We start from the raw sequence: 47,229 nt of genomic DNA on the forward strand, positions 1-47,229 counted from the left end.
CGCCGGCCACCCGCCGCTGCTTGTTCCGGGGGCGCTGCGCAACTTCAAGGTGACGTATCCCGACGATTTCGCGCTCGCCGAGGCCATCCTCGCGCAGCGCGCACAACCCTACGAGGCATCGCAAGCATGAACTGGATGGACATCCGCATTGGCCAGGGCTACGACGTGCATGCATTGGTAGAGGGGCGCAAGCTGATCCTGGGTGGCGTGGAGATTCCGCACACACGCGGGCTGCTCGGCCACTCCGACGCCGATGCGCTGCTGCATGCAATTACCGATGCGCTGTTCGGCGCCGCCGGGCTGGGCGACATCGGCCGGCATTTTCCCGACACCGATCCGGCCTTTGCCGGCGCCGACAGCCGCATGCTGCTGCGCGAAGCCGTGCGCCGCGTGCACAAGGCCGGCTACGCGGTCGGTAATGTCGACGCGACCGTCATCGCGCAGAAGCCGAAGCTCGCGCCGCACGTGCCGGGCATGGTGGCGAACCTTGCCGAAGACTTGGGCATTGCGCCCGAGCGTTGCAACGTCAAGGCCAAGACGAATGAGAAGCTCGGCTTCGAAGGCAAGGAGGAAGGCATCGTTGCGCAGGCGGTGGTGTTGATCTATCGCGCAGAAGCCGCTGAGCAGGACTGAGTTCGCGTCGCCACCACGGCAAGGCAAACGGCTGCGACGGAGCAGTCCGGGCTGCCGTTTTTTGTTTGTGCCATCGACGCGACTATTCGGCCGCGATGACCTGCGCCACCGCGTTGATCACAGCCGCGATACGACCCACATCGCGCAATTGCTGCGCGCTCATGCCCTGGTGATTCTTCAGCAGGTCGTAGTGCGATTTGATACAGAAATGGCATTTGCCGATGATGGACGCGGCCAGGGCGTACATCTCGAACCGGCGCTTGTCGACGCCGCCATTGTTGGCGTAGGCGTTCATGCGCAACTCCGCTTTCTGCTGCGCCAGGTCAGAGTCGTCGGCCATCTCGACGTACGGATACCAGACGTTGTTCATGCCCATCAGGGCAGCCGCGGTCAGCGCGCCGTTCACCTCCTCGGGCGACAGCACCCCGGCATTGCGGATGGCGTCGGTCAGCACCTTGCTCTTCGTGGCAAATGCGGCCGCCAGCGCGACGCCCACGGCATCATTGCCCTCCAGCGAGGAGCGCGCGATCGTGCCATCCAGGTTCAGGCGGATGTCCTTGGCGTAGTCGGGAATCCGACCCTTGATCGTCTGCAGAAATTCCATCGATGTCTCCTGTCAGCGGCGGCTGAAAAAGAAAGCCCGCGCAGGGGCGGGCTTCGGCTTCGGAGGGCGCCGCGTGGCCGTTACAGCGTCGCACCGCCGACTGCGCGGTTACACGGGCACAACTCGTCCGTCTGCAGGCCGTCGAGAATGCGCAGCACTTCGTCCGGGTTGCGACCCACGTTCAGGTTGTTGACCGACACGTGCTGGATCACGTTGTCCGGATCGACGATGAACGTGGCGCGCAACGCAACACCGGCCTCGTGCTCGCGTACGCCAAGCTGGTCGACCAGCGCACCCGTCGAGTCTGCAAACGACCACTGGTTGAGCTTGTTCAGGTCTTTGTGCTCGCGGCGCCATGCGAGCTTGACGAATTCATTGTCGGTCGAGCCACCCAGCACGATCGTGTCGCGGTCGGCAAAGTCGTCGTTCAGTTTGGCGAAGGCGACGATTTCGGTCGGGCAGACAAAGGTGAAGTCCTTCGGATAGAAGAAGATGACTTTCCATTTGCCCGGGAACGAGGTCTCGGTGATGTCTTCGAACGCCGACTCGCCGTTCTCTTCGTGATTGTTGAACCCGGGCTTGACGCCGACGACCTTGAACGGTTCGAGCTTGTCACCAATGGTCTTCATGAGCTTCTCCTGGAGTTGTGTGGCAGTGGGTACGAAACCCAAACGGGGACTTGCAGACACACGCTCACCGGCCGTCCGGTTCGACTGGAGGATGTTCGGACGGAGACGAAGAACGCGCAGGCACGCAGCCTGGCGGCTGGAGTATTGGCGATGAATTCAAAACCGGCCAATTGATATTCTCAACGCCAGCCATAGCGCTGCCTGCCGCCGCACCTTATCGGCGACGCATGACAGTCGTGGGAAGCAGGGGATATGCCCGGGAGAGGCGGCGCAGTGTGCCGGATCAGGCGCGCGCGTAGCAGGCGCTGACGAGCAGTCCCGTTTCGGGCGGTGTGCGGTTCTCAAGCACGAGGCGGCCGCCGCTGCGCTGCAGGATGCGATTGACGATCGACATGCCAAGCCCGGCGCCCTTGGCTTCGCTGCGTGCCGATTCGAGGCGGTAGAACGGCCGCGTGAGCAACGCAAGCTGATCCGTCGGCACACCCGCACCGCGATCGGCCACGCACAATACAACCTCGTTGCCTTGCAGGAACGTGCTGACGGTGATCTCTGCGCGGTTCGTGCCGGGGGTCTTGCCGTAGCGGCGTGCGTTTTCGATCAGGTTGTCGAGAATGCGCTGCGTTTCCATGCGGTTGCAGCGGGCGATGGCCTCGGGCGCGAGCTTGAGCGTGAGGTCGATGTCGTCGTGAGCGGAGTAAACCGGTGCCGTGTCGCGCACCAGTTCGGTCAAGTCCACGTCTTCGAGCATCTCGCCGTTGGGGCGCGCGTAGTCGAGGAACTGGCCGATGATCGCGTCCATCTGTTCGATGTCCGCCACCATCAATTCGCGTGTTTGCTCGTCGACGGGGCTCATCTCGGTTTCCAGGCGCAGGCGCGTAAGGGGCGTGCGCAGGTCGTGCGAGATGCCGGCCAGCATGACGGCGCGATCGGCCTCGAGCTGCTTGAGGTCGCGCACCATCTGATTGAAACTGTGGTTCGCCTGCGCCACTTCCGTGCCGCCGCCTTCGGGCAGCGCCTTCGGGTCCTCTCCGGCGCTGATGGCGCGCGCCGTGTCGGCCAGGCGCTTGAGCGGCTGGTTCACGCGTGACGTAATGAACGCCGCCCCCAGCACCGACAGCACCAGCGCCGCCATCGACCACCACAGCCATTGCAAGCCAGGCACGTGCTCGAAACGGTCCGGGCTGATGGCGACCCAGTAGTCATCGCCCTCGATCTGGAAGCTCACCCACACGCCCGGGATGTCATTGACGGCCGTGGCGATCACCGCGTCGGCGCCGAGCCGGTTGCGGATTTCCTTTTGGACAAGCTGTGTCAGGTACGGGTTGGTGTGCGGCTCGCGATATTCGTCTTCCTTCTCGCGGGGGTAGACCTTGATGCCCTCGTTCTGCACGAGATCGAGCAGCAGGAAGCGGCGTCGCGACGGATCGGAATACAGCAGCGCCGCGCGCGTGAGCTTGACCACGCTGACGACCTGCATGGCGATCTGCTGGGCGCGCGGCTCGCGTTCGAAAATACGGAAGCTCTGGAACCATACGCCCAGAGAGATCGCGATCAGCAATGCGATCAGCATGAAGGTTCGCCAGAACAGCGACCCAAACACACTGATCAGCAGACGCCGCAACGCGGCTGGACGCGGGATGCGCAAGTCGGATGCGGAAGAGAAAGGTTGCTCGGGCGCTTACTTGGCGCCGTCGGGAATGAACACGTAGCCCAGGCCCCACACGGTCTGGATGAAGCGGGGGTTGCTGGCGTCCGGTTCGATCAGCTTGCGCAGGCGCGAAATCTGCACATCAAGGCTGCGGTCGAACACTTCGTATTCGCGGCCGCGCGCCATTTCCATCAGCTTCTCGCGCGATAGGGGTTGGCGCGGATGGCGTGCAAACACCTTGAGCACGGAGAATTCACCCGTCGTGAGGGTGATCTCTTCGTCGTTTTTCTTGAGCGTGCGAGTGGCCAGGTTGAGCACGAAATCGCCAAAGGCGAACGTTTCCGGCGTCTCGGACGGCGCACCCGGGATTTCGGCGGGGCCGCGGCGGCGCAGCACGGCGTGGATGCGCGCGATCAGTTCGCGGGGGTTGAAAGGCTTGGGAAGATAATCGTCCGCGCCCATTTCAAGGCCGACAATGCGGTCGACGTCTTCGCCCTTGGCGGTAAGCATGATGATGGGCGTTTGATCATTTGCGCCGCGCAGGCGACGGCAGATCGACAAGCCGTCTTCACCCGGCATCATCAGGTCAAGCACGAGCAGGTCGAAGCGCTCGCGCAGCCAGAGTTTGTTCATGGCCGTGGCGTTTTCCGCCACCAGCACGGTGAAGCCCTGTTCCCCCAGGTAACGGCGCAGCAGGTCGCGCAGGCGGGGGTCGTCGTCGACGACGAGAATCTTTTGACCGGAATTTTCCATGGCGCTAATGGTAACGACAAAAACATGGGCCCAATCGACAACAGGAGGCAGTAAAAGCCCAATTGAAACAGACGGTTACATTATTTACCGAGTCACGCGAACAGTCTGTAGGACGCGCAGCTACACTGCCCTGGCAGTTCCTCGCAACGGTTTGGGGTCTGTCGACCCCCGCGGAGGGGACTGGCGTGCAATGCGGTTGCCTGTTATCGATTGTCGCGCAATGATGCATGGCGCATCGGTTTCCAGCAACAAAGACGTGGCTTCTCAACTTCCTTTTTCGAATCGCTCGGTGATGTTTCGGCGGCGCGCGGCGCTGTTGACCTGTGTTCTTGCCCTCTGTGCGGCCGGTTCGCAGGCGCACGCGCGCAGTGAACGCGGTGGCTTTGGCGGATTCGGCGGTTTTTTCGGCGGCGGACACGCAATGCAGGCCGGCGCGCAGGAGAAAAGGGGTGGGCAGGGTCCGGCGCACGGCCGTGGTGGCGAAGAACGCAGCCGCCGCGCCGCCGCGATGGAGAACCGCCGTGGAGAGAATGCCGATCGAGGGTCTGCGCAACGCAAGCTGTCTCCCGAGGAACGCAAGCAATTGCGTCAGAACATCTATGACGTCACGCGGGATATCTACCATCGTGGCGGCTAGGTAGGGGCCGAGGAACGGCGCAGGAGTCGCTGCCCCGGCAAAGCAGTAGGGTCGTTTCGGGGGACCGACATGCGAATCCATAGCACCACGATCTTCTTGGCGCTGGCAGCCGTCTGCGCACTTTCACTGCAGACCACGCACGCGGCAACGCACAATAAGCCGCATCGCCACACTGCGCAAGCCAAGGCGCCGGCCGCCGACGAGCAACGCCTCGACCGCGACGATGCGCGCTATTTCCTCACCCGCGTCGGCTTTGCGCCTTCCGAGAGCGAACTCGACGCCTACGCCGGACTCACGCACCGCGAAGCCGTCGACCGGTTGCTCGCGCAGACGGGCACCATTGCCACGCAAACGCCCCCAGCGTGGGTGAACGAACCGATCATCCCCTACAACAAGCTGCCCGACGAAGATGCCCGCAAGGCGGCGCGCCAGAAGAATGCTGCGCACGAGCTGGAATTGCGGGCCTGGTGGATGGGCGAGATGATCAAGACGCCGTCGCCGCTGACAGAACGCATGACGCTGTTCTGGCACAACCATTTCGTTTCCAGTTCGCAGAAGGTGCCGTTCGCGCAATTGATGTATCGGCAAAACGTGCTGCTCCGGCTGAACGCGGTGGGCAACTTCGGCACCATGCTGCACGCCATCGGCAAAGACCCGGCGATGCTGATTTATCTGGACGGCGCCGAGAGCCGCAAGGGCAAGCCGAACGAGAACTTCGCGCGCGAGGTGATGGAGCTTTTCACGCTGGGTGAAGGCCATTACACCGAACAGGACATCAAGGAAGCCGCGCGCACCTACACGGGCTGGAGCATCGATCGCGAGCACGATTTCGCCTACATCTGGCGCCCGCAGATTCACGACACGGGCGTGAAGACGGTGTTCGGCCAGAGCGGCGATTACGACGGCGACCAGATGCTCGACATCCTGCTGTCTCGCCCCGAGACGGCCAACTTCATCGTTACCAAGCTTTGGCGCGAGTTCATTTCGCCTGACGTAGATGCGGCACAAGCGCAGCGCGTGGCCGATGCGTTCCGGGCAAGCGGATACGACATCAAGGTGGCGTTGCGCGAGCTGTTCCTCACCCAGGCGTTCTGGGCGCCGCAATCGCGCGCAACGCTCGTGAAGTCCCCGGTGGAAATGATCGTCGGCACGCTCAAGCAGTTCAATGTGCAGTACACAGACCCGACGCCGTTTGCCATCAAGGCGGCGCAGCTAGGGCAGAACCTGCTGGCCCCGCCCAACGTGAAGGGCTGGCCGGGCGGCGATGCGTGGATCAACGCGACGACGTTGCTGGGGCGCAAGCAGTTCCTCGACCAACTCTTCCGCTCGACGGAAATGAAGGCGCCGGCAGCCCAGCAGCAGGCCCAGCAACAGAGCCAACAACAGAAGCCCGGCATGATGATGGCCGCCATGCGCGAAGACTTGAAGCAGGGCGGCGCCGTGCAGGGTCTGGGGCAGGCGCTCAAGGGCATGGGTCAGGAGGGCCGCTTCAAGCTGGCGCAGTCGCAGACGATGGTGTCGTTCAACTCGGCCAAATGGCTGGCGCAGTTTGGCGCGGATGGAGATGACCCTCCGCAACTGGCCCCACGCATTTCGATCCAGCGCGCCGTGTTGCCCATCGAGCCGACCGCGCCGATTCCCGTCAAGCTCGCCGGTACGGCGTACCTGCGCACGCTGATGATGGACCCGGCTTACCAATTGAAGTAGCGCCATCGCTGCAGGAGCACACATCATGGAACGTCGCGATTTTCTGAAGGCAGGCGCCATGCTCGGCATGGGTGGCGCGGTCCCGGGGATTGTCTTTGCGCAAGGGCAAGACAAGCGCAAGGGCTACGGCAATCTGCTCATCCTCATCGAACTCAAGGGCGGCAATGACGGGCTGAACACCGTGGTGCCCTACACGAGCGCACAGTACTACGCGCTGCGCCCGCGCATCGCCATCAAGCGGGAGCAGGTGCTGCAACTGGACGACCGCTACGGCCTGCATCCGTCTTTGCAGGCGATGATGCCGCTGTGGCAGGCGGGAGAATTGTCGGTGGTGCAGGGCTTGTCGTATCCGCAGCCGAATCTCTCGCACTTTCGCTCGATCGAGATCTGGGACACGGCCTCGCGCTCCGACCAGTACCTGCGCGAGGGCTGGTTGACGCGTGCGTTTGCCGCGCGGCCCGTGCCGCCATCGTTCGGCGCCGATGGCGTGATCATCGGCACTGCTGATCTTGGCCCGCTCGACGGCGGCGCACGTGCCGTGGCGCTGGCCAATCCCGATGCGTTTCTCAACGAAGCCAAACTGGCGATGCCTTCTCATGCCATGGGCAACGCCACGCTGGCGCACGTGCTGAAGGTCGAGTCGGACATTGTCAAAGCCGCCGACGGTCTGCGTCCGAAGTCCGGCAAGTTCGCGTTCCAGACGCATTTTCCGGACGGCGGGTTCGGTAACTCGATCAAGGCGGCGATGCAGGTGGTGGCAGCACCGGGCCGTGGCGGTGCGGACGTTGCCGTGGTGTGCCTGTCGCTCGGCAGCTTTGATACCCATACCAATCAGCAAGGCACGCAGGCGAACCTGTTGCGGCAGTTGGGCGAGGGCATCGCTTCGCTCAAGAGCGCGTTGACGGAGTTGGGCCGCTGGAACGACACGCTGATCGTCACGTATTCGGAGTTTGGCCGCCGCCCTCGCGAAAACCTGAACAACGGTACGGATCATGGCACGGCTGCCGCCCATTTCGTGGCCGGTGGCCGCGTCAAGGGCGGTCTGGCCGGGCAGGGCCCGGTGCTGGAACGGCTGGACGGCGGCGGCAATCTCGACCCGTCGGTCGATTTCCGATCGCTTTACGCCACGGTGCTGGAGCGCTGGTGGGGCATGGATTCGCAGCAGGTATTGGCTGGGCGGTTTGCGCCGCTGGATCTCATCAAGGCCTGATCAAGCGCGGATCTGTGTCTTCCAGGCCAGCCAGAGCTTGCGCAGCGGCGTCAGGTCCGTACGCTGCGTGAGCACCTGGAAGCCGTCGGCTTCCACCTCGTCGAGCAGCCGCATGGCCAGCACGCCGCGAATCAGCGCTGAACGCTGCGCGCGGCGGTCTTCTGCCGGCAGCGCGGCAAGTGCTTCCTTGTAGGTCGCGCGGGCACGCTCGGCCTGAAATGCCATCAACGGCTTGAAGCCCTCTGCATACCGGCGATTGAACAGATCGGCGGCGGGTACGTTGAACCGCTGTAGTTCGTCGACGGGGATGTAGACGCGGTTATGGCGCACGTCTTCGCCCAGGTTTCGTATGAAATGGACAAGCTGTTCGGTTAACGCCATCAGCCGCGCGAACTCCAGCGTGCGTGCATGCGTCTGTCCGGCAATGCGAGCCGTCAGCCGGCCTGCCACGCCCGCCACCTGATCGCCGTGACGGCGCAGGTTGGGCCAGTCCAGATAGCGGTTCTGCATGGCGTCTGCCTCGACGCCGGCCAATAATTCGCCCAGATGCACGGCGCCGATATCGTAGCGGGCCAGATGCGGCTGCAATGCCTTCGCCGCGGGGTGCTCAGGGCGGCCCTCGAACAGCCGCGCAAGCTCCTGCCGCCACCACTGCAGCTTCGATTGCACGACCGCCGGATCGCTCGCGTCGCGTACGGCGTCTTCCAGCTCACGGCGCACGGCTTCCAGCGCGATGGTCGCGCGGCGGCGTTCGGGCGCCAGAAACAATACGCTGTAGTACACGTCGCTGCCGGGCGGTGCCGCTTTGTCGGCGCAGTAATCGTCGGGGGTCACGGGGAGGCCGTTCTGGTGAGGTTTGAAGCAGGGCAGCCATTCTACAGCGCGTTGCGGTGCAGCATGCCGTGAAGCCTTGCCTGGGCATCTGCCAAGAAAAGTCAATCAGACGCGGCCGTGTCGTTGACCCTGCGCATTGCCGTGGGTATATTACTGACCGGTCAGTTATTTACTGAGAGCGTGTCATGCCAGCGTTGCGTTTGCCGTCCCCGCATTCCGACTTCACCGGTTTCTCCGACACGCGATCTCGGCCGCGCAGGCGTTCATTGCCGACAGCGGCATCGGCGGCTTTGCTGACCGGCGCGGCACTACTGGCCGGCTGCAGCAAGGAGGCACCCAAGGCGCCCGAGGTGCGCCCGGTGCGGACCATGACAGTGACCAGCGAGCAGGGCGCCGGCACAGCGGAATTCTCCGGCGACGTACGCCCGCGCATCGAATCGCGCCTGGGCTTCCGCGTACCGGGCAAGATCGTCGCCCGGCTCGTGGACGTTGGCGCCACCGTCAAGAAAGGCCAGGTGCTTGCGCGGCTGGACCCGACCGATCTGGCGCTTGCCCAGCAATCGGCCCAGGCGCAGTTGTCGGCGGCCAAGACCGATCGCGATCTGGCCGCGGCTGATCTGAAGCGCTACTCCGAACTGTTCGCCAAGGGCTTTATCAGCGCGGCGGAACAGCAGCGCCATCAAGCCAACTATGACGCCGCGCAAGCCCGCTACGAGCAGGCCGGGGCCGGCTATCGCAACCAGGTGAATCAAGCCGGTTATGCCACGCTTGAAGCCGACGCCGATGGCGTAGTGACCGGGGTCGACGCCGAAGTCGGGCAGGTGGTGTCCGCAGGCCAACCGGTGGTGCGCGTGGCGCAAACGGCAGAGAAGGAAGTCGTGGTCGGCATTCCCGAGGATCAGGTGGACACGCTGCGCAAATCGCCCGAGGTGAGCGTGAAGCTGTGGGCCGATCAGTCGCGCAGCATTCCAGCCAAGGTGCGCGAGATTGCGCCGGCAGCCGACCCGGTCACACGCACGTACACCGTCAAGATTTCGGTACCGAATCCACCGCCGGAACTCAAGCTTGGCATGACCGCAGCGGCCACCTTTGTGCGGCCCGGCGGCGGTGGCGATAGCGGCGGCATGGGCGTGCGGGTGCCGATGAGCGCGCTGCTCCAGGGTCAAGGCAAAAACGTGGTCTGGCTGTACGACGCCGCATCGCAAACGGTGAAGCCCGTGCCGGTGACGGTGGGCGCGCCGCGCGACAACGTGCTGCTGGTGACGAGCGGCCTGCAGCCCGGCCAGACGATCGTGACCGCTGGCGTGCACCTGCTCAAGGCCGGCCAGAAGGTGATGCCGATGGCGCCGGCCGATCAGCCGTCGGCGCAGTCCGCCATCACGCCGCGCCGGTAAGCCGCATCCGGCTCCCGCCCCAACACGCCAACCTTCGCGCGCATGGAACATTCCCGTTTCAACCTGTCACGCTGGGCGCTTGAACATCAACCGCTCACGCGCTTCTTGCTGGTGGCGCTGTTGCTCGGCGGCATCTTTGCGTATTCCAAGCTGGGGCAGGATGAAGATCCGCCCTTCACCTTCCGCGCGATGGTCGTGCAGGCCTTCTGGCCCGGCGCCACGGCCGAGCAGATGTCGCGCCAGGTCACCGACAAGATCGAGAAGGCGCTGCAGGAAGTGCCGTACGCCTGGAAGATCCGCAGCTACTCCAAGCCCGGCGAAACGCTCGTCACCTTCCAGCTGGCCGACACGTCGCCCGCCAAGGAAACGCAGCAGCTTTGGTACACCGTGCGCAAGAAAGTGGGCGATATCGCGCCTACGTTGCCGCAAGGCGTGCGCGGGCCGTACTTCAATGATGATTTCGGCGACGTGTATGGCTCCATCTATGCGCTATCCGCCGATGGCTTCACTTATCGCCAGCTCAACGACTACGCCGATGCGATCCGCCAGCAGCTGCTGCGCGTGCCCAACGTCGCCAAGGTCGAACTGCTGGGCGATCAGGACGAAAAGATCTACATCGAGTTCCAGCAGGCCAAGCTGTCGCAGATGGGTCTGGACATCAACAGCATTGCCACGCAGATCAGCCAGCAGAACAACATCGGCCCCAGCGGCGTGCTGGTCACGCCGACCGACAACGTGCAGATTCGCCTGTCGGGCCAGTTTTCGGACATCCGCGATCTGGAGAACCTGACGCTGCGCGGCCCCGGCGGCACGACCAATATCCGCCTCGGAGACATCGCCACGGTCAAGCACGGCTACGTGGACCCGCCGCACGCCAAGATGCGCTTCAACGGCAAGGAGGTGATCGGCCTGGGCATCTCGATGACCAAGGGCGGCGACATCATCCAGCTCGGCAAGGACTTGCGTGCCACGGTTGACAAGATCCGCGCCAAGCTGCCGATGGGCATCGAGATGCAGCAGGTGCAGAACCAGCCGAAATCGGTGCAGAGTTCGGTGGGCGAGTTTGTGCACGTGCTGATCGAGGCGGTGGTGATCGTGCTGGGCGTGAGTTTCCTCTCGCTCGGCTTGCACACCAAGCCGAAGCTGCGCATTGACGTGTGGCCGGGCCTAGTGGTGGGCCTGACGATCCCGCTGGTGCTGGCGGTGACGTTCCTGTTCATGAACATCTTCGACATCGGGCTGCACAAGATTTCGCTTGGTGCGCTGATCATCGCGCTGGGCCTGCTGGTGGACGACGCGATCATCGCGGTCGAAATGATGGTGCGCAAGCTGGAAGAGGGCTTCTCCAAGATGGAGGCCGCCACTTTCGCGTACACGTCGACCGCCATGCCGATGCTGACCGGCACGCTCATCACCGCCACGGGCTTTCTGCCGGTGGGGCTGGCGCGTTCGACGGTGGGTGAATACACCTTCGGCATTTTTGCGGTGACGGCGCTGGCGCTAGTGCTGTCGTGGTTTGCGGCGGTGGTGTTTGTGCCGTATCTCGGTTTCCTGCTGCTACGGACGAAATCGCATGTGGAGGGCGGCGGGCACCACGAGCTGTTCGACACCCCGTTCTACAACCGCTTCCGCGGCTGGGTGAACTGGTGCGTGGAATACCGCAAGACGGTGATCGTCATCACGCTGGTGGCCTTTGGGCTGGGCGTGTTCGGCTTCAAGTATGTCGAGAAGCAGTTCTTCCCCGATTCGAGCCGCCCGGAACTGATGGTCGAGCTGTGGCTGCCGGAAGGCTCCAGCTTCAACCAGACCGAAGCTGAAGCCAAACGCTTCGAGGCGCTGATGCGCAAGGAGCAGAACGTCGACAGCGTGACGCTGTTCATCGGCTCGGGTGCGCCGCGCTTCTACCTGCCGCTGGACCAGATTCTTCCGCAGACAAACGTGGCGCAGGCCATCGTGATGCCCACTTCGCTGGAGGCGCGCGAGGGTGTGCGGCAACACGTCATCGGGCTGCTGAAGTCGCAATTCCCGCATCTGCGCGGCCGCGTGAAACTGCTGCCGAACGGACCGCCGGTGCCGTATCCGGTGCAGTTCCGCGTGATGGGCCCGGACATTGGCGGGGTGCGCAAGATTGCCGATCAGGTCAAGGCCATCATGAGCGCCAATCCGAACACCGTCGGCGTGAACGACAACTGGAACGAGAACGTCAAGGTGCTGCGCCTGGACATCGACCAGGACAAGGCGCGCGCGCTGGGTGTGTCGACCGGTTCCATCTCGCAGGTCACGCAGACGGTGATGTCCGGCGCGCCCATCGCCCAATACCGCGACGGCGACAAGCTGCTCGACATCGTGATGCGTCCGCAGGAGGACGAGCGCAACACGCTCGACGCACTGCAGCGCGTGCAAGTCCCGACCAGCAGTGGCCGCACGGTGCCGCTGACGCAGGTGGCGCGAGTTGGTTTTGCGTGGGAACCCGGCGTGATCTGGCGTGAGAACCGCGACTACGGCATCACCGTGCAATCCGACGTGGTGGACGGCGTGCAGGGCCCGACCGTGACCGCGCAGATCAACCCGTTGCTCGACAAGATTCGCGCGGACTTGCCGCCGGACTATCAGATCAAGATTGCCGGTGCGGAAGAGGAGAGTGCCAACGCGGGTGCGTCCATCGCTGCGCAGATGCCGCTGTGCATTTTCATCATCTTCACGCTGCTGATGCTGCAGCTGCACAGCTTCTCGCGCTCGGTGATGGTGTTCCTGACCGGGCCGCTGGGGTTGATTGGCGCGGCAGCCACGTTGCTGCTGCTGCGCGCCCCGATGGGCTTTGTCGCGCAACTTGGCATTACTGCGCTGATCGGGATGATCATCCGCAACTCGGTCATTCTGGTGGACCAGATCGAGCAGGATGTGGCGGCCGGCGTGCCGACGTGGAATGCCATCGTCGAGGCGGCCGTGCGTCGTTTCCGGCCGATCATCCTGACTGCGGCGGCGGCGGTGCTGGCAATGATTCCGCTGTCGCGCAGCGTGTTCTGGGGCCCGATGGCCGCCGCCATCATGGGTGGCCTGATCATCGCCACGGTCTTGACGTTGCTGTTCCTGCCGGCGCTGTATGCGGCGTGGTTCCGCGTTAAGCGGCCCGATGCGCAAGCGGTCGCCCCGACGGTCTGACGTTTGCGCCCCGGCAGCCGGTGCGAGGGAGGGGGAGTCGACCCCCTACACCACGTCAAATCGGGTAGGGATGGAAACCCCCGAACGACTGCGATATAATCGCGGGCTTCCTTTCCGGCGCCCCTGCTCAGGGGCGCCGCGATCCATCCGGCGAGGGTGGCGAAATTGGTAGACGCACCAGGTTTAGGTCCTGACGCCAGCAATGGTGTAGGGGTTCGAGTCCCCTCCCTCGCACCAAAAATCCCTTTAAAATCAACGGTTTAATTTTTCGGGTTAGCGAAAATCCAGCCGCTTTTTGCCAGTTTGGCGTCCGATTTGCCAGCATTTCCGGCGAACTTTTCCACCGCCCTGGAACCGGCCTCGGCATCCGCTGATGGCATCCACCGGCCGTAGACGCGCGCGATCATCGTCCAGTCCGCGTGGCCCATCTGCTTTGCGACCCACATGGGGTGTTCGCCGGCAGAGAGCATCGTCAACACATGGGTGTGCCTGCCTGACAGTGGCAAGGCCAAAGCCGGGCAGAGCAAAGCCAAGAAGGCGGCCAAGGCGACCAACCTGGTCATTCCGGCGCAGCCCAAGTAACGAGACCCCGCGCGTTCGCAATTGCGGCCGCATCCAAACAGCCCGCCACCCGGCGGGCTTTTTCATTTCCTCGCCATGAACCAACAATCCTTCAGCAAGGCTGCAGCCTCGCCGCCTGCGCTCGCCTGTCCATGGAGGGCGCAGAGCCACCCCGCGCGCTGGGTAGTGGGCGCATGAATGGCAGAGCAAACGGGTTGGGGCGCGCTGCTGCGCGTGGTTGCAGCAGGCGGCCTAACGCTGGATGGGAGGCCGCAAAGAATGACGATCAGCCAAAACGACGTGCTCACCGCCATTGACATCGTGGCGCTTGTGGCCAGTGGGATGCGGAGAAACTGAGGTATCTGCAGGGGAGGGAGGGGCGCTTGCTGCGGCCGGAGTTTGCGTTCCACAGGTGCCAGTGAGGCCCAAATTGTGGGTGCAAGGTGGGCGGCGCCCACGAAACGAACGTGCGTCGGCCGCGCGCGGGAGACCTCTCGAAAAAATGCAGGTGATTTCCTTTGGACATTCGCATAGAATGCGAACGCGAATTGTTCCTATTACCATTAATTGAGCCGCCTTAGTAGGCTAAAGAGCTTGCCGCGTCAGGGAAATGAAAGCAGAGAAATGTGGAGGAAGCAGCGCACAAGCCCGACTGTGGCGTGCGGCTCGCTTGGTGCTGTCGGCTGCGGCGTCCGCCGCGCTGGTGTCGGGATGCGGCGGTGGCGGAGATAGCGCTAGCACGTCTTCCCCCGCGGCAACAGATGGCCTGTCGCCCATGGCGCAGGTCGGCAAGCAAATCTTTTTCGATCAGACGCTCTCGGCCTCGGGCAAACAGTCTTGCGCGTCGTGCCATGACCCGGCGCGCGGTTTCACTGATCCGAACAATCTGGCCGTATCGATCGGCGGGCCGAATTCCGATTTGCCCGGCCTGCGAAACACGCCGTCGCTAAATTACGCTTCGTTCACGCCCAACTTCAAGATCGACAGTACCGGCAAGGCTTCCGGCGGTTTCTTCCGCGATGGCCGGTCTGCGTCGCTAGCGGACCAGGCACAGCAGCCGTTCACCAACGCGTTTGAGATGGCCAACCTCTCGGCCGACGATGTTTTCAAAACGCTGTTGACGCGCCCTTACCTAGAACAGTTCAAGGCCGTGTTCACCCCCGCCGGCATCCAGGACAGCGCGAACGCCATGCAGAGCATCGGCCGCGCGCTGGCGGCCTTCCAATCTGAAGACCCGAGCTTCCACACCTTCGACAGCAAGTTCGACGCCTACCTCGCCGGCAAGACAAACCTGACGGATGCCGAGACGCGCGGCCTGCTGCTGTTCAACAACCCGACCAAGGGCAACTGCAACGCTTGCCATATCTCCACAGGCAAGGGCAGCACTCCGGCGTTGTTTACCGATTTCACGTACGACAACGTCGGTATTCCGCGCAACTGGAGCATCGCCGCCAACCAGGAAGGCACCACGCTGCCGTACGTGCCGAAGAACGGCCTGGCGCTGGGCAATCCGAACTACAGCTATTACGACCTCGGCATCTGCGGGCCGCTGCGTACCGACTTCCGCGTAGGTGGCTCGACATGCGGCAAGTTCAAAGTGCCGACGCTACGCAACATCGCGCTGACGCCACCGTATTTCCACAACGGCGTGTTCCAGACGCTGGATCAGGTGGTGGCGTGGTACATCACGCGCGATACCGACCCCGGCCGCTGGTACGTCAAGGCCGACGGCACACCCGATGTGCCATACAACGATCTGCCGGTCGCCTTCGATGGCAACGTGAACGTGACCGAAGTGCCATACAACCCAGGCACCGCGCCGTCGCTGACGAACCAGGAGATGAGTGATCTCGTGCATTTCCTGTGCACGCTCACCGACGGATTTGATCCGGCCAACCCGTCGGCCTATCGCGTGCCAGCACAATGCAGTTCCACCGCAGCCAGCGTGGGTGCCGCCCGTATCCAGACCGTCTCTGCCAGCGGAGCCACGCTGAGCAAGACGGCAACAAGCAAGTAAGCCAATTCAAAATTTCAAGACCAGGGAGCGTCATAGCATGAAACGAACCGCCTTGTCGGTAGCCGCCGCCATTGCGCTGATGGGGGCTGGCGCAGCCAATGCCGCCACCACCGCGCAACTCGAACAGAAACTCGACGCCATGGCCGCGCAGATTGAAGCGCTCAAGGCCGAACTGCAAGAGGTGAAGGCGCAGAACGCGACGCTTGCCACGCAGCAGCAGACGCAGGCGAAGGCACAGGCACAGCAAACCGCGGCCCTGCAAGACGTGCAGCAGACCGTGCAGACGGCACAGCTCGCCTCGACCAGGCCATCGCCGCTGGACAACCTCACGCTGTGGGGCTACGGCGAAGCCAACTACAGCCGCCCGACGCGCCGTTCCGAAGACACCAAGTTCGACCTTGCGCGCGCAGTGTTCGGTATCGGCTACAAGTTCGACGACAAGACGCGCTTCAACTCCGAATTCGAGATCGAGCACGCCATTACGTCGGCCACCGACTCGGGTGAATTCGAAGTCGAGCAGTTCTACATCGACCACAAGCTGACCGACAAGATCGGCCTAAATGCGGGCCTGTTCCTGATCCCAGCGGGGTTCATCAACCGCAACCACGAGCCGACCAATTACTACGGCGTGCATCGCAACTTTGTCGAGACGCTGATCATCCCGAGCACGTGGCGTGAGGGCGGTCTCTCGCTGTACGGCGATACCGATTTCGGCCTGAACTGGAATGTGGGTCTGACTACCGGGCTGGACCTGGCCAAGTGGAACTTCAACCCGGAGAACCCGCTGTTTAAGTCCGCGCTGGAGATGCAGAACAACGCCATCGCCCCGATGCAGACCTCGCACCAGGAACTGGGGCTGGCCAACGCCAAGAACCTGTCGCAGTATGTGGCGCTGAACTACACCGGTATTTCGGGCGTGACGCTGGGCGGCTCGGTCTTCACGGGCAAGAGCAGCCGGTCGAGCACCGAAGCCGCGCTGCCTGAACAGCGCGCCACGCTGTACGAAGCGCACGCGCGTTGGACGCCGGGCAAGTGGGATCTGTCTGCCCTGTATGCACGCGGTACGTTCAGCAACACCGCTGCCGCCAATCAGCTGAACCCGGGTGCCGCCAACCCGATGCCGGCGGCGTTCTACGGCTGGTATGCACAGGCGGCCTACAACCTGTGGCAGAAGGGCGACTACCGCTTCGCGCCGTTCGTCCGCTATGAACGCTACAACATGGCCGAGAAGTACGAAGGTCTGGCTCCGAGCTTCACGATGCCTGCCGGTTGGCCCTCGCTGTCGGACACCGTGTACACCATCGGCGCGAACTTCTATCTGAACCCAAACGTGGTCTTCAAGGTGGACTACCAGCGCTTCAAGCAGAACCGCGATTTCTCTCGTGTGGATCTGGGTCTGGGCGTGTCGTTCTAAGCTGCGGGAGCGGCAAATCCAAGGAGGTGCAAGCCATGCGTTACCAGCCAGTGCCCATTGTTCTTGTCTGTGCCGCCGCCGTGGGGGCGCCGGGCATGATTGTCACCAAGGCGTTTGCGGCGGACTACCTGTCCGCTGCCGAGGCCCAGAAGGCAATGTTTCCCGGCGCCACAGGCTTTGAGCCGGTGCCGCTCACGCTCTCTGCCGACCAGCTCAAGCAGTTGGCCGAACGTGCGGGCGGCCCGGCCAAGCCGGGCGCGTGGCGCGCATGGCAAGCCAAGCAAGGTGATAAGACACTCGGCTACTTCGTAACCGACGCCGTCATCGGCAAATTCGAGCTCATCAACTACGCCGTGGCCCTGAACACCGCCGGCGAGATCAGCGGCGTGGAAATCCTTACCTACCGAGAAAGCCACGGCTACGAAGTCCGCAACAAGCCGTGGCGCGCACAGTTTCTGGGCAAGTCGGCCAAGTCGGCGCTGCGTGTGGGCGATGACATCAACAACATCAGCGGAGCAACGTTGTCGTGCACGCATCTCACCGATGGCATCCGGCGCATTGCGGTGATGGCGCAGTTGGCGCTCGTCCAGCGCTGATGCGCGCGACTTGCCGGCGCGCGCGGCCGTTGCTCGGCACCCTGGTCGACGTGCAGGCTGAAGGGCCGGAGGCGGAAGCCGCCGTGGCGGCCGCGTTCGACGAGATGGCCGCTGTGCACGCATTGCTCACTTTTCATGCGAAGGACAGTGAACTGCAGGCCATCAATCGCGCGGCGCCGGGTGAGAGGCTCATTGCAGATTCTCGGACCCTTGCCGTTCTGCGCCTTGCGGCTGAACTGCACGTCGTGTCGGAGCGCGCATTCGATTGCCGTGTCGGCCCCTCCGACTTGCTCTCGGACAGGCGGTTTCCCATTTCCTTCGACGGCGACATCGTCGTCAAAGAAACCTGCGCATACATGGATCTTGGAGGCATCGCCAAGGGTTTTGCGGTGGATTGTGCGATCGAGGTGTTGCGCACCTTCGCGGTCGAGCGCGCGATCGTGAATGCCGGCGGCGACTTGCGCCACCACGGCGCCTGGCCGATGTCGGTGCAGGTGCGTGACCCGCAAAACGCTGCCCGTGTTGCAACGTCTGTGCTGCTCGACAACGCGGCACTGGCGAGTTCGACGGCTGGCGGTTTTGGCGCAGTCGCCGAAAGTGCATCCCGCATCCGCGATGCTCGCGGCAGGTTGCTGCCACCGCTTGCCGGTGCAACGGTGCAGGCGCCCACCTGCATGCTGGCCGACGCGCTGACCAAAGTCGTGCTTGCCACTGGCGATGCAGCGCATCCGCTGTTGAGACGATACGGCGGGGCTGTGGTCGTATACTCGCCAGCTTAGCCGGCCGACAGTGCTCCATGTCCGTTCCACCACGCTTCTCCCTCCATCTGCGCGAAAGCGCTTTTCGCCTTAGTCCGCGACGGCGCTGGCTGGTCTATGGGGTATTTTCTGCCCTGCTGGTTACGGGGCTCGCCTGGCTGGTCCTGCATTTTCTGGATGACGGTAGCGAAGGCGGAACCCTGGTGCTCGCTTGGAGCATGAAGCTGCACGGCGCGGCCGCCATGGCAGTGCTTTACCTGTTTGGAATGCTGTGGGGGCCGCATATCCGTAACGCATGGATGCGAAAACGTAATCGCGCAGCCGGAGCGTTGCTCGGCTCCCTCGCATTGATGCTGGTCGTCACGGGCTATGCGCTGTACTACGTGAATGGCCAGTTGTTGCGCCAAAGTGCAGAGTATCTTCACTGGTCTGCGGGTCTTTTGTCGTGTGTCGCCCTGTGGGTACACATCGCGGTCGGACGCCGCAAACGCAAGGTGGCCGTGTAAAGCCTGGCTGGCTGTCTTCGCACACGCGCTCGCCTGCTTTAAGTCCCATTCTGACCGCCGCATTGCAAGGCCGAAGCCTTCAGCGATGCGTGCCGCAGTTTGGCGTCTACACCCCCGCCTCAATCAACTCCGAAATCTGCACCGACGCCCGCGCAAAATCAGTCAGCGCGCGGGCGCGCTCGTGCCGATAGGTGCCGGCGGAGATAACAGCGGGCTCTTTGGCGTCGTCGTGCTGCAGGACGATGAGCATGCCGGTGTAGCGGTCGGCCTGGTAGAGGTGTTTGTTGAGCAGTTGCAGCGCGCTCGACGTCAGCGGGGTGGAGGCCGGCGAGGTCGGCGAGTGTGCGGGCGGCGGCACGGTGCGGTCTAGGCCGAATGCGAACAGTCTGGAGAAGGGTGTGTGCGTTGGTTGACCGGTCTTCGGGTCTTTGACAGGCGCGCACGCCATTGACCGGACAGCTTGCACGGTGGCTTCATCTAGGAGGACGTCGCCGCGGTGCCATTCACTGCAGGTGTTTCAGCAGATTGCTCGCGCTGAAGGTGATCGAACAGGAGTCGTGCCGCCGGTGTCAGTGTTTCCACGTTGCGCACGCACATCGATAGTTCTCGCTGGGCCCACGGTTCGTCCAGACGCAGGATCTTCATTTCCGGCATGCTATACGCGCTGGTACTGCCCTTTGGCAATATGCCGATGCCCATGCCGGTCTGCACCATTAAACAGAGCGCATCGTAACTGGATACCTCCATCCGCGGCGAGAATGTGCGGCCGGATTCGTTTGCGGCCTGCAGCATCTGGTAGTGCAGGTGTGTCCCGCTGTGCAGGGACACAACGTCGAAATCAAGTACTTCATCGAAGCAAACGCTGGCGCGGTCCGCAAGCGGGTGATCCGCTTGAAGCAAGACCACGAGTTCGTCGGTGCGAAAGGGGTGGATCTCGACGCTGGCCTCATGCGGCATGCGCGTAAAAAGCCCAATATCGGCACGGCTTTCGGCGACGCTCCGCGTGATCGCGAGGCTCTCCATCTGTTCAAGGGTCACCCGGATATTCGGGTGCTTTTCCATGAACGATTTCAGGAGTGCGGGCAAAAACTGGGTAATCGCGGAAATATTGGCGAGCAGGCGAACCGATCCCCGCTTGCCATGCGAGTACTCCCGCATCTCCGAGACGATGCCGCTGAGGTCGTTCAGGACACCGCGCGCCATGTACATCAGCGCCGTTCCGGCTTCCGTAGGTTCGATGCCCTTATTGCTGCGAATCAGGAGTTGCGATCCCAGAAGCGACTCCAGCTCGCTGAGCCGGCGACTCACGGCGGCCGCGGCAATGTGTTCGCGCTGCGAGGCAGCCGCAATGGTGCCTTCCTCAAGCACGCTGATAAACAGGCGAAGTGATTGCGGATCCAGTTTCATTGGCGTGCGTGATCCGGTGGCCCTGGCTGCTGAAGCACCATCGCAATCTGCGATGGTGAGCTCGCGAATGATTGATGTACCAACATTGGTTGGGCTTCTAACATTCATCCGCCCAGAGTTAGTCGCATGGCGCAAGTGTAGCCGCAAGCTCGAAGATCTGTCGGCCTCTTCCCACGAGCGGACAAGACCTGGCAATAACGAACGGAGACCAAATTGACTATCAACTCATCGCCAGACGCGGCAAGCACCGGGGCGTTCCGGCAGCCTGCTCTTTCGTCTACCGTACAGCGCTATGTGACGCTCGGTGGTTCCTGGGCGGCATGGCTGTTCGATGCGCTGGACGCGACCATCTTCGGTTTCGTGATGCTTGCGATTGCGAATACCTTCTCCGTTGGCCTGAGGGATGTCGTCTCCACTGTCGCATGGTTTCTGCTCGCAACAGGGATCGGTGGGCTGTTTCTGGGCAATATCGCGGACCGGATCGGACGCAAGAAGACCATTCTCGCGTCCGTGTTCATCTATGGCACCGGAACGCTGCTGTGTGGCTTCGCATCGAGCGTGCTCGAGTTGAATGTCTACCGATTCTGCGTCGGTGTGGCCGTGGGTGGCCTGTGGTCCGCTGCATCGGCACTGGTGTCTGAGATCTGGGCCCCGGAGGGCCGCGCCAAGGCCATCGCGTTCATGCAAACCGGTTGGTCAGGCGGCGGACTCCTGGCGGCATGCTTCGCATGGACGCTACTCGACCCCTCGAACCCCGATTCCTGGCGCAAGCTCTTCATGTACGCATCGATTCCTGCATACGTGACGTTTGTATTCATCCTGTTGTTCGTGAAGGAGTCGCCGGTCTGGCTTGCTAACCGAACCTACAAGGCGAAACACGCGAAGAAGTCGAGCCTGTTCGAGATCTTCCGCCCGGCCTACCTGAAGATGACCCTGCTGGGCCTGTCGATTTCGATCTTCGGCATGTACGGGTACTGGATCATCACGACCTTTACCCCGACCTATCTGCAGAGCATCCTGCATGTGCGTGTGGACCAGGCTCCGGTGTTCCTGATTTGGACCGGCATCGGTGCCACGATAGGCTATCTCGTCTACGGCCAGCTTGCCGAATTGATTGGTCGCCGCAAGTCGTTTGCGCTGTTCTTCCTGGGCATGGCGATCATGGTGCCGGTGTTCGCATACGGCGCGACATTGATGCCACTGACGGACGGAAAACTAGCATTCACAACCCGCAACATCGTCGCCATTGGCGTCCTTGCGGCACTGCTCGGCTTCTTTACCGGCTACTTCAGCGGCTTCGGCGCCTGGTATTCCGAACTATTCCCCACCAGCATTCGTTCCACGGCGGCCGGCTTCTGTTTCAACTTTGGCCGCGTGGGCGCCATCCTCGGTATCAAGCTGGTGCCGATCCTGATACCGCTGATCGGATTCACTGCGACGATTTCGCTGGCATCGGTGTCCTACCTCATTGCGTCGGCCATGGTGTTCCTGCTTCAGGAAACCAAGGGCGTGCGTCTCACCAGCGACAACTAATCTCTTCTCGAAGGAAGCCTCTGATCATGAAGAATTTCCGCATTGGGCAAATTGTCCCCAGCTCCAATACCACGATGGAGACCGAAATCCCGGCGATGCTGACCTCCCGCTACGCCGAGTTTCCCGATGAACGTTTCACGTTCCACTCAGCCCGCATGCGCATGATGCATGTCACGCCAGAGGAGCTGAAAAACATGGACGTGGCAAGCGACCGCTGCGCGCTTGAATTGAGTGATGCCCGCTGCGATGTCATGGCATATGCTTGCCTGGTCGCCATCATGAGCCAGGGCCGTGGCTATCACCGTGTTTCGCAGGAGCGTCTGGCCAGGATTACCGAGCAGAACAACGCCCCCACGCCTGTGCTCAGTTCCGCCGGAGCCCTGATAGACGCCATCCATGTACAGGGCTACAAGAAGGTTGCAATCATCACGCCATACATGAAGCCGCTCACGCAAACAGTGATCGACTATATCGAGGATTCCGGTATCGAAGTCACCGATTCAATCAGCCTGGAAGTATCGGACAATCTTGCCGTGGGTCGGCTCGATCCGGCAAACCTTGTCGGCCATGCGGATCGCCTCAACATCAGCGGCGCCGATGCGGTCGTGCTGTCGGCATGCGTGCAGATGCCGTCGCTGCCATCAATTCAGGTGGTCGAAGACCGGCTCGATCGGCCTGTGTTCTCGGCGGCGACTTCTACGGTCTACCAGATGCTGAAGACGCTTGGGCTGAAGGCGAAGGTTCCGAGTGCAGGTTATCTGCTGTCCGGAGCATTCTGAATCGAGCAAACCGGACTGATTGAAGATGCCATGACGACGACCTCTGTAAAAATGGTTGCCATCCTGGATGCCCGCCAGGGCACCGCCCGCACGGTGGCCGACTAGTCGCCCGTGAAGGGGAGGGCGGAGATCGTCGTCTTTGGCGACCACGTCGACGATGAAGACTGCACCGTCGAGCGACTGCGCGATTGATGTGATTCGCGCGATGTGCGAGCGCACGTCCTCCCTGCGCAACTTGACGCAACGAGGCCATCGGTGTCATCAAGCAGAGTTGTCGACGCGTATGGAAAACCAACGGCGGCTATCACCCCCGCTCGCCGGCGACGTACCACCCGGATTCTGGCGCAGGATCTCGCACGCGCGCGGCAGTCGAAGCTGGGTCTTGAGCTGGTTGAGGAGCGGCCCGGCGGTCTGCGTTACAAATGCGGGGAACGGCTATTTCACGTTGTTCCAGTCCGCCGGAGGTGTCTCCGGGGCCCATACGCGAATGGGGTGGGAAGTCTCTGACATCAAGGCGACGGTTCGCGAGCTGTGGCAGCGCGGGGTGACGTTTGAGGAATACGGCCTTCCTGGGCTGAAGACCGTCAACAGCATTGCACGCATTGAAGGAGATTACCCGTCCAAGGCTGGGGGGGCGGAAAGGGGGCGTGGTTCCGAGACAATGAAGGCAATCTTCTAGGCATCGGGCAAACCGTTTCTCGAGCGCGACTCTGGGCCGCTGCACGTTGCGATGGCAGCATGCCTGCTCCGCTGTGGGCGAAAAAAAGGGCGACCGCCCGGTCGCCCTCCTTCTAGGCGATGTGCGTCAGCACCGGTGTGCCGAAGCCATGCACGGCCCAATCAGCGGGACTTCTTTGCAATGTCCTTCGCTGCTTCCTTGACGTCTCCCGCGTCCTTGCGCGCTTGGCCACCGGCCTGCTGGAGGTCGCCCTTCAGTTCGCGTGCAGGATTATTGGTCGCTTTGCCCAGGGCCTCGTTGACCTTGCCCTTCATTTTCTCGACCGTACCTTTCACTTGATCCTTGTTCATGGTCTGCTCCTTTGAAAAAGCGCTCTTGCGCACTGCGGATTCGTAGCAGTTCGCGTGCCTATGGCGTTTCCCCGGGCAACGGCATTACGAATCCGGTGTCCCAAGCGCCTTATTGATCCGCAGCGCCACCAGCGTCCCCACCACCCCTGAGAGCAGGTACAGGCTGACCGCGCCAAGGCCGAACAGCGACGACAAGCCTAGCGCCACGAGCGGTGCGAATGCCGCACCGAACAGCCAGCCGAAATCGGTCGTCAGGGCGGCACCGGTATAGCGGAATCGACTCTCAAAGTTGGACGTCACCACGCCCGCCGCCTGGCCATAGGACAGCCCCAGCAGACCGAAGCCGACCAGGATGAAAATGTCCTGGCCCGCAACACCGCCATCGAGCAGCCAAGGTGCGGCCAGGCTGAAGATGCCAATCAGCACGGCCATAGCCGCCAAGGTGGTGCGTCGACCGAATCGGTCGGCAATCAGGCCGGAAACTAGCGTCCCCACAAACGCGATCGCAGCGCCGATGATCTGGACGGTCAGCACGGCAGGCACGCTCTGTGTCTTGCGCAGCGACACCCATGACAGCGGAAACACGGTGACCAGGTGGAACAGCGCATAGCTGGCAAGTGCGGCAAAGGCCCCCAGGAAGATGTTGAACCCTTGCGCGTTCACCATCTGCAGGGTGCTGATGGGTTCCAGCTGTTCTTCCTCGAGCAGTTGCGTGTATTCGTGCGTCACCACCAGCCGCAGCCGCGCAAATAGCGCCACCACGTTGATGGCGAAGGCGACGTAGAACGGATAACGCCAGCCCCAATCGATGAATTCCTGAAACGTCAGGCTGGTATAGAGGAACAGGAACAGCGCCCCGGCGATGATGAACCCGGTCGGGGCGCCCAACTGCCCGACCATGGCGTACCAGCCGCGCTTGTTTTCAGGGGAGTTCAGCGCCAGCAAAGAGGGCAGGCCATCCCACGAGCCGCCAAACGCGATGCCCTGCATGAAGCGGAAGAGCGCCAGCAAATAGATGGCCGAATGGCCGATCGTTGCGTACGACGGCAAGAACGCAATGCCCACCGTGGCCGTGCCAAGTAGGAAGAGCGACGCCGTCAGTTTGGTACTGCGCCCCCATCGGCGCTGGATGCGCATGAACAGCGCCGTGCCGAACGGGCGCCCGATAAAGGCGAAGGAAAAGACCGTGAAGCTGAACAGCAGACCGGCCAATTCACTGGCAAACGGAAAGTAGACCGAAGGGAACACCAGCACCGACGCGATGCCGTAGACGAAAAAGTCGAAGTACTCCGACGCGCGCCCGATCACGACGCCTATGGCAATCTCTGCCGGGGCAACTTCATGGTGTCCCGGGGCGGGCGGGGCAGTGGGCGACGCGCGATGCTGGTGGGTCAGACTTGCCATCGTTGAGTCTCCATCGGGATTCGGGGGAGGGGTTGTCGTACAGCGATCAAAAAGTCCGTCATCACAAGACCAGAATAGCGCCTAAACTGCAACGACAAGTCGAAAGATCGTTGGGCCATCCCAGCGCGACGTTAATCAAACGCCACTTCCGAGACCCATGCCACGCTTCAATGCAGTAGTGACACCCCTTGGAATTACGGGAAGGTCGCTTTGGCGAGGTGCAGCAATTGCCTTGTTGGTGACCCTCACAGGTTGTAGCCACGCGGTGCTGTTGTCGCCGGCTGGCGACATGGCGGTGCGACAGCGGGATTTGATCATCATCGCGACATGTCTGATGTTGCTGATCATCGTCCCGGTGATCGTTCTGACCCTGTTGTTTGCATGGCGGTATCGGGAGAGCGCTGAAAACGCGCACTACAACCCCGATTGGGATCATTCCACCGTGCTGGAGCTGGCCATCTGGGCCGCACCGCTCCTGATCATCATCACGCTGGGCGCCGTCACCTGGGTCAGCACCCATCAACTCGATCCGTATCGGCCGCTGACACGGCTGGATCACGACCGTCCGGTGCCCGCCGAGACCAAGCCGCTTACCGTGGAAGTCGTGGCAATGGACTGGAAGTGGCTGTTCGTGTATCCCGAGCAGGGCATTGCCACCGTCAACGAGCTGGCTGCACCGGTCGACCGCCCCATTGCGTTCCGGATCACGGCCACCACGGTCATGAACGCGTTCTTCGTGCCGTCTCTGGCGGGCATGGTCTATGCCATGCCGGGCATGGAAACCAAGCTTCATGCGGTGATCAACCGGCCTGGCGTCTATGACGGGCTCTCGTCCAACTACAGCGGCGCGGGCTTCTCGCACATGCGGTTCAAATTCCACGGACTGTCGAACGACGAGTTCGACCGGTGGGTCCAGCAGGTCAAGTCGTCGGGCACGTCGCTGTCGAAGGACGCTTACCTGAAGCTCGCCAAGCCCAGCGAGAGCGAACCCGTGCAGCGCTATGCCAGCGTGGCGCCGGACCTTTATGACCGCATCCTGAACCGCTGTGTGGATGGCCAGGCATGCCTGGCCGACACCATGGCGAGCAACCGCAACGTGAAGCGCTTCGATCCGTCGGCGGAAATCTGTACCGCCAGCAATACGGTCGATGTCATGCCCATGTTTGCGCCGGATGCGGCCATCAACGACGGTCGAAGGTTGTTGCGGTAAGCGGCGACACGCCCGTTCGGCTTTTCAGCTCTTTCCGCCCCGTTGATGTTGTTCGCCAACATTGATCGGCCAGAATTGGTGTCAATACAGGCACAGGTGACATCCATGCCCGAGCGTTCTGAACTCGCCAACATGATTTTTGGCCGCCTGACGTGGGAGGCCATTCCGTATCACGAGCCGATCCTGCTCGCCACCTTCGCGGTCGTCGCGCTGGTCGGCCTCGTGCTGGTCGGTGCGCTGACGTACTTCCGCCTCTGGGGCTACCTCTGGCGTGAATGGTTCACCAGCATCGACCACAAGAAGATCGGCATCATGTACGTCGTGCTGGGCATCGTGATGTTGCTGCGCGGCTTTGCCGATGCCGTCATGATGCGGATACAGCAGGCGGTGGCCTTTGGCGACAACCTGGGGTACCTGCCGCCGCACCACTACGACCAGATCTTCACCGCGCACGGCGTGATCATGATCTTCTTCGTCGCCATGCCGCTGGTGACGGGGCTCATGAACTTTGTCATGCCGCTGCAGATTGGCGCCCGCGACGTGGCGTTCCCCTTCCTCAACAACTTCAGCTTCTGGATGACCACCGGCGGCGCCGTCCTGGTGATGATGTCTCTGTTCGTGGGCGAATTCGCACGCACCGGTTGGCTGGCCTATCCGCCGCTGTCAGGCATTCTTGCCAGCCCCGATGTGGGTGTCGATTACTACATTTGGGCGCTACAGATAGCGGGCGTCGGGACCGTGCTATCGGGCATCAACCTGCTGGTCACCATCGTTAAGATGCGCGCGCCCGGCATGACGTTGATGCGCATGCCGATCTTCACCTGGACAGCGTTGTGCACGAACACGCTGATCGTTGCCGCCTTTCCGGTGTTGACGGCCGCAGTGACGCTGCTCGCCCTGGACCGTTACCTTGGCACCCATTTCTTTACGGTCGAGCAGGGCGGCAGCGCGATGATGTATGTGAACCTGATCTGGATCTGGGGGCACCCCGAGGTCTATATCCTGGTGCTGCCCGCGTTCGGCATCTTCTCGGAGGTGGTGGCCACGTTTTCCCGCAAGCGCCTGTTCGGCTACGCGTCGATGGTGTACGCCACGGTCGTGATCACCGTGCTGTCGTACCTCGTCTGGCTCCACCACTTTTTCACCATGGGCTCGGGCGCCAGCGTCAACTCGTTCTTCGGGATCACGACGATGATCATCTCGATCCCGACAGGCGCCAAGATCTTCAATTGGCTGTTCACGATGTATCACGGCAAGATCCGCTTCGAACCGCCCATGCTGTGGACGATCGGGTTCATGGTGACGTTCGTCATTGGCGGCATGACAGGTGTGCTGCTGGCGGTGCCGCCGGCGGACTTCTCGCTGCACAACAGCCTCTTCCTGATTGCACACTTCCACAACGTGATCATCGGCGGCGTGCTGTTTGGCCTCATGGCCGGCATTACCTACTGGTTTCCCAAGGCCTTTGGGTACCGCCTCGTTTCATCGTGGGGCAAGGCGTCGTTCTGGTTCTGGTTTGTCGGCTTCTACATCGCGTTCATGCCGTTGTACTGGCTGGGCATGCTTGGGGTCACACGCCGCATGAACCATTTCGACGATCCGTCCTTGCAGATATGGTTCCAGATTGCCGCATTGGGCGCCTTGCTGATCGCCGTCGGCATTGCCTGCTTCCTGATCCAGCTTGTGGTCAGCTTCCTCCGTCGGGAAGAACTGCGCGACACGACCGGCGACCCGTGGAATGGCCGCACGTTGGAGTGGTCCACATCGTCGCCGCCGCCGCAGTACAACTTCGCAATGACGCCGCTCGTACATGACGCCGACGCCTGGTGGCAGATGAAGCAGTACGGTTACAAGCGTCCTCAGGAAGGCTTCAAGCCGATCCACATGCCCAAGGGTACCGCTGCCGGCATTGTGCTGGCGGGGCTCTCCACGTTGTGCGGTTTTGCGCTGATCTGGCATATCTGGTGGCTGGCCATCGCGTCGTTCGCGGCCACGATCCTCTCGGCGATCATTCATACCTTCAACTACAAGCGCGACTACTACATTCCGGCGGAAGAGGTGATCCGCACCGAAGCATCGCGCACGCAACTGATGGCAGGCCATGGCTGAAACGACCGCATCTCTGCATGTGACCGGCCCCAGCGGTACCACCACGGTGGATGACATACCGCCGGGCGGCTACCAGTTCCACGTCACCGAAGAACCGCACGTGCCAAACGGCACGCTGCTCGGATTCTGGCTGTACCTGATGAGCGACTGCCTGATCTTCGCGTGCCTGTTTGCCGCCTATGGCGTCCTGGGCCGTGAGTACGCAGGCGGGCCGACGGGGGCAGAATTGTTTGAGTTGCCTCTGGTGGCGCTCAACACATCGTTCCTGCTGCTGTCGTCCATCACATACGGCTTTGCGATGCTGCAGATGCAGCAGAACAAGATCTCGGCCATGCAGATCTGGCTGGCCATCACGTGGGTGTTCGGTGCGGCGTTTCTTGCAGTGGAACTCTATGAATTCGCGCACCTGATCCACGAGGGCGCGGGGCCGACGCGTAGTGCATTCCTGACTTCGTTCTTCTCGCTGGTCGGCACGCACGGGCTGCACGTGACGTTTGGCCTGATCTGGCTGATCGTGCTGATGGTGCAAGTGTCCAAGCACGGTCTGATCACGGCCAACAAGCGTCGGCTGATGTGCCTGTCGATGTTCTGGCACTTTCTGGACGTCGTCTGGATCGGCGTCTTTACCTTCGTCTACCTGATGGGAACGTTGCCATGAGCGCGCACGATCAAACGATGAACGGCCACGGTCATGGCCACGAAGGCCATCATCACGAAGAAGAGATCGGGCCGCACGCCACTCTCGGCGGTTACCTGACGGGCTTCGTGCTGTCTGTCTTCCTGACGGCGATCCCGTTCTGGCTGGTGATGGCGAACGTCTTCGACAGATCGTCAACCACCGCCGTGACGATCCTGCTCATCGGCGCGGTGCAGATCGTGGTACACATGATTTTTTTCCTGCACATGAACGCCAAATCCGAAGGCGGTTGGAACATGCTGTCGCTGATGTTCACGTTGGTGTTGGTCGTCATCACGCTCAGCGGTTCGCTTTGGGTGATGTACCACCTGAATACAAACATGATGCCGCACATGCAGCCCGCGCAGACGACGCCTACCGTCCTGCCGGCCCGAACGCAATAGACGCAATGGGCCTGCATGCGCGCTCCAGAAATCATCGTGACCGACGACGCCGATGACGAATCGATTCAGATCATCGGCAATGGGCTGAACCACTTCAACGATACGCACGTCGGCTATGGTGACCGCCGGCCGCTAGCAGTGCTCGTCCGCGATCCCGACAGCGGCGATGTGGTGGGTGGTGCGAGCGGCCGTACATCGCTCGGGCTCCTGTTTCTTGATCTCTTCCATCTGCCCGAAACGTTACGCGGCATGGGTATTGGCACCGAGGTGTTGCGCAGGTTTGAAGAAGAAGGGCGCCGACGCGGTTGTCGCTCGGCGGTGGTCTATACGATCAGCTTTCAGGTGCCAGGGTTTCACGAACGCAACGGCTGGGTGCGGTTCGGAGAGGTACCCTGCGATCCGCCCGGTACGAGCCGGGTCTTCCTCTGCAAGGCGCTGTGAGTGAAGCCTTCAAGGTTTCACGTTTTCCTGCGCCGCGGCTTCGAGGTATTCCAGAAAGCGGCTAGCGACCGGCTCTGCATCGCCCGTGCGTCGTAACGACAGCACGGGCGATTCTTTTTTGCCGCCGGCCAGCGGCACAAAGCTGACGCGTGCGTCGCCGGCGTGTTGCAGCGTCTTGGGGACGAGCGCCACGCCCATGCCGAACCCCACCATCGTCACCACCGTTTGCCACAGCCGCGCCTCGTGACGGATCACCGGGCTGAAGCCGGCATCAACGCACAGCGCGATGATCAGGTCGTGATAGTGCGGCGATACCGTGCGCGGGAAGAGGATGAACGGGGCTTGCGCGAGCGCGTCCAGCGCCAAGCTCTTGCGACGGGCCAAGGCATGGCCAGCGGGCAGGCAGACCAGGAAGGGTTCCGAGAAGATGGGCGTGGAAACGACTTCGGCGGGAAACGTTCCCCAATACGCGCAGCCTAGGTCGATCTGCTGACGCTGGATGGCTTGGACCTGCTCGCCGGTGTTCATTTCGCGCAGGATGATCTCGACGGCGGGGTGGTCGGCCTCGAAGCGTTGCACCGCGCGTGGCAGGCCGCGATACAGCATCGAATTGACGAAACCGACGCGAAGCCGGCCTGCCAGCCCATGCGCGGAGCGCTGCGTGATGCGTTCCACTTCGGCCGCCTGCTGTAACAGCTTGCGCGCCTCGTCCAATAAAACCTGGCCGGCGTTGGTGAGCGCGACGCTCTTGTTGGTGCGTGCCAGCAACTGCACGCCCAGTTGATCCTCGAACTTGCGGATATCGAAGCTCAGCGCTGGCTGCGAGATGAACAGCCGTTGCGCCGCTCGCCCGAAGTGCAGTTCTTCCGCCACGGCAACGAAATAGCGCAGCTGCTTCAGGTCCATGGCGGTGTTGTCTGACGATAAGGAATACTTATCGTACAGGACAAAAGCTGTATTGGACGATTATCGATGGCGTTTCTATGCTGGCCGGACAAAACAGGAGACAGCGAGGCCACCCGCATGAACGACATCGCCCGCGACCCGCTTAGGACCCAGTCCGGCGGCCATCAGAACATCCCCGACAGCCGGGGCATCAATTTCTTCCACGTCGATCCTGACCTCGGGCGCCTCTTGCGGCTGTACCTGGGTGACGCCCCCTACCGCGAGCTTGAACCGCAGCTCAAGTCGCTTGGCCAACGCGTCTCCGATGAACTTGACGCCTGGGCCATCAGCGCGGATCACAACCCGCCGCAGCTACGCCACCGCACTCGACGTGGCGAAGCCCTGCAGACCATCGACAAGCACCCCGATTACGTTGCGCTGGAGCGCGTGGCCTATGCCGAGCTGGGGCTTGCGTCGATGAGCCACGTCGGTAATGCGTCGCCACCCCTCGTCAAATACGCGCTCACGTATTTGTTCGTGCAGGCCGAGTTCGGTTTGTGCTGTCCGGTCAGCATGACGGATTCGCTCACGCGCACGCTGCGCAAATTTGGCGATCCGGCTCTCCTGGCGCGCTACCTGCCGATGCTGGCCTCGCGCGACTTCGATGTGCTGTACCAGGGCGCGATGTTCATGACCGAGCAGGCGGCCGGTTCCGACGTCGCCCGCATCGCTACGCGCGCCGCGCTGGAAACCGCGCCCGACGGCACGCAAACCTGGCGCCTGTACGGCGACAAATGGTTCTGTTCCAACGCCGATGCCGATCTCGCCATGGTGCTCGCCCGCCCGGACGGCGCACCATCGGGTATCAACGGCCTGGCGCTGTTCCTGTTGCCCAAGACGCTGCGCGATGGGTCGCGCAATCACTACCGTATCGTCCGCCTGAAAGACAAGCTGGGCACCCGTTCGATGGCCAGCGGCGAGATCGCGCTCGAAGGGGCCACCGCATACCTGATTGGCGAGATCGGCCGCGGCTTCCATCAGATGGCCGACATGATCAACATGTCGCGCCTGTCGAATGGTGTGCGCGCTGCCGGCCTGATGCGCCGCGCCACCACTGAAGCGTTGCACATTGCGCGCAACCGAGAAGCCTTCGGCCGCAAGCTGATCGATATGCCGTTGATGCAGCGCCAGCTCCTGAAGATGCTGTTGCCAACGGAGCAGGCGCGCTCGATGTTCATGCAGATCGCGCAACTGCTACCCCTGGCCGACGCAGGCGATGCGCAAGCCGCCAAATGCGTGCGCATCCTGACACCGCTCATCAAGTTCCGCGCTTGCCGCGATGCGCGCCGCGTGACAGGGGACGCGATGGAAGTGCGCGGTGGCACCGGCTACATCGAAGAATGGAGCGATGCGCGTCTCGTGCGTGACGCACATCTGGGCTCCATCTGGGAGGGCACGAGCAACATCGTCGCGCTAGACATTGCCCGGGCCGTGAAGCGCGAAGGCGCGCTGGAACCGCTGCGCGCGCATCTCGTCGGCCTGCTCGATGGCGTGACGTTGCCGGCGCAGAGCGACGCTTTGTTGCGAGCCACGCTCGACCGCGTATGCCGTTCAATCGCAAAGGTGGCGGAAGACGGCAGCGACGAACTCGCGCGTCAGGCGGGCTCCGCGCTGTATCACATCACCACCGCGATCTTCATGGCGGTAGAGGGCATACGTCTGGCGCCGGACCATCGTCGTTTGGCGCTGGCGCATCTGGTGCTGCGTCACAAGCTGCTGCCGATCGATCCCCTGGCCTTGCCCGCGAGCGATGACGGATTGCTGTTCGATTCGCTTGTCAAGCAGCGCGAGGTTCCGTTTGCGCTGGCCATGCGGGCGTTGCCGGCCGGAGAGGCGCAATGAGCGCGATCGATGGCGCGTTGCACGGCCTGAAAGTCATCGACCTGAGCCGCGTGCTCGGCGGCCCGTATTGCACGCAGGCGCTGGCCGATCACGGCGCGCAGGTCATCAAGCTCGAACCGCCCGTCGGCGACGAGACCCGCACCTGGGGCCCGCCCTTCGACGCGAGCGATACCGCCTGGTACTTCAACGGTGTCAACCGCAACAAGCTGGGCATCTCCGTCGATTTGTCCTGTGAGGAGGGCCGCGCGGTGCTCTGGCAATTGCTCGAAGACGCCGACGTGCTGGTCGAGAACTTCAAGCCCGGAACGCTTGCCCGCTGGGGCATGGATTTCGAGCGCGACCTGCAACCGCGTTTTCCGCGCTTGATCCACTGCGCCGTCTCCGGCTTCGGCCCCGATGGCCCGCTTGGTGGGTTGCCCGGCTACGATGCCGCCATCCAGGCGATGGCCGGCCTGATGAGCGTCAACGGCGAGCGCGACGGCGGCCCGATGCGCGTCGGCCTGCCGATCGTCGATATGGTGACTGGGCTCAACGCGCTCGCCGGCATCTTGCTCGCCCTGGCCGAGCGGGAAAAGAGCGGCCGCGGGCAATCGATCGACATCGCGTTGTATGACTGCGGCGTATCGCTGCTGCATCCGCATCTGCCCAACTACTTCGGCTCGGGCAAGGTGCCGCAGCGCAGCGGCAATGCCCACCCGAACATCGCACCGTACGACAGCTACCAGACGGGCACCGCGCCGATCTTTCTGGCGGTGGGCAACGATCGCCAGTTCGCCAGGCTATGCGCGCATGTCGGTGCGGCTGGGTTGGCGCAAGACGCGCGCTTTGCCGACAACCGCAGCCGCTGCGCACACCGCGCGGAACTCAAGGTGGCGCTGGAAGCGCAACTGGCACGCTTCGATTGCGAGACGCTCGCGCAAGACCTGATCCATAGCGGTGTACCGTGCGGGCCGGTGTTGAGTGTCGACGTGGTGGCGCGCCATCCGCATACGCTGCACCGGCAGATGGTGGTCGAGCTGGGTGAGTACCGCGGGACCGGCTCGCCGATCAAGCTGTCGCGCACGCCGGCCACGTATCGCAATGCACCGCCCGCGCTCGGTGCCGATACCGATGCCGTGCTCGCGTCGCTCGGCATTGACGCCGACACCCGGCGGCGCCTGTTCCAGGCCGGCATTCTGAAATGAAGTAACCCAGGTTCACCACGACACGGCAGACAGCCCGGCAGAGGCTGCGCCAAACCGGCAGTACCACCAAGGAGACCAACATGCCTCACCAGCCTGCGCCCCATGTCGCCGCGGCCGCAAACCTCCAGCCGCGCCGGGCCGCGGTTGCCGCGTTCATCGGCACGACCATCGAGTGGTACGACTTCTATATCTACGGCCTCGCTGCCGCACTTGTGTTCGGCAAAGTGTTCTTCTCCAGGACGCTGGACCCCGGCATCGCCACGCTGCTCTCGTTCGTCACGCTGTGGGCCGGCTTTGCGGCGCGGCCCATCGGCGGGATCATCTTCGGGCATCTGGGCGACAAGATCGGCCGCAAGACCACGCTCATCATCACGCTCATCCTCATGGGCGTGGCGACGATGGGCATCGGCCTGCTGCCGGGCTATGCGCAGATCGGCCTATGGGCGCCGGTCGGGTTGGTTGTGCTGCGCGTGATCCAGGGCGTGGCCGTGGGCGGCGAGTGGGGCGGTGCGGTCCTGATTGCCAGCGAAAACGCGCCCAAGCGCAAGAGCATTCTGTACTCGGCGTTTGCTCAGCAGGGTTCGCCTACGGGCAACCTGCTGGCAACGCTGGTGTTCTTCGCGCTGAGTGCGCTGCCGACACCGCAGTTCATGCTGTGGGGCTGGCGCGTGCCGTTCCTGCTGTCGGCGCTGCTGGTGATCGTCGGCATGGTCATCCGCCTGAAGCTGGAGGAGTCGGACGACATGAAGCGCGTGCTGGCACAGAAGAAGACCGTCAAACTGCCGCTCAAAGATGTCGTGCGCGACCACTGGGGCCTCGTGCTGCTGGGTGCCGGTACGCTGCCGCTCATTCATGTGACGTACCTGAAAAGCAACTTCGCGCTGGCGTGGGCCACGAAGGAACTCGGCTACGCCCAGGACACCTTCCTCGGCATCATCGCGATTGCGCTGGTGGTGCAGTTCATCACGCAGCCACTCGGTGCATGGCTGGTCTCGCGCATGGATATGCGTCGTGCGATCTGCCTGATGGTGCTGCCGGAGTTTCTGCTCATGCCGGTGATGTTCTTTGCCATCGAGACGAAGGTGGTCTGGATTGCTCTGCTCGGCATGTGTCTGGCGACGATTCCGCACTCGATGTTCTATGGCGCCATCGGCGGCATTCTGGCGCGCGTGTTTCCGACGCGCGTCCGCTATACGGGGTTGTCGCTGGCGTATCAGCTGTGCTCGCTCGTGGTGGGTGGCGGCACGCCGGTATTTGCGCAGTGGATGCTCAACAGCAGCGGCAACATCGTCGGCGTGGCGGTGTCATCGGCGCTGTATGCGCTGGTGTCGCTGGCATGCACGCTGGTACTGCTCAACCGCACCGGATATCGCGCAGACGAACTGTCCACCGCCGAACGCGCAGATGCAATGGAGTTGGGGCAGGGTGATGCCGATGTCTCCCGGCCGCTCGCCGGCCCGGTGGGCAAGCCTGTGGCTGCTGTCTGAGTTGTTGGGGCCACCGCGTCCTACACGAAACGCGCGGTGGCGCAACTGCCGCACCTTCCCTACGATGACAAGGCGAGCCATGCATAACGGGGAAGCACGCCATGTCCATCTTCGACGAAAACGAGCACCGCGAGGCCTTCTGGGAAACCGTGCGCCAGGCCATCGAGGCGCGCCAGCAAGCTGATGAAGCCCGTCGCGCGGGGCGGTTGACCGGGCTGGCAATCGGCCTTTCAGTGGCGGCGCTGGCGGTTGCACTCATGGCTTGGCGACACCGGTCTGCAGATGATGTGGCTTGAGGCTGTCCGGCTGCGCCACGCTCACTCTTGGCGCTCCATTGTGAATTCCCATTCATAAGATGCGGCGAAGGTGTTGCCGCGACGTCGTAAAGACGGGGTGGGAGGGAGAGCCGCGCGGTTATCTAACCACGATGATCGTGCGCATGGACAGTCGGGCCGATCCGGCATCCAGCCTGAAGCCGCCAGGCGGACTGCTTCAGATCAAGGCGCAGGGAAAGGGCGGCGTTACAATTTGCCGCTTCTTCCCAGGGTGTTCCATGCCACGCGGCCTCGTTCTCGCCACGCCTCAGCTCACGTCGGACGGCACGCCGTTCTCCGCGCAATACGACGACGTCTATCACAGCTCCGAAGGCGGTCTGGCGCAGGCGCATCACGTTTTCCTGGGCGGCAATGGCTTGCCTAGCGCATGGCAGGGCAAGCGAACCTTCACCATTGTCGAAACAGGCTTCGGCCAAGGTCTGAATTTCCTTGCCACGTGGGCCGCGTGGCGCCACGATCCGCAGCGTTGCGCGCGACTCGATTTCGTTTCGATCGAGAAGCACCCATTCGATCGCGTAGGCTTGTCGATCGTGCATCCAAAGGACGGCGCGCTGGCGCCTCTTGCCGAGATGCTCCGTCAATCGTGGCCCGTGCCCGTGCCGGGTGTGCATCGCCTGGCGTTCGATGGCGGCTGCGTCACCCTGACGCTGCTGTTTGGTGACGCGATGGAGACGCTGCCCCAACTGTCGTGCGCTGCCGACGCGTTTTATCTCGACGGCTTCTCTCCCGCAAACAACCCGGATCTGTGGCAGCCGCGCGTGTTCAAGCAGCTTGCGCGGGTAGCGCGCGCCGGCGCGACATTGGCCACGTATACCGCCGCTGGATTCGTACGGCGCGGCTTGCAGGAAGCTGGTTTCGAGGTGCGCAAGGCGCCCGGTTTCGGCACCAAACGCGACATGACCGTCGCGCAATTTCCAACCCACTGGCGCACGCGGCGCGGACCGGCCGAAGCGCCGGTCTGGAGCCAACATCACGCCATCGTGCTCGGCGCCGGGCTTGCCGGCTGCGCCGTTGCAGAACGGCTCGCGTCGCGCGGCTGGCGCATCACGCTCATCGACGAAAACGAGGGCCCCGCGCGAGGCACGTCGGCGCATCGCGCAGCGGCCATGCATCCCCATGTGTCCATCGACGACAGCGTGCTGTCGCAGCTATCGCGCGCAGGCAATCTCCTTGCGCGCCGCCACTGGGACGCGCTGGATCGCGCCGGCTTCGCCGCAGGTTTCCAATGCACCGGCGTCCTGCAACTCGCTGAACACGCCGGCGATGCCATCGAGCAGCAACGCATCGTGCAAGCGCTCGGCTATCCAACCGATTACATCGACTGGCTCAATGTGGAGCAGGCCGCCGAACGCATCGGAGCCAGCGTTCCGCAGGGAGGGTGGTGGTTTGCGCAAGCCGGCTGGGTCGCACCGCCGGACATTTGCCGTGCCAATCTCGCCGCTGCCGGGGCCGCTGTCGACGCACGTTGGAACACGCGTGTCGAATCGCTGCGCCAAGACGGCGATCAATGGGCGGCGCTGGACGCGCACCAGAATGTGATCGTCAGGGCGCCGGTCATCGTGCTCGCCAACAGTCTCGGTGCGGCACGTCTGGCGCCGTTGACATCCGCGTCGCTCAAGCCGGTGCGCGGTCAACTCACCGATGTGCCCGTCACTGCATTGCAAGCCGGCGCCGCGTGGCCAAAGGCCGTTGTTTGCGGCGAGGGGTACCTCTTGCCTGCCGAGCAGGGCGCACAGTCAGTGCGCATAGGTTCCTCATTCCAACCGGGCGCATCCGATCTGACGGAGCGCGTCGCCGATCACGTCGCCAATCTCCGGCGGCTGACCGCGTTGCAACCGGGTCAAGCGGGCGCGCTGGGCAGGCTCGACCCTGCCCAGTTACGAGGCTATGTCGGTGTGCGATGCGTCTCGGCCAATCGGTTGCCGTTGATCGGTCCGCTGGCGGATGAGGCCGCCGCTGCGGTACCCGGTTTTCGCTTGCGCGGGCCGCATGCGCAATTGCCTCGCCTTGCCGGGCTGTATGCCGCACTTGCGTATGGTTCGCGCGGCCTCACATGGTCGGTACTGGGCGCGGAGTTGCTGGCGGCACAGATTGACGGTGGCCCGCTCCCGCTGGAATCCGACCTGGTGGCAGCGCTCGACCCTGGCCGCTTTGTCCTGCGTGCGTTGCAACACGGAGGCCTCCAAGGGCAGGGCGCTGCACGCACGGAAAGCAAGGCTGCGGAACCGCTGGATTAACGCGCCGATTGAAGGGTTTTCCAAGCGTTCCGACCCAAAAAATCAGGGCCGCCGAACGTTCCATGCCATAATATGCGTTTTGCGTTTGCCAGCCTGAACGCGCCCGACGTGCCGTGCATTGTGCATTGAAGCGGCCCTCGCGCCGCATTCCTGCAAGCCCGGCAAGACCAAGAACTTTGAACCACGGCTGCTGCTGGCGCTGCGCCGTTCGACGCAACCATCTTCTGAATCTGGAATTACGACCATGTCGACTATCGAAAACCTCGGCAAGCTTGATCGCAAAGTGACCCTGGCTGTCCCGAAGGCCGAAGTGGAGCAAGAGAAGCAAAGCCGTCTGGCGCGTCTGTCCAAGACCGTCAAGATGTCCGGCTTCCGCCCGGGCAAGGTCCCGATGAAGATGGTCGAGAAGCAATACGGCCAACAAGTCGAATTCGAAGTCCGCTATGACAAGGCGGCCCGTCAGTTCTTCGACATCACGAACGAGCAAGGCGTGAAGGTCGCCGGCCAACCGCGCTTCGAACTGAAGACCGAAGGTGTGGCTGACGATCAAGTCGCCTTCGACGCGACGTTCGAGGTGTACCCGGAAGTGAAGCTTGGCGATCTGGCCGGTGCGGAACTGACCCGCACCAAGACCGAAATCACCGATGCCGAAATCGACAAGACCCTCGACATCCTGCGCAAGCAACGCGTGCATTATCACCCACGCGGAGAAGCCGGCGAGCACGGTGACGGCGGTGCAGCCGTTGCCCAGGACGGCGACCGCGTGACGGTCGATTTCGTCGGCACGATCGACGGCGTGGAATTCGCCGGCGGTAAGGCTGAAGGTTTCAGCTTCGTGCTGGGCGAAGGCCGCATGCTGCCCGAGTTCGAGCAAGCCACGCTGGGCCTGAAGCAAGGCGAATCGAAAAAATTCCCGCTGGCGTTCCCCGAGGATTACCACGGCAAGGACGTCGCTGGTAAGACGGCTGAGTTCACCGTCACGCTCAAGCAAGTTGAGTGGGCGCACCTGCCGGAAGTCAATGAAGCCTTCGCGCAATCGCTGGGCATCGCCGACGGCAACCTCGACAAGATGCGCGCCGACATCCGCGAAAACCTCGAGCGTGAGGTCAAGCGCCGCACGCACGCGTTGCTCAAGGATCAAGTCATGGAAGCGCTGCTGAAGGTGGCAGAGCTGGACGTGCCGAAGTCGCTGGTCGAGCAAGACCAGGAGCGTCTGGTCGAAATGGCGCGTCGCGACCTCGAATCGCGCGGCATGCCGAACGCCAAGAACATGCCGATCCCGGCCGAGATGTTCACGCAGCAAGCTGAGCGCCGCGTGAAGCTGGGCTTGGTGCTGGCCGAAGTCGTGAAGGCCAACGGCCTGGAAGCCAAGCCGGAGCAGATCAAGGCTGAGATCGAAGAGTTCGCCAAGAGCTACGAAGATCCGAAGGAAGTCATCCGCTGGTACTACGGTGACCAACAGCGCCTGGCCGAGATGGAAGCCTACGTGCTCGAAAACAACGTGGTAAATTTTGTGTGCGACAAGGCCAAGGTTACCGAGAAGGTCGTGTCGTTCGAAGAGCTGACCGCCACGCCGGCGCAAGGCTGATTCGATCGATAGAGTTTCCGAAATAAGCACCGGAGAACCGCATGATCCGCAATGAACTGATCGACCAACTTGCCCGTACCCAAGCTTCCGCGCTCGAAACGCAGGGGCTCGGTCTGGTGCCGATGGTGGTCGAGCAGTCGGGCCGCGGCGAGCGCGCCTACGATATCTACTCGCGCCTGCTCAAGGAGCGAGTGATCTTCATGGTGGGCGAGGTCAACGACCAGACTGCCAACCTCGTGGTGGCACAGTTGCTGTTTTTGGAAAGCGAGAATCCGGACAAGGACATCTCGCTGTACATCAATTCGCCGGGTGGTTCGGTTTCGTCCGGCCTGGCGATGTACGACACGATGCAGTTCATCAAGCCCGACGTGTCGACGCTGTGCATGGGCATGGCGGCCAGCATGGGCGCATTCCTGCTCGCGGCCGGTGCCAAGGGCAAGCGTCTGGCGCTGCCGAACTCGCGCATCATGATTCACCAGCCGCTAGGCGGCGCGCGGGGCCAGGCTTCCGACATCGAGATCCAGGCGCGTGAGATTCTGTACCTACGCGAGCGCCTTAACACGGTGCTCTCGGAAGTGACCGGTCAGCCTGTCGATAAGATCGCCCGCGACACGGATCGTGATAACTTCATGAGCAGCGAACAGGCTAAGGAATACGGCCTAATCGACCAGGTCATCGCAAAGCGCTGAAGTGTCGAGGTAATGTGCCGATGGATGTGTAGACGGCGTGGCTGGTGCGTTTTGCGGCACACCGGCTACCGCACGAAACATGTCAAGCGGTGTCAAAAACGAGGCCTCGCGCCTCGTTTTTGCTTAGAACAACACCTGCGGATCGTCGCCAGATAATTTGGCGTATGATGCTGCCAAGAACTACTGGTAATCGTTATGGCGGACAAGAAAGGCTCGACTGGCGAAAAGCTGCTGTACTGCTCGTTTTGCGGCAAGAGCCAGCATGAGGTCAAAAAACTGATTGCCGGTCCCTCGGTCTTCATCTGCGATGAATGTATCGACCTGTGCAACGAAATCATCCGGGACGAAGCCGCCATCTCCGAAAAGGAAGGTGGTCTGGCGGTCAAGTCCGATCTGCCCACACCGCATGAAATCCGCCAAAGCCTGGACCAATATGTGATCGGTCAGGAGCAGGCCAAGAAGATCCTGGCGGTCGCGGTTTACAATCATTACAAGCGCTTGAAGCACCTCGGCAAGAAGGACGATGTCGAGCTGTCCAAGAGCAACATTCTGCTCATCGGGCCGACTGGCTCGGGCAAGACCCTGCTGGCTCAAACGCTCGCGCGTCTCTTGAACGTGCCGTTCGTCATTGCCGACGCCACCACGCTGACCGAAGCCGGCTACGTGGGCGAGGACGTCGAGAACATCATCCAGAAGCTGCTGCAGAACTGCAATTACGAGGTGGATAAGGCCCAGCGTGGCATTGTCTACATCGACGAAATTGACAAGATTTCACGCAAGTCAGACAACCCTTCCATCACCCGGGACGTTTCCGGTGAAGGCGTCCAGCAAGCGCTGCTTAAACTGGTCGAAGGCACGATGGCATCGGTGCCGCCGCAAGGTGGCCGCAAGCATCCGAACCAAGACTTCCTGCAAGTTGATACGACCAACATCTTGTTCATCTGCGGCGGCGCGTTCGATGGTCTGGAAAAGATCATCATGCAGCGCTCTGACAAGACCGGAATCGGTTTTGGCGCAGAGGTGCAGAGCAAGGAAGAGCGCGACGTCAGCGAAGTGCTGCCGCAAGTGGAGCCGGAAGATCTCATCAAGTTCGGCCTGATTCCCGAGTTGATCGGCCGTCTGCCCGTGGTGGCGACGCTGGCCAAGCTCGACGAGGCTGCCTTGATGGAAATCCTGGTCGAGCCCAAGAACGCAATCGTCAAGCAGTATCAGAAGCTGCTGGCAATGGAAGGGGTGGAGCTGGAAATTCGTCCGAGCGCGCTGACGGCAATCGCCCGCAAGGCGATCAAGCGCAAGACGGGTGCGCGCGGTCTGCGTTCCATCGTCGAGCACGCTTTGATGGATGTGATGTATGACCTCCCCAACCACAAGGGGGTGCAAAAGGTGGTGATCGATGAAAGCACGATCTCCGACGAAGGCAAGCCCTTGCTGATTTACGAAGAGCAACCCAAGGTTGCAGGTTCCAACTGACGCGAATGCCCGGCCGGGATGCGCCGTATGCGTCCCATGCAGGAAGCCGTTCGCTTGCGAGCGGCTTTTTTGCTTCGGGAAACCGGGTCGGCATGCGACTTGCAGCAGCGGTCTTGTAAAACCGTCGCTGTGCCCAATTTAGCCCTTACATGACTTTCTGGGGAAAATAATGTCCGGAACCCAACTTTTACCCGCTGAGCAGATTCGCCTGCCGCTGTTGCCGCTGCGTGACGTGGTGGTGTTTCCGCACATGGTGATTCCGCTGTTCGTGGGGCGCCCCAAATCCATCAAGGCGCTGGAAGCTGCGATGGAGGCGGGCAAGAGCATCATGCTCGTGGCGCAGAAGACCGCCGCCAAGGACGAGCCGACCGACAAGGATCTGTACGAGGTCGGCTGTATCGCCAACATTCTGCAGATGCTGAAGCTGCCGGACGGCACCGTGAAGGTGCTGGTCGAGGGCACGCAGCGCGCCAACATCCTCTCCGTCACCGACGACGAATCGCACTTCTTCTGCGAAGCCGTGCCCGTCGGTCCGGAACCGACTGAATCGGCTGAGACCGAGGCGCTGCGTCGCGCCATCGTGTCGCAGTTCGACCAGTACGTGAAGCTGAACAAAAAGATCCCGCCTGAGATTCTGACTTCGCTATCGGGTATCGACGAACCGGGTCGCTTGGCTGACACCATTGCCGCACATCTGCCGATCAAGCTCGAGCAGAAGCAGAAGATTCTCGAGATGTTCAACGTGACCGAACGTCTGGAGAGCCTGCTGTCGCAGCTGGAAGGCGAGATCGACATCCTGCAGGTGGAAAAGCGCATCCGTGGCCGCGTCAAGCGCCAGATGGAGAAGAGCCAGCGCGAGTACTACCTGAACGAGCAGGTCAAGGCCATCCAGAAGGAGCTGGGCGAAGGCGAGGAAGGCGCCGATCTCGAAGAGCTGGACAAGAAGATCAAGGCCGCCCGCATGCCGAAGGAGGCCAAGAAGAAGGCCGAGTCCGAGTTCAAGAAGCTCAAGCTGATGTCGCCGATGTCGGCCGAGGCGACGGTCGTGCGCAACTATATCGACACGTTGGTGGGTCTGCCGTGGCGCAAGAAGAGCAAGGTCAACAACGACCTGTCGAACGCCGAGCAGGTGCTGGATCAAGACCACTACGGTTTGGAAAAGGTCAAGGAACGTATCCTTGAGTATCTCGCCGTGCAACAGCGCGTCGACAAGCTCAAAGCGCCGATCCTGTGCCTCGTGGGGCCGCCGGGTGTTGGCAAGACCTCGCTCGGGCAGTCGGTGGCGCGTGCAACGAACCGCAAGTTCGTGCGCATGGCGCTGGGTGGCGTGCGTGACGAGGCCGAGATTCGCGGTCACCGCCGTACGTACATCGGTTCGATGCCGGGCAAGATCCTGCAGAGCCTGACGAAGGTCGGCGTGCGCAACCCACTGTTCCTGCTCGACGAGATCGACAAGATGGGTGCGGATTTCCGCGGCGACCCGTCGTCTGCATTGCTCGAAGTGCTGGACCCGGAACAGAACCACACGTTCCAGGACCACTACATCGAAGTGGACTTCGACCTGTCGGATGTGATGTTCGTGGCGACGTCGAACTCGCTGAACATTCCGGCGCCGCTGCTGGACCGGATGGAAGTGATTCGCCTGTCGGGTTACACAGAAGACGAAAAGGTCAACATCGCCCGTCGCTACTTGCTGCCCAAGCAGATCAAGAACAATGGTCTGAAGGAGGGCGAGATCGAGGTGACCGAAGCCGCGCTGCGCGACATCATCCGCTACTACACGCGGGAAGCCGGTGTTCGTTCGCTGGAACGCGAGGTCTCGAAGATCTGCCGCAAGGTCGTCAAGCAACTGCTGCTGAAGAAAGAAGCCAATACGTCCGTGAAGGTGGATTCGGACAACCTGGACAAATTCCTTGGCGTGCGTCGTTTCGACTTTGGTCTGGCCGGCAAGGAAGACCAGGTCGGCCAGGTGACCGGTTTGGCATGGACCGAAGTGGGTGGCGATCTGCTGACCATCGAAGCCGCGCTGATGCCGGGCAAGGGCAACATCACCCGCACGGGTTCGCTGGGCGACGTGATGAAGGAGTCCGTCGAGGCTGCGCGCTCGGTGGTGCGTTCGCGGTCGGCTCGGCTGGGTATCAAGGATGAGATGTTCGAGAAGCGTGACATCCACATTCACGTGCCCGAAGGGGCGACGCCCAAGGATGGTCCGTCGGCAGGTATTGCGATGACGACGGCGCTGGTGTCGGTGCTGACCGGGATTCCGGTGCGCGCAGACGTGGCGATGACCGGCGAAATCACCCTGCGCGGCGAAGTGTTGCCGATCGGCGGCTTGAAGGAAAAGCTGCTGGCCGCTCACCGCGGTGGCATCAAGCTCGCGCTGATTCCGGAGGAGAACGTCAAGGACTTGGCTGACATTCCGGACAACGTGAAGAACAGCATCGAGATTCAGCCGGTCCGCTGGATCGACAAGGTGCTGGAACTCGCGCTGGTGCGCAAGCCGGAGCCGCTGCCGGAAGAAGAAGCCAAGCCGGCGCCCGCCCAGGGCGATGACGGCAAGTCGCAGGAAATGGTGCATCACTGACATCTTGGCTTGCCGAGGTTGAAGAAGGGCCCGACATGTTCGGGCCCTTTTTCTTTGCACTGGCTGCGACACGTGGCACACAGTTCTTCGCCTTGACACGTCGATTGACGGCCACTTTAATGAATCCACACTAGCGGTGTTCGGGGAGGTGGCACGATGAATAAAACAGATCTCATCGACCATGTGGCAGCGCAAACTGATATGTCGAAAGCCGCAGCGGGGCGCGCCATCGACGCGCTGATCGACGGTATCAAAGATGCATTGTGCGACGGTGGCTCGGTCACGCTGGTCGGCTTTGGCACGTTTCTGGTCGGCAAGCGATCTTCGCGTAATGGACGCAATCCGCGCACGGGTGCGGCCATCACGATCGAAGGTGGTAAAGTTGCTAAATTCAAACCTGGCAAAGCGCTGAAAGATGCGCTAAACTAGCGGGCTTTGGTGCTCGTGGGTGACAACACGGGCGCCGGACAGTCCGGCTTACGCCGGCGGTACGAACGGGTGCTTAGCTCAGTTGGTAGAGCAGCGCCCTTACAAGGCGCGGGTCGGGAGTTCGAGCCTCTCAGCACCCACCATCGTTCGTATTGCCGCTCCAGCGTCGGAAGGTCCGACCCAATCTGGAGCGGTAGTTCAGTCGGTTAGAATACCGGCCTGTCACGCCGGGGGTCGCGGGTTCGAGTCCCGTCCGCTCCGCCAGAATTCTGTACAAAGGCCCGATTCGTTCGGGCCTTTGTCTTTTCAGCGGCGAATGCTTGCAGGTCATGCCTGTGCGCCATGCCGCGATTGTCCGGAATGTCGGCGGCACCTGATAGAATCGCCGGATTTTCCATCTTCCATTCACCTCCGGTCCAGCATGCTTGATTTCGTACGTACGCATCGGCGCTTGATGTTTCTGGTGCTGCTGATTCTGGTGTTCCCGTCGTTCGTGTTCTTTGGCGTGCAGAGCTATTCGAGCTTCATGGACAGCTCGCATGACGCTGCCAAGGTCGACGGCAAGGTCATCTCGACCAACGAAGTCGACGCGCGCGTGCGCGAGCAGACCGAGCGCCTGCGCCAGATGCTTGGCGCGCAATATGATCCGCGCCAGTTCGAAGGTCCACAGATGCGCCGCGACGTGCTCGACGGCATCATCCAGCAACGCGTGCTGGCCAATGAGGTCACGCGTGCAAACCTGACCATCTCGAACGAGAAGATTCGCGACACCATCCTCCAAATTCCGGCCGTGGCGGCGCTGCGCAAGCCGGATGGCTCCTTCGATCAGGAAGCCTACGTAAGGCTGCTGTCTGCGCAGAACATGACGCCCGAGCAGTTGGAAGGCAATCTGCGCTTCGAGCTCTCGCAGCAACAGATTCCGCAATCGATCGTGTCGTCGGCGTTTGTGCCGAAGTCGCTGGTGGATCGCCTCATCCAGGTACGCGATCAGCAACGTGAAATTCAGGCACTGCTGTTCAAGCCGGCGGACTACGCTGCAAAGGTCAATGCGGACGACAAGGCCATCCAGGCTTACTACGACGCGCACCAGCAGGAATTCTCTGTGCCGGAGCAAGTCAAGGCCGAGTATGTCGTGTTCTCGGGCGAAGAGATGATGAAGCAGATTCCGGTCACGCCCGAGCAGATCAAGGAGTACTACGATCAGAACGCTGCGCGCTTCAAGACACAGGAAGAACGCCGCGCCGCTCACATCCTGATCAAGCTGCCGGACAACGCCAAGCCTGCCGACAAGGAAGCCGCCAAGAAGAAGGCCGAAGAAGTCCTGGCCGAGGTGCGCAAGAATCCCGCGACCTTTGCCGAGCTTGCCAAGAAGTACTCGGGCGATCCGGGTTCAGCCGCGCAGGGTGGCGAGCTGGGCTTCCTCGGCAAGGGCGCGACTGTGCCGCCGTTCGAGAACGCGCTGTTTGCGCTCAAGCAGCCGGGCGACATCAGTGACGTGGTCCAAAGCGATTTTGGTTTCCACATCATCAAGCTGGAAGAAGTGAAGGGCGGCGGCGTGCAGCCCTTGGAAGCCGTGAAGCCTGAGCTTGAACGCGAACTGCGTACGCAACTCGCGAACAAGAAGTACTCGGAGCTGGCCGATGCGTTCTCCAACACGGTGGAAGATCAGTCCGACAGCCTGAAGCCGGTGGCTGACAAGCTCAAGCTGCAGATCCAGACGGCCGACAACGTGACCCGCACGCCGAGCCCGGCGCAGTCCGGCAGCCCCATCGGCAATGACAAGGTGCTCAAGGCGCTGTTTGCCGACGACGTGATCAAGAACCACCGCAATACAGCTGCCATCCAGGTGGGTCCGACCACGCTGGTTGCAGCGCGTGCGGCGGAGTATCGTCCGGCAACGGTGAAGAAGCTGGCCGACGTGCGCGAGCAGGTCAAGGCCAAGGTGATCGCCGAGCAAGCCGCTGCGCTGGCCAAGAAGGCCGGCGAAGAGAAGCTGGCTGCCGTGAAGCAGAGTAACAGCGCCGATGGTTTCGGTGCTGTACAGACGGTCTCGCGCCAGCAGGCGCAGGGCACGCCGCCGGCTGCACTGACAGCCATCCTGCGCGCGGATGCGACCAAGCTGCCGACCACCATTGGCGTCGACCTGGGTGCCCAGGGCTACGCGCTGTATCGCATCAACAAGGTGCTGCCGCCGGCCAATGTGGACGACACGCGGCGCGCTGCCGATGCACAGCAACTGGCTCAGGCCGCGGGTCAGACCGAGTTCAATGCCTACTATGAAGCACTGAAGGCGCGCTCGAAGGTGAAGATCAACAGCAGCGCGGTCGACAGCAGCAAGCCAGCCAATACGGCAGAGGACTGATACGGCGTGCAGAGCACGTAGC

General features: G+C 62.2%; 43 protein-coding genes and 3 tRNA genes (1 of these 46 only partly in view). 34 read left to right on the forward strand and 12 right to left on the reverse strand.

The annotated features are described in order from the left end of the window. Nucleotides 1-130: the 3' portion of a 2-C-methyl-D-erythritol 4-phosphate cytidylyltransferase gene (ispD, locus tag AAHM38_RS13060; RefSeq protein ID WP_116576587.1), read on the forward strand. It extends 629 nt beyond the left edge of the window; only the last 130 of its 759 coding nucleotides appear in the window; its start codon lies beyond the left edge, outside the window; the stop codon is at nucleotides 128-130. After that, on the forward strand, nucleotides 127-633 hold the full coding sequence (gene ispF / locus AAHM38_RS13065; RefSeq protein WP_012762071.1) for a 2-C-methyl-D-erythritol 2,4-cyclodiphosphate synthase: 507 nt from the start codon (nucleotides 127-129) through the stop codon (nucleotides 631-633). Before ispD ends, ispF begins: the two co-directional genes overlap by 4 nt. 82 nt (nucleotides 634-715) lie before the next feature. On the opposite strand, the gene AAHM38_RS13070 is transcribed toward ispF, so the two are convergent. The 4 genes from AAHM38_RS13070 to ompR form a co-directional block, all read right to left on the reverse strand. Then, nucleotides 716-1,237, reverse strand: a complete 522-nt coding sequence (locus AAHM38_RS13070) for a carboxymuconolactone decarboxylase family protein (protein WP_012762070.1) — start codon at nucleotides 1,235-1,237, stop codon at nucleotides 716-718. A gap of 80 nt (nucleotides 1,238-1,317) precedes the next feature. Next, nucleotides 1,318-1,866 (reverse strand): peroxiredoxin, encoded by a 549-nt coding sequence (locus AAHM38_RS13075; RefSeq protein WP_004627068.1) that lies wholly within the window; start codon nucleotides 1,864-1,866, stop codon nucleotides 1,318-1,320. 283 nt (nucleotides 1,867-2,149) lie between these two features. Beyond that, a complete protein-coding gene (locus AAHM38_RS13080) occupies nucleotides 2,150-3,511 on the reverse strand; it encodes an ATP-binding protein (RefSeq protein WP_012762069.1) in 1,362 nt (453 codons plus the stop codon). A 33-nt stretch (nucleotides 3,512-3,544) separates the two neighbouring features. After that, nucleotides 3,545-4,267 carry an osmolarity response regulator transcription factor OmpR gene (gene ompR / locus AAHM38_RS13085; RefSeq protein WP_004627064.1) on the reverse strand — a complete coding sequence of 241 codons (723 nt, stop codon included), beginning with the start codon at nucleotides 4,265-4,267 and terminating at the stop codon, nucleotides 3,545-3,547. 220 nt (nucleotides 4,268-4,487) lie between these two features. Between ompR and AAHM38_RS13090 the strand changes: the two genes are divergently transcribed. From AAHM38_RS13090 to AAHM38_RS13100, 3 genes are all read left to right on the forward strand, one after another. Further along, nucleotides 4,488-4,904 (forward strand): hypothetical protein, encoded by a 417-nt coding sequence (locus AAHM38_RS13090; protein ID WP_257019870.1) that lies wholly within the window; start codon nucleotides 4,488-4,490, stop codon nucleotides 4,902-4,904. A gap of 69 nt (nucleotides 4,905-4,973) precedes the next feature. Then, nucleotides 4,974-6,611 (forward strand): DUF1800 domain-containing protein, encoded by a 1,638-nt coding sequence (locus tag AAHM38_RS13095; RefSeq protein WP_116576589.1) that lies wholly within the window; start codon nucleotides 4,974-4,976, stop codon nucleotides 6,609-6,611. A 25-nt stretch (nucleotides 6,612-6,636) separates the two neighbouring features. Next, a complete protein-coding gene (locus AAHM38_RS13100; RefSeq protein ID WP_116576590.1) occupies nucleotides 6,637-7,821 on the forward strand; it encodes a DUF1501 domain-containing protein in 1,185 nt (394 codons plus the stop codon). On the opposite strand, the gene hpnD is transcribed toward AAHM38_RS13100, so the two are convergent. Then, nucleotides 7,822-8,655, reverse strand: coding sequence for a presqualene diphosphate synthase HpnD (gene hpnD, locus AAHM38_RS13105; protein WP_116576591.1), 834 nt, complete (start codon nucleotides 8,653-8,655; stop codon nucleotides 7,822-7,824). 169 nt (nucleotides 8,656-8,824) lie between these two features. Next, nucleotides 8,825-9,025, reverse strand: coding sequence for a hypothetical protein (locus AAHM38_RS13110; protein WP_257019873.1), 201 nt, complete (start codon nucleotides 9,023-9,025; stop codon nucleotides 8,825-8,827). On the opposite strand from AAHM38_RS13110, the gene AAHM38_RS13115 reads away from it, so the two are divergent. From AAHM38_RS13115 to AAHM38_RS13125, 3 genes are all read left to right on the forward strand, one after another. Continuing rightward, entirely contained in the window at nucleotides 8,946-10,049 is a 1,104-nt protein-coding gene (locus tag AAHM38_RS13115; protein ID WP_257019872.1) for an efflux RND transporter periplasmic adaptor subunit, read from the forward strand. The two genes, AAHM38_RS13110 and AAHM38_RS13115, sit on opposite strands and share 80 nt — an antisense overlap. A 42-nt stretch (nucleotides 10,050-10,091) precedes the next feature. Continuing rightward, entirely contained in the window at nucleotides 10,092-13,211 is a 3,120-nt protein-coding gene (locus tag AAHM38_RS13120; RefSeq protein ID WP_116576593.1) for an efflux RND transporter permease subunit, read from the forward strand. A gap of 150 nt (nucleotides 13,212-13,361) precedes the next feature. After that, nucleotides 13,362-13,448: transfer RNA gene (locus tag AAHM38_RS13125), tRNA-Leu, on the forward strand. 23 nt (nucleotides 13,449-13,471) lie between these two features. Here the strand turns inward: AAHM38_RS13125 and AAHM38_RS13130 are convergent. After that, a complete protein-coding gene (locus tag AAHM38_RS13130; RefSeq protein ID WP_257019871.1) occupies nucleotides 13,472-13,657 on the reverse strand; it encodes an integrase in 186 nt (61 codons plus the stop codon). Here AAHM38_RS13130 and AAHM38_RS13135 point away from each other — a divergent pair. From AAHM38_RS13135 to AAHM38_RS13160, 6 genes are all read left to right on the forward strand, one after another. Further along, complete coding sequence (locus tag AAHM38_RS13135) at nucleotides 13,656-13,793, forward strand: hypothetical protein (RefSeq protein WP_165835799.1); 138 nt, start codon at nucleotides 13,656-13,658, stop codon at nucleotides 13,791-13,793. The genes AAHM38_RS13130 and AAHM38_RS13135 overlap by 2 nt on opposite strands. A 589-nt stretch (nucleotides 13,794-14,382) precedes the next feature. Next, nucleotides 14,383-15,789 carry a cytochrome-c peroxidase gene (locus AAHM38_RS13140; RefSeq protein ID WP_116576594.1) on the forward strand — a complete coding sequence of 469 codons (1,407 nt, stop codon included), beginning with the start codon at nucleotides 14,383-14,385 and terminating at the stop codon, nucleotides 15,787-15,789. 37 nt (nucleotides 15,790-15,826) lie between these two features. Further along, nucleotides 15,827-17,203 (forward strand): porin, encoded by a 1,377-nt coding sequence (locus AAHM38_RS13145; protein WP_116576595.1) that lies wholly within the window; start codon nucleotides 15,827-15,829, stop codon nucleotides 17,201-17,203. A gap of 35 nt (nucleotides 17,204-17,238) precedes the next feature. Continuing rightward, nucleotides 17,239-17,799 (forward strand): FMN-binding protein, encoded by a 561-nt coding sequence (locus AAHM38_RS13150; RefSeq protein WP_012762062.1) that lies wholly within the window; start codon nucleotides 17,239-17,241, stop codon nucleotides 17,797-17,799. Then, nucleotides 17,799-18,578: an FAD:protein FMN transferase gene (locus tag AAHM38_RS13155; protein ID WP_116576596.1), complete on the forward strand. Its 780-nt coding sequence runs from the start codon at nucleotides 17,799-17,801 to the stop codon at nucleotides 18,576-18,578. Before AAHM38_RS13150 ends, AAHM38_RS13155 begins: the two co-directional genes overlap by 1 nt. 17 nt (nucleotides 18,579-18,595) lie before the next feature. Continuing rightward, nucleotides 18,596-19,063 carry a hypothetical protein gene (locus tag AAHM38_RS13160; protein WP_116576597.1) on the forward strand — a complete coding sequence of 156 codons (468 nt, stop codon included), beginning with the start codon at nucleotides 18,596-18,598 and terminating at the stop codon, nucleotides 19,061-19,063. Between the two features lie 106 nt (nucleotides 19,064-19,169). Here AAHM38_RS13160 and AAHM38_RS13165 read toward each other — a convergent pair whose 3' ends face one another. After that, nucleotides 19,170-19,511: a hypothetical protein gene (locus tag AAHM38_RS13165; protein ID WP_116576598.1), complete on the reverse strand. Its 342-nt coding sequence runs from the start codon at nucleotides 19,509-19,511 to the stop codon at nucleotides 19,170-19,172. A gap of 29 nt (nucleotides 19,512-19,540) precedes the next feature. Continuing rightward, nucleotides 19,541-20,470 (reverse strand): LysR family transcriptional regulator, encoded by a 930-nt coding sequence (locus AAHM38_RS13170; protein ID WP_012762058.1) that lies wholly within the window; start codon nucleotides 20,468-20,470, stop codon nucleotides 19,541-19,543. A 213-nt stretch (nucleotides 20,471-20,683) separates the two neighbouring features. Between AAHM38_RS13170 and AAHM38_RS13175 the strand changes: the two genes are divergently transcribed. Together AAHM38_RS13175 and AAHM38_RS13180 are read left to right on the forward strand one after the other, a co-directional pair. Then, on the forward strand, nucleotides 20,684-22,003 hold the full coding sequence (locus AAHM38_RS13175; protein ID WP_116576599.1) for an MFS transporter: 1,320 nt from the start codon (nucleotides 20,684-20,686) through the stop codon (nucleotides 22,001-22,003). Between the two features lie 26 nt (nucleotides 22,004-22,029). Next, nucleotides 22,030-22,782 (forward strand): maleate cis-trans isomerase family protein, encoded by a 753-nt coding sequence (locus AAHM38_RS13180; protein ID WP_009238044.1) that lies wholly within the window; start codon nucleotides 22,030-22,032, stop codon nucleotides 22,780-22,782. Nucleotides 22,783-23,622: 840 nt separating this feature from the next. On the opposite strand, the gene AAHM38_RS13185 is transcribed toward AAHM38_RS13180, so the two are convergent. Together AAHM38_RS13185 and AAHM38_RS13190 are read right to left on the reverse strand one after the other, a co-directional pair. Further along, complete coding sequence (locus tag AAHM38_RS13185; protein ID WP_004627028.1) at nucleotides 23,623-23,811, reverse strand: CsbD family protein; 189 nt, start codon at nucleotides 23,809-23,811, stop codon at nucleotides 23,623-23,625. Nucleotides 23,812-23,895: 84 nt separating this feature from the next. Further along, nucleotides 23,896-25,215 (reverse strand): MFS transporter, encoded by a 1,320-nt coding sequence (locus AAHM38_RS13190; RefSeq protein ID WP_009238046.1) that lies wholly within the window; start codon nucleotides 25,213-25,215, stop codon nucleotides 23,896-23,898. A 157-nt stretch (nucleotides 25,216-25,372) separates the two neighbouring features. Here AAHM38_RS13190 and cyoA point away from each other — a divergent pair, with 157 nt between their 5' ends. The 5 genes from cyoA (at nucleotide 25,373) to AAHM38_RS13215 (ending at nucleotide 30,055) form a co-directional block, all read left to right on the forward strand. After that, nucleotides 25,373-26,425 (forward strand): ubiquinol oxidase subunit II, encoded by a 1,053-nt coding sequence (gene cyoA / locus AAHM38_RS13195; protein ID WP_012762057.1) that lies wholly within the window; start codon nucleotides 25,373-25,375, stop codon nucleotides 26,423-26,425. 105 nt (nucleotides 26,426-26,530) lie between these two features. Beyond that, entirely contained in the window at nucleotides 26,531-28,534 is a 2,004-nt protein-coding gene (gene cyoB, locus AAHM38_RS13200) for a cytochrome o ubiquinol oxidase subunit I (protein WP_116576609.1), read from the forward strand. Beyond that, nucleotides 28,527-29,192, forward strand: a complete 666-nt coding sequence (cyoC, locus tag AAHM38_RS13205; RefSeq protein WP_116576600.1) for a cytochrome o ubiquinol oxidase subunit III — start codon at nucleotides 28,527-28,529, stop codon at nucleotides 29,190-29,192. Before cyoB ends, cyoC begins: the two co-directional genes overlap by 8 nt. After that, nucleotides 29,189-29,614, forward strand: coding sequence for a cytochrome o ubiquinol oxidase subunit IV (gene cyoD, locus AAHM38_RS13210; RefSeq protein ID WP_116576601.1), 426 nt, complete (start codon nucleotides 29,189-29,191; stop codon nucleotides 29,612-29,614). The genes cyoC and cyoD overlap by 4 nt, the downstream gene beginning before the upstream one ends. 15 nt (nucleotides 29,615-29,629) lie before the next feature. Beyond that, complete coding sequence (locus tag AAHM38_RS13215) at nucleotides 29,630-30,055, forward strand: GNAT family N-acetyltransferase (RefSeq protein WP_012762055.1); 426 nt, start codon at nucleotides 29,630-29,632, stop codon at nucleotides 30,053-30,055. Nucleotides 30,056-30,064: 9 nt separating this feature from the next. Here AAHM38_RS13215 and AAHM38_RS13220 read toward each other — a convergent pair whose 3' ends face one another. Beyond that, the gene (locus tag AAHM38_RS13220; RefSeq protein WP_116576602.1) at nucleotides 30,065-30,961 is read right to left on the reverse strand and encodes a LysR family transcriptional regulator; all 897 of its coding nucleotides are present in this window, start codon (nucleotides 30,959-30,961) and stop codon (nucleotides 30,065-30,067) included. A gap of 117 nt (nucleotides 30,962-31,078) precedes the next feature. On the opposite strand from AAHM38_RS13220, the gene AAHM38_RS13225 reads away from it, so the two are divergent. The 13 genes from AAHM38_RS13225 to AAHM38_RS13285 all read left to right on the forward strand — a co-directional run bounded on the left by AAHM38_RS13225 (nucleotide 31,079) and on the right by AAHM38_RS13285 (nucleotide 47,207). Beyond that, complete coding sequence (locus AAHM38_RS13225; RefSeq protein ID WP_116576603.1) at nucleotides 31,079-32,842, forward strand: acyl-CoA dehydrogenase family protein; 1,764 nt, start codon at nucleotides 31,079-31,081, stop codon at nucleotides 32,840-32,842. Further along, a complete protein-coding gene (locus AAHM38_RS13230; protein ID WP_012762052.1) occupies nucleotides 32,839-34,026 on the forward strand; it encodes a CaiB/BaiF CoA transferase family protein in 1,188 nt (395 codons plus the stop codon). Before AAHM38_RS13225 ends, AAHM38_RS13230 begins: the two co-directional genes overlap by 4 nt. 80 nt (nucleotides 34,027-34,106) lie before the next feature. Then, nucleotides 34,107-35,513 carry an MFS transporter gene (locus AAHM38_RS13235; RefSeq protein WP_116576604.1) on the forward strand — a complete coding sequence of 469 codons (1,407 nt, stop codon included), beginning with the start codon at nucleotides 34,107-34,109 and terminating at the stop codon, nucleotides 35,511-35,513. Nucleotides 35,514-35,614: 101 nt separating this feature from the next. After that, nucleotides 35,615-35,809 (forward strand): hypothetical protein, encoded by a 195-nt coding sequence (locus tag AAHM38_RS13240; RefSeq protein WP_009238056.1) that lies wholly within the window; start codon nucleotides 35,615-35,617, stop codon nucleotides 35,807-35,809. A gap of 257 nt (nucleotides 35,810-36,066) precedes the next feature. Then, a complete protein-coding gene (gene mnmC / locus AAHM38_RS13245) occupies nucleotides 36,067-38,085 on the forward strand; it encodes a bifunctional tRNA (5-methylaminomethyl-2-thiouridine)(34)-methyltransferase MnmD/FAD-dependent 5-carboxymethylaminomethyl-2-thiouridine(34) oxidoreductase MnmC (protein WP_116576610.1) in 2,019 nt (672 codons plus the stop codon). Between the two features lie 244 nt (nucleotides 38,086-38,329). Continuing rightward, nucleotides 38,330-39,673 carry a trigger factor gene (gene tig, locus AAHM38_RS13250; RefSeq protein ID WP_116576611.1) on the forward strand — a complete coding sequence of 448 codons (1,344 nt, stop codon included), beginning with the start codon at nucleotides 38,330-38,332 and terminating at the stop codon, nucleotides 39,671-39,673. A 41-nt stretch (nucleotides 39,674-39,714) separates the two neighbouring features. Further along, nucleotides 39,715-40,362: an ATP-dependent Clp endopeptidase proteolytic subunit ClpP gene (gene clpP, locus AAHM38_RS13255; protein ID WP_004627017.1), complete on the forward strand. Its 648-nt coding sequence runs from the start codon at nucleotides 39,715-39,717 to the stop codon at nucleotides 40,360-40,362. 195 nt (nucleotides 40,363-40,557) lie between these two features. Further along, nucleotides 40,558-41,832 carry an ATP-dependent Clp protease ATP-binding subunit ClpX gene (gene clpX, locus AAHM38_RS13260; RefSeq protein WP_009238059.1) on the forward strand — a complete coding sequence of 425 codons (1,275 nt, stop codon included), beginning with the start codon at nucleotides 40,558-40,560 and terminating at the stop codon, nucleotides 41,830-41,832. A gap of 169 nt (nucleotides 41,833-42,001) precedes the next feature. Beyond that, nucleotides 42,002-44,416: an endopeptidase La gene (lon, locus tag AAHM38_RS13265; RefSeq protein ID WP_009238060.1), complete on the forward strand. Its 2,415-nt coding sequence runs from the start codon at nucleotides 42,002-42,004 to the stop codon at nucleotides 44,414-44,416. 156 nt (nucleotides 44,417-44,572) lie between these two features. Continuing rightward, nucleotides 44,573-44,845, forward strand: coding sequence for an HU family DNA-binding protein (locus AAHM38_RS13270; RefSeq protein ID WP_009238061.1), 273 nt, complete (start codon nucleotides 44,573-44,575; stop codon nucleotides 44,843-44,845). A gap of 67 nt (nucleotides 44,846-44,912) precedes the next feature. Continuing rightward, nucleotides 44,913-44,988, forward strand: a tRNA-Val gene (locus AAHM38_RS13275). A 44-nt stretch (nucleotides 44,989-45,032) separates the two neighbouring features. Then, a tRNA-Asp gene (locus tag AAHM38_RS13280) sits at nucleotides 45,033-45,109 on the forward strand. Nucleotides 45,110-45,266: 157 nt separating this feature from the next. Beyond that, nucleotides 45,267-47,207, forward strand: a complete 1,941-nt coding sequence (locus AAHM38_RS13285) for a SurA N-terminal domain-containing protein (protein WP_165835800.1) — start codon at nucleotides 45,267-45,269, stop codon at nucleotides 47,205-47,207. The last annotated feature ends 22 nt before the right edge of the window (nucleotides 47,208-47,229 follow it).

This window comes from Ralstonia sp. OTU4908 (genome assembly GCF_038440115.1).
Taxonomy (GTDB): Bacteria; Pseudomonadota; Gammaproteobacteria; order Burkholderiales; family Burkholderiaceae; genus Ralstonia; species Ralstonia pickettii.

Coding starts and splice junctions, on each gene's coding strand:
- ispF (WP_012762071.1), top strand. CDS start 127: ATGAACTGGATGGACATCCGCATTGGCCAGGGCTACGACGTGCATGCA.
- AAHM38_RS13070 (WP_012762070.1), bottom strand. CDS start 1,237: ATGGAATTTCTGCAGACGATCAAGGGTCGGATTCCCGACTACGCCAAG.
- AAHM38_RS13075 (WP_004627068.1), bottom strand. CDS start 1,866: ATGAAGACCATTGGTGACAAGCTCGAACCGTTCAAGGTCGTCGGCGTC.
- ompR (WP_004627064.1), bottom strand. CDS start 4,267: ATGGAAAATTCCGGTCAAAAGATTCTCGTCGTCGACGACGACCCCCGC.
- AAHM38_RS13090 (WP_257019870.1), top strand. CDS start 4,488: ATGATGCATGGCGCATCGGTTTCCAGCAACAAAGACGTGGCTTCTCAA.
- AAHM38_RS13095 (WP_116576589.1), top strand. CDS start 4,974: ATGCGAATCCATAGCACCACGATCTTCTTGGCGCTGGCAGCCGTCTGC.
- AAHM38_RS13100 (WP_116576590.1), top strand. CDS start 6,637: ATGGAACGTCGCGATTTTCTGAAGGCAGGCGCCATGCTCGGCATGGGT.
- AAHM38_RS13110 (WP_257019873.1), bottom strand. CDS start 9,025: ATGGTCCGCACCGGGCGCACCTCGGGCGCCTTGGGTGCCTCCTTGCTG.
- AAHM38_RS13120 (WP_116576593.1), top strand. CDS start 10,092: ATGGAACATTCCCGTTTCAACCTGTCACGCTGGGCGCTTGAACATCAA.
- AAHM38_RS13135 (WP_165835799.1), top strand. CDS start 13,656: ATGGGGTGTTCGCCGGCAGAGAGCATCGTCAACACATGGGTGTGCCTG.
- AAHM38_RS13130 (WP_257019871.1), bottom strand. CDS start 13,657: ATGTGGGTCGCAAAGCAGATGGGCCACGCGGACTGGACGATGATCGCG.
- AAHM38_RS13140 (WP_116576594.1), top strand. CDS start 14,383: ATGAAAGCAGAGAAATGTGGAGGAAGCAGCGCACAAGCCCGACTGTGG.
- AAHM38_RS13145 (WP_116576595.1), top strand. CDS start 15,827: ATGAAACGAACCGCCTTGTCGGTAGCCGCCGCCATTGCGCTGATGGGG.
- AAHM38_RS13150 (WP_012762062.1), top strand. CDS start 17,239: ATGCGTTACCAGCCAGTGCCCATTGTTCTTGTCTGTGCCGCCGCCGTG.
- AAHM38_RS13155 (WP_116576596.1), top strand. CDS start 17,799: ATGCGCGCGACTTGCCGGCGCGCGCGGCCGTTGCTCGGCACCCTGGTC.
- AAHM38_RS13160 (WP_116576597.1), top strand. CDS start 18,596: ATGTCCGTTCCACCACGCTTCTCCCTCCATCTGCGCGAAAGCGCTTTT.
- AAHM38_RS13165 (WP_116576598.1), bottom strand. CDS start 19,511: ATGGCGTGCGCGCCTGTCAAAGACCCGAAGACCGGTCAACCAACGCAC.
- AAHM38_RS13170 (WP_012762058.1), bottom strand. CDS start 20,470: ATGAAACTGGATCCGCAATCACTTCGCCTGTTTATCAGCGTGCTTGAG.
- AAHM38_RS13180 (WP_009238044.1), top strand. CDS start 22,030: ATGAAGAATTTCCGCATTGGGCAAATTGTCCCCAGCTCCAATACCACG.
- AAHM38_RS13185 (WP_004627028.1), bottom strand. CDS start 23,811: ATGAACAAGGATCAAGTGAAAGGTACGGTCGAGAAAATGAAGGGCAAG.
- AAHM38_RS13190 (WP_009238046.1), bottom strand. CDS start 25,215: ATGGCAAGTCTGACCCACCAGCATCGCGCGTCGCCCACTGCCCCGCCC.
- cyoA (WP_012762057.1), top strand. CDS start 25,373: ATGCCACGCTTCAATGCAGTAGTGACACCCCTTGGAATTACGGGAAGG.
- cyoB (WP_116576609.1), top strand. CDS start 26,531: ATGCCCGAGCGTTCTGAACTCGCCAACATGATTTTTGGCCGCCTGACG.
- cyoC (WP_116576600.1), top strand. CDS start 28,527: ATGGCTGAAACGACCGCATCTCTGCATGTGACCGGCCCCAGCGGTACC.
- cyoD (WP_116576601.1), top strand. CDS start 29,189: ATGAGCGCGCACGATCAAACGATGAACGGCCACGGTCATGGCCACGAA.
- AAHM38_RS13215 (WP_012762055.1), top strand. CDS start 29,630: ATGCGCGCTCCAGAAATCATCGTGACCGACGACGCCGATGACGAATCG.
- AAHM38_RS13220 (WP_116576602.1), bottom strand. CDS start 30,961: ATGGACCTGAAGCAGCTGCGCTATTTCGTTGCCGTGGCGGAAGAACTG.
- AAHM38_RS13225 (WP_116576603.1), top strand. CDS start 31,079: ATGAACGACATCGCCCGCGACCCGCTTAGGACCCAGTCCGGCGGCCAT.
- AAHM38_RS13230 (WP_012762052.1), top strand. CDS start 32,839: ATGAGCGCGATCGATGGCGCGTTGCACGGCCTGAAAGTCATCGACCTG.
- AAHM38_RS13235 (WP_116576604.1), top strand. CDS start 34,107: ATGCCTCACCAGCCTGCGCCCCATGTCGCCGCGGCCGCAAACCTCCAG.
- AAHM38_RS13240 (WP_009238056.1), top strand. CDS start 35,615: ATGTCCATCTTCGACGAAAACGAGCACCGCGAGGCCTTCTGGGAAACC.
- mnmC (WP_116576610.1), top strand. CDS start 36,067: ATGCCACGCGGCCTCGTTCTCGCCACGCCTCAGCTCACGTCGGACGGC.
- tig (WP_116576611.1), top strand. CDS start 38,330: ATGTCGACTATCGAAAACCTCGGCAAGCTTGATCGCAAAGTGACCCTG.
- clpP (WP_004627017.1), top strand. CDS start 39,715: ATGATCCGCAATGAACTGATCGACCAACTTGCCCGTACCCAAGCTTCC.
- clpX (WP_009238059.1), top strand. CDS start 40,558: ATGGCGGACAAGAAAGGCTCGACTGGCGAAAAGCTGCTGTACTGCTCG.
- lon (WP_009238060.1), top strand. CDS start 42,002: ATGTCCGGAACCCAACTTTTACCCGCTGAGCAGATTCGCCTGCCGCTG.
- AAHM38_RS13270 (WP_009238061.1), top strand. CDS start 44,573: ATGAATAAAACAGATCTCATCGACCATGTGGCAGCGCAAACTGATATG.
- AAHM38_RS13285 (WP_165835800.1), top strand. CDS start 45,267: ATGCTTGATTTCGTACGTACGCATCGGCGCTTGATGTTTCTGGTGCTG.